General features: G+C 67.3%; 47 protein-coding genes (2 of these 47 only partly in view). 29 read left to right on the forward strand and 18 right to left on the reverse strand.

Features of this window, described 5'->3' with window-relative positions; translation table 11 throughout:
* The 3 genes from A5764_RS15740 to A5764_RS15750 all read left to right on the forward strand — a co-directional run.
* A protein-coding gene (locus A5764_RS15740) for a hypothetical protein (protein WP_082951720.1) crosses the window boundary here: on the forward strand, positions 1–98 show its 3' end. It extends 253 nt beyond the left edge of the window; only the last 98 of its 351 coding nucleotides appear in the window; the start codon falls outside the window, past its left edge; the stop codon is at positions 96–98.
* 270 nt (positions 99–368) lie between these two features.
* Entirely contained in the window at positions 369–12899 is a 12531-nt protein-coding gene (locus A5764_RS15745) for a type I polyketide synthase (protein ID WP_067114436.1), read from the forward strand.
* 25 nt (positions 12900–12924) lie between these two features.
* The gene (locus tag A5764_RS15750) at positions 12925–15507 is read left to right on the forward strand and encodes a sugar epimerase family protein (protein WP_067114437.1); all 2583 of its coding nucleotides are present in this window, start codon (positions 12925–12927) and stop codon (positions 15505–15507) included.
* A gap of 72 nt (positions 15508–15579) precedes the next feature.
* Here the strand turns inward: A5764_RS15750 and A5764_RS15755 are convergent, their stop codons facing one another.
* The 6 genes from A5764_RS15755 to A5764_RS15775 form a co-directional block, all read right to left on the reverse strand.
* Complete coding sequence (locus A5764_RS15755; RefSeq protein WP_067114438.1) at positions 15580–16023, reverse strand: hypothetical protein; 444 nt, start codon at positions 16021–16023, stop codon at positions 15580–15582.
* A gap of 13 nt (positions 16024–16036) precedes the next feature.
* The gene (locus A5764_RS15760) at positions 16037–16762 is read right to left on the reverse strand and encodes a hypothetical protein (protein WP_067114439.1); all 726 of its coding nucleotides are present in this window, start codon (positions 16760–16762) and stop codon (positions 16037–16039) included.
* Positions 16759–16887, reverse strand: coding sequence for a hypothetical protein (locus A5764_RS29700; protein ID WP_255361089.1), 129 nt, complete (start codon positions 16885–16887; stop codon positions 16759–16761). Before A5764_RS29700 ends, A5764_RS15760 begins: the two co-directional genes overlap by 4 nt.
* A gap of 15 nt (positions 16888–16902) precedes the next feature.
* Positions 16903–17715 carry a CbbQ/NirQ/NorQ/GpvN family protein gene (locus A5764_RS15765; protein WP_067114440.1) on the reverse strand — a complete coding sequence of 271 codons (813 nt, stop codon included), beginning with the start codon at positions 17713–17715 and terminating at the stop codon, positions 16903–16905.
* Between the two features lie 22 nt (positions 17716–17737).
* Complete coding sequence (locus tag A5764_RS15770) at positions 17738–19279, reverse strand: nitric oxide reductase activation protein NorD (RefSeq protein ID WP_067114441.1); 1542 nt, start codon at positions 19277–19279, stop codon at positions 17738–17740.
* 217 nt (positions 19280–19496) lie between these two features.
* Complete coding sequence (locus A5764_RS15775; RefSeq protein ID WP_369807329.1) at positions 19497–20240, reverse strand: hypothetical protein; 744 nt, start codon at positions 20238–20240, stop codon at positions 19497–19499.
* Between the two features lie 343 nt (positions 20241–20583).
* Here A5764_RS15775 and A5764_RS15780 point away from each other — a divergent pair, with 343 nt between their 5' ends.
* Entirely contained in the window at positions 20584–21684 is a 1101-nt protein-coding gene (locus A5764_RS15780) for a dihydrodipicolinate reductase (protein ID WP_067114442.1), read from the forward strand.
* Here A5764_RS15780 and A5764_RS15785 read toward each other — a convergent pair.
* Positions 21681–22280, reverse strand: coding sequence for a TetR/AcrR family transcriptional regulator (locus A5764_RS15785; RefSeq protein WP_067114443.1), 600 nt, complete (start codon positions 22278–22280; stop codon positions 21681–21683). The genes A5764_RS15780 and A5764_RS15785 overlap by 4 nt on opposite strands.
* Positions 22281–22492: 212 nt before the next feature.
* Between A5764_RS15785 and A5764_RS15790 the strand changes: the two genes are divergently transcribed.
* Genes A5764_RS15790 through A5764_RS15800 form a run of 3 tightly spaced genes read left to right on the forward strand, consistent with a single transcriptional unit; the run spans position 22493 to position 25251 of the window.
* The gene (locus A5764_RS15790; protein ID WP_067114444.1) at positions 22493–23281 is read left to right on the forward strand and encodes an SDR family NAD(P)-dependent oxidoreductase; all 789 of its coding nucleotides are present in this window, start codon (positions 22493–22495) and stop codon (positions 23279–23281) included.
* A gap of 53 nt (positions 23282–23334) precedes the next feature.
* Positions 23335–24417 carry a dihydrodipicolinate reductase gene (locus tag A5764_RS15795; RefSeq protein ID WP_067114445.1) on the forward strand — a complete coding sequence of 361 codons (1083 nt, stop codon included), beginning with the start codon at positions 23335–23337 and terminating at the stop codon, positions 24415–24417.
* Between the two features lie 15 nt (positions 24418–24432).
* On the forward strand, positions 24433–25251 hold the full coding sequence (locus A5764_RS15800; protein ID WP_067114446.1) for a mycofactocin-coupled SDR family oxidoreductase: 819 nt from the start codon (positions 24433–24435) through the stop codon (positions 25249–25251).
* A gap of 5 nt (positions 25252–25256) precedes the next feature.
* Here the strand turns inward: A5764_RS15800 and A5764_RS15805 are convergent, their stop codons facing one another.
* The gene (locus A5764_RS15805) at positions 25257–25886 is read right to left on the reverse strand and encodes a TetR/AcrR family transcriptional regulator (protein WP_067114447.1); all 630 of its coding nucleotides are present in this window, start codon (positions 25884–25886) and stop codon (positions 25257–25259) included.
* A 93-nt stretch (positions 25887–25979) separates the two neighbouring features.
* Between A5764_RS15805 and A5764_RS15810 the strand changes: the two genes are divergently transcribed.
* Positions 25980–27203, forward strand: coding sequence for a cytochrome P450 (locus tag A5764_RS15810; protein WP_067114448.1), 1224 nt, complete (start codon positions 25980–25982; stop codon positions 27201–27203).
* A gap of 19 nt (positions 27204–27222) precedes the next feature.
* On the opposite strand, the gene A5764_RS15815 is transcribed toward A5764_RS15810, so the two are convergent.
* Together A5764_RS15815 and A5764_RS15820 are read right to left on the reverse strand one after the other, a co-directional pair.
* Positions 27223–28035, reverse strand: coding sequence for a hypothetical protein (locus A5764_RS15815; RefSeq protein WP_067114449.1), 813 nt, complete (start codon positions 28033–28035; stop codon positions 27223–27225).
* 69 nt (positions 28036–28104) lie between these two features.
* Positions 28105–28812, reverse strand: a complete 708-nt coding sequence (locus tag A5764_RS15820) for a hypothetical protein (protein WP_067114450.1) — start codon at positions 28810–28812, stop codon at positions 28105–28107.
* A gap of 80 nt (positions 28813–28892) precedes the next feature.
* Here A5764_RS15820 and A5764_RS15825 point away from each other — a divergent pair, with 80 nt between their 5' ends.
* From A5764_RS15825 to A5764_RS15835, 3 genes are read left to right on the forward strand one after another with little or no spacing between them, the layout of a single operon-like run.
* A complete protein-coding gene (locus A5764_RS15825; protein ID WP_067114451.1) occupies positions 28893–30410 on the forward strand; it encodes a carboxylesterase/lipase family protein in 1518 nt (505 codons plus the stop codon).
* 18 nt (positions 30411–30428) lie between these two features.
* Positions 30429–32426, forward strand: coding sequence for a phosphotransferase (locus tag A5764_RS15830; protein ID WP_067114452.1), 1998 nt, complete (start codon positions 30429–30431; stop codon positions 32424–32426).
* A gap of 29 nt (positions 32427–32455) precedes the next feature.
* Entirely contained in the window at positions 32456–32944 is a 489-nt protein-coding gene (locus A5764_RS15835; protein ID WP_197501466.1) for a gluconokinase, read from the forward strand.
* Here A5764_RS15835 and A5764_RS15840 read toward each other — a convergent pair.
* Positions 32913–33920 carry a DoxX family protein gene (locus A5764_RS15840; protein ID WP_067114454.1) on the reverse strand — a complete coding sequence of 336 codons (1008 nt, stop codon included), beginning with the start codon at positions 33918–33920 and terminating at the stop codon, positions 32913–32915. The genes A5764_RS15835 and A5764_RS15840 overlap by 32 nt on opposite strands.
* Before the next feature lie 120 nt (positions 33921–34040).
* Between A5764_RS15840 and pncA the strand changes: the two genes are divergently transcribed.
* The 3 genes from pncA (at position 34041) to A5764_RS15855 (ending at position 36171) form a co-directional block, all read left to right on the forward strand.
* Positions 34041–34601 carry a pyrazinamidase PncA gene (pncA, locus tag A5764_RS15845; RefSeq protein WP_082951739.1) on the forward strand — a complete coding sequence of 187 codons (561 nt, stop codon included), beginning with the start codon at positions 34041–34043 and terminating at the stop codon, positions 34599–34601.
* Complete coding sequence (locus A5764_RS15850; RefSeq protein WP_067114456.1) at positions 34601–35425, forward strand: ketosteroid isomerase family protein; 825 nt, start codon at positions 34601–34603, stop codon at positions 35423–35425. The genes pncA and A5764_RS15850 overlap by 1 nt, the downstream gene beginning before the upstream one ends.
* 110 nt (positions 35426–35535) lie before the next feature.
* Positions 35536–36171, forward strand: coding sequence for a hypothetical protein (locus A5764_RS15855; protein WP_067114457.1), 636 nt, complete (start codon positions 35536–35538; stop codon positions 36169–36171).
* 6 nt (positions 36172–36177) lie between these two features.
* On the opposite strand, the gene A5764_RS15860 is transcribed toward A5764_RS15855, so the two are convergent.
* Complete coding sequence (locus tag A5764_RS15860) at positions 36178–36528, reverse strand: DoxX family protein (protein ID WP_067114458.1); 351 nt, start codon at positions 36526–36528, stop codon at positions 36178–36180.
* A gap of 169 nt (positions 36529–36697) precedes the next feature.
* Here A5764_RS15860 and A5764_RS15865 point away from each other — a divergent pair, with 169 nt between their 5' ends.
* Genes A5764_RS15865 through A5764_RS15890 form a run of 6 tightly spaced genes read left to right on the forward strand, consistent with a single transcriptional unit; the run spans position 36698 to position 42821 of the window.
* On the forward strand, positions 36698–37687 hold the full coding sequence (locus tag A5764_RS15865) for a sigma-70 family RNA polymerase sigma factor (RefSeq protein ID WP_067114459.1): 990 nt from the start codon (positions 36698–36700) through the stop codon (positions 37685–37687).
* Positions 37677–38999: a sugar ABC transporter substrate-binding protein gene (locus A5764_RS15870; protein ID WP_067114460.1), complete on the forward strand. Its 1323-nt coding sequence runs from the start codon at positions 37677–37679 to the stop codon at positions 38997–38999. Before A5764_RS15865 ends, A5764_RS15870 begins: the two co-directional genes overlap by 11 nt.
* Positions 38996–39946, forward strand: coding sequence for a carbohydrate ABC transporter permease (locus tag A5764_RS15875; RefSeq protein WP_067114461.1), 951 nt, complete (start codon positions 38996–38998; stop codon positions 39944–39946). Before A5764_RS15870 ends, A5764_RS15875 begins: the two co-directional genes overlap by 4 nt.
* Positions 39933–40775 carry a carbohydrate ABC transporter permease gene (locus tag A5764_RS15880; RefSeq protein ID WP_067114462.1) on the forward strand — a complete coding sequence of 281 codons (843 nt, stop codon included), beginning with the start codon at positions 39933–39935 and terminating at the stop codon, positions 40773–40775. Before A5764_RS15875 ends, A5764_RS15880 begins: the two co-directional genes overlap by 14 nt.
* Positions 40776–40777: 2 nt before the next feature.
* Entirely contained in the window at positions 40778–41848 is a 1071-nt protein-coding gene (locus A5764_RS15885; RefSeq protein ID WP_067114463.1) for an ABC transporter ATP-binding protein, read from the forward strand.
* A 13-nt stretch (positions 41849–41861) separates the two neighbouring features.
* A complete protein-coding gene (locus A5764_RS15890) occupies positions 41862–42821 on the forward strand; it encodes a patatin-like phospholipase family protein (RefSeq protein ID WP_067114464.1) in 960 nt (319 codons plus the stop codon).
* Between the two features lie 10 nt (positions 42822–42831).
* Here the strand turns inward: A5764_RS15890 and A5764_RS15895 are convergent, their stop codons facing one another.
* Positions 42832–43119 carry a DUF3349 domain-containing protein gene (locus A5764_RS15895; protein WP_067114465.1) on the reverse strand — a complete coding sequence of 96 codons (288 nt, stop codon included), beginning with the start codon at positions 43117–43119 and terminating at the stop codon, positions 42832–42834.
* 249 nt (positions 43120–43368) lie between these two features.
* Between A5764_RS15895 and glgX the strand changes: the two genes are divergently transcribed.
* The 8 genes from glgX to A5764_RS15935 all read left to right on the forward strand — a co-directional run bounded on the left by glgX (position 43369) and on the right by A5764_RS15935 (position 50909).
* Positions 43369–45471, forward strand: a complete 2103-nt coding sequence (gene glgX / locus A5764_RS15900; RefSeq protein ID WP_067114466.1) for a glycogen debranching protein GlgX — start codon at positions 43369–43371, stop codon at positions 45469–45471.
* 36 nt (positions 45472–45507) lie between these two features.
* Positions 45508–46344 carry a DUF3097 domain-containing protein gene (locus A5764_RS15905; protein WP_067114467.1) on the forward strand — a complete coding sequence of 279 codons (837 nt, stop codon included), beginning with the start codon at positions 45508–45510 and terminating at the stop codon, positions 46342–46344.
* Between the two features lie 335 nt (positions 46345–46679).
* Complete coding sequence (locus A5764_RS15910; RefSeq protein WP_067114554.1) at positions 46680–47210, forward strand: OsmC family protein; 531 nt, start codon at positions 46680–46682, stop codon at positions 47208–47210.
* A 12-nt stretch (positions 47211–47222) separates the two neighbouring features.
* The gene (locus tag A5764_RS15915) at positions 47223–48290 is read left to right on the forward strand and encodes an acyl-CoA dehydrogenase family protein (RefSeq protein ID WP_067114468.1); all 1068 of its coding nucleotides are present in this window, start codon (positions 47223–47225) and stop codon (positions 48288–48290) included.
* Positions 48291–48300: 10 nt separating this feature from the next.
* On the forward strand, positions 48301–48924 hold the full coding sequence (locus tag A5764_RS15920; RefSeq protein WP_067114469.1) for an RNA polymerase sigma factor: 624 nt from the start codon (positions 48301–48303) through the stop codon (positions 48922–48924).
* On the forward strand, positions 48921–49190 hold the full coding sequence (locus A5764_RS15925) for a hypothetical protein (RefSeq protein ID WP_067114470.1): 270 nt from the start codon (positions 48921–48923) through the stop codon (positions 49188–49190). The genes A5764_RS15920 and A5764_RS15925 overlap by 4 nt, the downstream gene beginning before the upstream one ends.
* Positions 49187–50101, forward strand: coding sequence for a formate/nitrite transporter family protein (locus A5764_RS15930; protein WP_067114471.1), 915 nt, complete (start codon positions 49187–49189; stop codon positions 50099–50101). The genes A5764_RS15925 and A5764_RS15930 overlap by 4 nt, the downstream gene beginning before the upstream one ends.
* Positions 50102–50342: 241 nt before the next feature.
* Positions 50343–50909: a dihydrofolate reductase family protein gene (locus A5764_RS15935; RefSeq protein ID WP_067114472.1), complete on the forward strand. Its 567-nt coding sequence runs from the start codon at positions 50343–50345 to the stop codon at positions 50907–50909.
* Between the two features lie 42 nt (positions 50910–50951).
* Here the strand turns inward: A5764_RS15935 and A5764_RS15940 are convergent, their stop codons facing one another.
* The 3 genes from A5764_RS15940 to A5764_RS15950 are packed head-to-tail and all read right to left on the reverse strand — an operon-like array spanning position 50952 to position 54561.
* Complete coding sequence (locus A5764_RS15940; RefSeq protein WP_067114473.1) at positions 50952–52478, reverse strand: bifunctional 3-(3-hydroxy-phenyl)propionate/3-hydroxycinnamic acid hydroxylase; 1527 nt, start codon at positions 52476–52478, stop codon at positions 50952–50954.
* Positions 52475–53422 carry a fumarylacetoacetate hydrolase family protein gene (locus tag A5764_RS15945; protein ID WP_067114474.1) on the reverse strand — a complete coding sequence of 316 codons (948 nt, stop codon included), beginning with the start codon at positions 53420–53422 and terminating at the stop codon, positions 52475–52477. Before A5764_RS15945 ends, A5764_RS15940 begins: the two co-directional genes overlap by 4 nt.
* On the reverse strand, positions 53419–54561 hold the full coding sequence (locus A5764_RS15950; protein ID WP_067114555.1) for a VOC family protein: 1143 nt from the start codon (positions 54559–54561) through the stop codon (positions 53419–53421). Before A5764_RS15950 ends, A5764_RS15945 begins: the two co-directional genes overlap by 4 nt.
* A 98-nt stretch (positions 54562–54659) precedes the next feature.
* Between A5764_RS15950 and A5764_RS15955 the strand changes: the two genes are divergently transcribed.
* Positions 54660–55301, forward strand: a complete 642-nt coding sequence (locus tag A5764_RS15955; protein ID WP_067114475.1) for a TetR/AcrR family transcriptional regulator — start codon at positions 54660–54662, stop codon at positions 55299–55301.
* A 337-nt stretch (positions 55302–55638) separates the two neighbouring features.
* Here A5764_RS15955 and A5764_RS15960 read toward each other — a convergent pair whose 3' ends face one another.
* Entirely contained in the window at positions 55639–56490 is an 852-nt protein-coding gene (locus A5764_RS15960; RefSeq protein WP_067114476.1) for a pyridoxamine 5'-phosphate oxidase family protein, read from the reverse strand.
* 60 nt (positions 56491–56550) lie between these two features.
* Positions 56551–57671 carry the 3' portion of an acyltransferase gene (locus tag A5764_RS15965; protein WP_067114477.1) on the reverse strand. 241 nt of this gene lie beyond the right edge of the window, so the window shows 1121 of its 1362 coding nt (coding positions 242–1362); its start codon lies off the right edge, out of view; its stop codon occupies positions 56551–56553.

The following is a 57671-nucleotide window of genomic DNA, read 5'->3' on the forward strand; positions in this document are numbered from 1 at the left end:
TCGACGAGGGCGCCGGGGCGACCGAGCTGCGGGAGCTGTGCGAAGTGCTGCTTCGGGCCGCCAGCGCGGCCGACGGGTGGCGCCGCGTGGGTGTCTAGCCGTCACCGACCGCCGGCTAAGGATTGCCGGGTAAAGTCGCCATGGAAGGCGGACCAGGTGTACTCGGGTGTGCAGGTCGAAGCCGGTCCTCCTCGAGAAGCCGGGAGTATCGGACGTTTTTGAAATCCTGTCGGAGTTAGCCATACTCACCAGCGACATTCTTGGGTCGGAGAGCAGCACGATGTGCAGCAACTTCCGTGGCTCTGCGGCAGCCGCATCCTGCGGTTAACAACGGCCACCCGTTGGCCGAGGGTTAGGCGAGGTAACTGATGGTTGATCAACTCCAGCATGCGACCGAGGCGCTGCGCAAAGCGCTGGTCCAGGTGGAACGCCTGAAGCGGACCAACCGTGCGCTGCTGGAGCGGTCGAGCGAGCCGATCGCCATCGTCGGCATGTCATGCCGCTTTCCCGGCGGGATCGACACCCCGGAAGGCCTCTGGCAGATGGTCGCCGACGGCCGGGACGTGATATCGGATTTCCCCACCGACCGCGGATGGGACCTGCCGGGCCTGTTCGATCCCGATCCCGACGCGCGCCACAAGTGCTACGTGCGCACCGGCGGTTTCGTCGACGGTGTCGGCGACTTCGACCCGGCTTTCTTCGCCATCGCGCCCAGCGAGGCGCTGGCGATGGATCCCCAGCACCGGATGTTGCTGGAGCTGTCGTGGGAGGCGTTGGAGCGGGCCGGAATTGACCCCACCGGGCTGCGCGGCAGCGCCACCGGGGTGTTCGCCGGACTCATCGTCCAGGGCTACGGCATGCTCGCCGAGGAGATCGAGGGCTATCGCCTGACCGGCATGACCTCAAGCGTGGCGTCGGGGCGGGTGTCCTATGTGCTTGGGCTCGAGGGCCCGGCCGTGTCGGTGGACACGGCGTGCTCGTCGTCGTTGGTGGCGTTGCACATGGCGGTGCAGTCGCTGCGCACCGGCGAGTGCGACCTGGCGCTGGCCGGCGGCGCTACCGTCAACGCCACCCCGACGGTCTTCGTGGAATTCAGCCGGCATCGCGGCCTGGCCCCCGATGGCCGGTGCAAGGCGTACGCCGGCGCGGCCGACGGGGTCGGCTGGTCCGAGGGCGGGGCCTTGCTGGTGGTGGAGCGGTTGTCGGATGCGCGGCGGCTGGGTCATCCGGTGTTGGCGGTGGTGCGCGGCAGCGCGGTGAACCAGGATGGGGCCTCCAACGGGTTGACCGCGCCCAATGGCCCCTCGCAGCAGCGGGTGGTGCGCGCGGCGCTGGCCAATGCCGGGCTGAGCGCGGCCGATGTGGACGTGGTGGAGGGCCACGGCACCGGCACCACGTTGGGCGATCCCATTGAGGCCCAGGCGTTGTTGGCGACGTATGGACAAGATAGGGCGGAGCCCGGAACACCCCTGTGGCTGGGGTCGATCAAGTCGAACATGGGTCACACGCAGGCCGCCGCCGGTGTCGCGGGCGTGATCAAGATGGTGCAGGCGATGCGCCACGAAACGCTGCCTGCCACACTGCATGTCGATGCGCCCAGCCCGCATGTGGACTGGTCGGCGGGGTCCGTGTCGTTGTTGACCGAGCCGCGTCCCTGGTCCGCCGATGGTCGGTTGCGGCGGGCCGGGGTGTCGTCGTTCGGCATCAGCGGCACCAACGCCCACGTGATCGTCGAGGCCGCCCCCGAGCCCCAGCCGCGCGACGCCGCCCCGGCGCTGCCGGTGGTGCCGTGGGTGATCTCGGCGAAGTCGGCGTCCGCGTTGGCATCTCAGGCCTCTCGGCTGGCGGATCATGTTCGCGCCCACGGCGATCTGGACATTGCCGACGTGGCATGGACCCTGGCGGGCCGGTCGAACTTCGAGCATCGGGCCGTCGTTGTCGGCGGCGACCGGGATCGGTTGCTGGCCGGGCTGGATGAACTGGCCGCCGACGATCTGGGCGGTTCGGTCATTCGGGGCACCGCCGCGCCCGCGGGCAAGAACGTTTTCGTGTTTCCCGGGCAAGGGTCCCAGTGGCTGGGCATGGGCATCGAATTGCTCGACACCGCACCGGTATTCGCTCAGCAGATCGAGGCGTGCGCGGAGGCCTTCGCGGAATTCGTGGACTGGTCGCTGACCGACGTCCTGCGCGGCGCTCCCGGCGCCCCGGGGCTGGATCGCGTCGACGTGGTGCAGCCGGTGCTCTTCGCGACGATGGTGTCGCTGGCCGAGCTGTGGAAGTCGGTCGGCGTCAGCCCGGATGCGGTGATCGGCCATTCGCAAGGTGAGATCGCGGCCGCCTATGTCGCCGGTGCCCTGTCGTTGCGGGACGCCGCGCGGGTGGTCACGCTGCGCAGCAAGTTGTTGCGTTCGCTGGCCCACCCCGGCGGCATGCTGTCCATCGCCTGCAGCACCGAGCGGGCGCGGGAATTGCTGGCGCCCTATGGCAATCGGGTCAGTATCGCCGCCGTCAACGGCCCATCGGCGGTGGTCGTCTCCGGTGAGGTGGCCGCGCTGGAGGAACTCGTCGGGTTCTGCGCAGACCTGGATCTTCGGACCCGCCGGATCGACGTGGACTATGCGTCGCATTCGGTCGAGGTCGAGGCCATTCGCGGTGAGCTTGCCGAGGCGCTGGCCGGCATCGAGCCGCGCTCCTCGCGTGTCGCGTTCTTCTCCACGGTGACCGGAAGCCGGTTGGACACAGCCGGTTTGGACGCCGCGTACTGGTATCGCAACATCCGGCAGACCGTGCAGTTCGACCAGGCGGTGCGCAGTGCCTGCGAGCACGGATACCGAACATTCATCGAAGCCAGCCCCCATCCCGCTTTGATCGCCGGGATCGAAGACACCTTCAACGATTGCGTCACGGGTGACGCCGAGCCGATCGTCGTTCCCACCCTGGGCCGTGACGAGGGCGGGCTCGAGCGGTTCCTGACGTCGGCCGCCGCGGCGTTCGTGGCGGGCGCCGGCGTGGATTGGCGTGGCGTTGTGGGCGGGGCGGGCTTCGTGGAGCTGCCGACGTATGCCTTTGAGCGGCGCCGGTTTTGGCTGTCCGGGGAAGGCGCCGGGGCCGATGCCGCCGGCCTTGGGCTGGGAATCAGCGAGCATGCGTTGCTCGGCGCGGTGGTGGAGCTGCCGGCCTCGGGCGGGGTGGTGCTGACGGGCCGGCTGTCGCCCGGCGCGCAGGGCTGGCTGGCCGATCACGCTGTGTCCGGGGTTCTGGTGTTCCCGGGTGCCGGATTTGTCGAGCTGGCGATCCGGGCCGGCGACGAAGTCGGATGCTCGGTGGTCGACGAGCTGACGTTGCAGGCGCCGTTGACGTTGCCGACGTCGGGATCGGTTGCGGTGCAGGTGGTGGTGGGCCCCGCCGAGGAGACGCGCCGGCGCGCGGTGTCGATCTACTCCCGCGCCGACGCCGACGCGGGTTCGGCGTGGGTGTGCCACGCCGAGGGCGCGTTGAGTTCCCAGCCGGTCGAGCCCGGAGTGGACCTGTCGGTGTGGCCGCCGGCGGGCGCGGTCGCGGTCGATCTGGCCGACGGCTACGAGCGGCTGGCCGCCCGCGGCTACGGCTACGGTCCGGCGTTTCAGGGATTGACCGCGGCGTGGGTCCGCGGCGACGAGGTGTTCGCCGAGGTCCGGCTGCCGGACGCGGCCGGCGGTGTCGGCGGGTTCGGGGTGCACCCGGCGCTGCTCGACGCGGCGATGCACGCGGTTGTGATGGCCGACTCGGCGGGCCAGGAAACCGAAGTGCTGCTGCCGTTCTCGTGGCAGGGCGTTTCGCTGCACGCCGCGGGTGCGGCGGCGGTGCGGGCGCGCATTGCGCCGACCGGTCGTCCGGCCGGGAGCCCAGCGGTCTCGATCGAGCTGGCCGACGGGTTGGGGTTGCCGGTGCTGTCGGTGGCCGCGATGGTGGCCCGCTCGGTGAGCGAGCGTCAGCTGAGGGCGGCGGTGTCGGGCTCGGGCCCGGACCGGCTTTTCGAGGTGGTCTGGTCGGCTGGCGCGAAAACGCCGACGAGTGGCGGAAGCGTTCCTTCCTTCGAGGTGTTCGAATCCGTTGCGGCCGAGGGAGATCCGGTTTCCGCGACCTATGAGCGCACGCACCGTGCGCTGACCGCCCTGCAGTCTTGGTTGACCGACCGGGATTCGGGCGTGCTGGTGGTGGCCACCCGCGGCGCGGCGGCGATGGTGGGGGAGGACGTCACCGACCTGGCGGGCGCCGCGGTGTGGGGGTTGGTGCGCTCCGCGCAGACCGAGCACCCCGGCCGGATCGTGCTGGTGGATTCCGATGTGCCGCTGGACGATGCGGCGGGGGCCGCCCTTGTGACCGCCATCGTGGCGGCCGGTGAGCCGCAGGTGCTGGTGCGCGGAGGCCAGGTTTACCTCCCCCGGGTGCACGGAAGCCGCGGCGTCGAGGGCATCTTGGCGCCGCCGGGCGACGGGCCGTGGCGGCTGGGCCTCAGCAGTGCGGGCACGTTCGAGAACCTGCGGCTGGAGCCGGTCCCCAACGCGGACGCGCCGCTGCAGCCGGGCCAGGTGCGGGTTGCGGTTCGCGCCATCGCGGCTAACTTCCGCGACGTCATGATCACCCTGGGCATGTTCACCCACGACGCCCTGCTGGGCGGCGAAGGCGCCGGCGTGGTGGTCGAAGTCGGGCCGGGCGTCACCGAGTTCGCGGTGGGCGATTCGGTGTACGGGTTCTTCCCCGACGGCAGCGGCACCCTCGTCCCCGGCGACGTCCGCCTGCTGCTCCCGATGCCGTCCGACTGGTCGTACGCCGAAGCCGCCGCCATCTCAGCGGTTTTCACTACCGCGTACATGGCGTTCGTGCACCTGGCCGATGTCAAGCCGGGACAGCGGGTGCTCGTGCATGCCGCCGCCGGTGGGGTGGGGATGGCCGCGGTGCAGTTGGCCCGGCACCTGGGCCTCGAGGTGTTCGGGACGGCCAGTCGCGGCAAGTGGGACACGTTGCGTGCCATGGGTTTAGACGACGACCACATCTCCGATTCGCGAAGCCTGGAATTCGAGGACAAGTTCCGCACCGCCACCGGCGGCCGCGGTTTTGATGTGGTTCTTGACTCGCTGGCCGGGGAATTTGTCGACGCGTCGCTGCGGCTGGTGGCCCCCGGCGGGGTGTTCTTGGAGATGGGCAAAACCGACATCCGCGACCCCGGCGTGGTCGCCCAGGAGTACCCGGGTGTGCGTTACCGCGCCTTCGACCTGTTCGAGCCCGGCCGTCCGCGCATGCATCAGTGGATGCTCGAGCTGGCCGAACTGTTCGACGCCGGTGTGCTGCAACCGTTGCCGGTGACGACGTTTGATGTGCGACGCGCCCCCGCGGCGTTGCGGTATTTGAGTCAGGCCCGCCACATCGGCAAGGTCGTGATGACGCTACCGGGCGGCGGGCTGGCGGCGGGCACGGTGCTGATCACCGGTGGCACCGGGATGGCCGGTTCGACGCTGGCTCGCCACCTGGTGGCGCAGCACGGTGTGCGGAATCTGGTGTTGCTGAGCCGGCGCGGCCGGGATGCCGTCGGGTCGGCCGAGCTGGTCGCCGAGCTGCAGGCCGCCGGAGCCCAGGTGCGGGTGGTCGCTTGCGACGCGGCCGACCGGGCGGCCCTGGCCGCGGTGCTTGACGACATTCCCGAGCAGCATCCGCTGTCCGGGGTTATCCACGCCGCGGGTGTGCTCGACGACGCGTTGGTCACCTCACTGTCACCCGAGCGGGTCGACGCGGTGTTGCGGGCCAAGGTCGATGCCGCGTGGAACCTGCACGAGCTCACCCGCGACCGTGACATGTCGGCGTTCGTGATGTTTTCGTCGATGGCCGGGCTGGTGGGCTCGTCCGGCCAGGGCAACTACGCCGCGGCCAACTCCTTCCTGGACGCGGTGGCCGCGCACCGGCGGGCCCACGGGTTGCCGGCGATCTCGCTGGCGTGGGGGCTGTGGGATCAGGCCAGCGCCATGACCGGCGGACTGGACGCCGCCGACCTGGCTCGGCTGGGTCGCGACGGAATCTTGGCGTTGTCGTCGGACGAGGCGATGGAATTGTTCGACACCGCGTTGATACTCGACGAGCCATTCCTGGCGCCCGCCCGCATCGACCTGGCCACCCTGCGCGCCAACGCGGCCGCGGTGCCGCCGATGTTCACCGATCTGGTCAACGCGCCGTTGCGGCGTCAGGTCGACGACTCGCTGGCGGCCGCCAAGTCGAAATCGGCTCTGGCGCACCGGCTACACGGTCTGCCCGAAGCCGAACAGCACGCCGTGCTGCTGGACCTGGTGCGCTCCCACATCGCCACTGTGCTGGGCAACACCGCCCCGGAGGCCATCGACCCGGACAAGGCGTTCCAGGACTTGGGCTTCGACTCGCTCACCGCGGTCGAAATGCGCAACCGACTCAAAGCCGCGACGGGGCTGGCGCTTTCGCCCACCCTGATCTTCGACTACCCGACGCCGAACGGACTGGCCGGCTACATCCGCGGTGAACTCGCCGGTGTCCCACAAGAAATCGCGGCCGCCCCGGTCGTTCAGGCCACCGGCGACGACCCGATCGTGATCGTCGGCATGGCGTGCCGCTATCCGGGCGGGGTGGCGTCGCCCGACGATCTGTGGGACATGCTGACCGAGGGCCGCGATGTGCTCTCCGAATTCCCGACCGATCGCGGCTGGAACCTGGCCGACCTCTACGACCCGGATCCCGACGTACCGGGCACGTGCTACACCCGCACCGGCGGTTTCGTCGACGGTGTGGCGGATTTCGACCCCGCGTTCTTCGGCATCGCGCCCACCGAGGCGCTGGCGATGGATCCCCAGCAGCGGATGTTCCTCGAACTGTCCTGGGAAGCCTTGGAGCGGGCCGGGATTGAACCCGGCGCGCTGCGGGGCAGCGCCACCGGGGTGTTCGCCGGGGTGTATACCCAGGGCTACGGCATAGGGGCCCCACCTGCCGCGGAAGGCTTCCGGCTGACCGGGCAGTCGTCGAGCATAGCCTCGGGCCGGATCTCGTATGTGCTGGGGCTGGAGGGCCCCGCGGTGTCGGTGGACACGGCGTGCTCGTCGTCGTTGGTGGCGTTGCACATGGCGGTGCAGTCGCTGCGTTCGGGCGAGTGTGATTTGGCGTTGGCCGGCGGTGTCACCGTCAACGCCACCCCTGACATCTTCGTGGAATTCAGCCGCATGCGCGGGCTTTCGGCCGATGGCCGGTGCAAGGCATTCGCCGGCGCCGCCGACGGTACCGGGTTCTCCGAGGGCGGCGGCATGCTGGTGGTGGAGCGGTTGTCGGATGCGCGGCGGCTGGGTCATCCGGTGTTGGCGGTGGTGCGCGGCAGCGCGGTGAACCAGGATGGGGCCTCCAACGGGTTGACCGCGCCCAATGGTCCGTCGCAGCAGCGGGTGGTGCGCGCGGCGCTGGCCAATGCCGGGCTGAGCGCGGCCGACGTGGACGTGGTGGAGGGCCACGGCACCGGCACCATGTTGGGCGATCCCATTGAGGCCCAAGCGTTATTGGCCACTTATGGCCAGGGCCGGGCCGAGCCGCTTTGGCTGGGGTCGATCAAGTCGAACATGGGTCACACGCAGGCCGCCGCCGGTGTCGCCGGTGTCATCAAGATGGTGCAGGCGATGCGCCACGAAACGCTGCCTGCCACTCTGCATGTCGATGAGCCGAGCCCGCATGTGGACTGGTCGGCGGGGTCCGTGTCGTTGTTGACCGAGGCACGCCCTTGGAAGCCCGAGCAGGCCAACGGCCATGTTCGCCGGGCCGGGGTGTCGTCGTTCGGCATCAGCGGCACCAACGCGCACGTGATCATCGAGGCAGTCCCGTCCGATCGTGTCGTGGACCGTCCCAAGCTGCCGGCGGTGCCCTGGGTGGTGTCGGCGAAGTCGGCGTCCGCGTTGGCATCTCAGGCCGCTCGGCTGGCGGATCATGTGCGCGGCCACGGCGATCTGGACATCGCCGACGTGGCATGGACCCTGGCGGGCCGGTCGAACTTCGAGCACCGGGCCGTCGTCGTCGGTGACGATCGCGATCGGTTGCTGGCCGGGCTCGACGGGCTGGCCGCCGCCGACCTGAGCGGTTCGGTCATTCAAGGCACCGCCACGGCCGGCGGCAAGACCGTCTTCGTCTTCCCGGGTCAAGGTTCCCAATCGCTTGGCATGGGAATGGGATTGCACGCCGGGTACCCCGTATTCGCGGAGGCGTTCAACACGGTCGTGGCCGAACTGGACCGGCACCTGCTTCGCCCCTTGCGGGAAGTGATGTGGGGCCACGACGAAAGCTTGCTGAACACCACGGAGTTCGCGCAACCGGCGCTGTTCGCGGTGGAAGTGGCGTTGTTCCGGCTGCTCGAATCCTGGGGCGTGCGACCCGACTTCGTGATGGGCCACTCGGTCGGTGAGTTGACGGCCGCCCATGTCGCCGGCGTCCTGTCGCTGGAGAACGCCGCGGTGCTGGTGGCCGCCCGCGGCCGCTTCATGCAGGCGCTCCCGCCGGGCGGGGCGATGGTCGCCGTGCAGGCCACCGAAGAGGAAGTGCGGCCCCTGCTCGACGGCGAAGTGGGCATCGCAGCCGTCAACGGGCCGGCGTCCGTGGTGATTTCGGGCGCCGAAGAGGCGGTCGCCGCGCTCGCCGATCGGCTTCGGGCGGAGGGCCGCCGGATCCACCGGCTGGCCGTCTCCCACGCCTTCCACTCGCCGCTGATGGAGCCGATGATTGACGAATTCGGAACCGTCGCCGCGGGACTCGCCATTGGTCGGCCCAGCATCCCGCTCGTGTCGAACCTGACCGGGCAGCTGGCTGGTGACGACTTCGCGTCGGTGGCGTACTGGCAGCGGCACATCCGCGAAGCGGTGCGGTTCGCCGACAGCGTACGTTTCGCGCACTCGGCCGGAGTTACGCGTTTCCTGGAAGTCGGTCCGAGCGGCGGCCTGACGGCGTCGATCGAAGAGTCGCTACCCGATACCCCCGTGGTCACCACTTCGGCGCTGCGCAAGGACCGGCCCGAGCCGGCGACGCTGCTCAACGTGGTCGCGCAAGGGTTCGTCACCGGCATGGATGTGAACTGGCGCGCCGCGCTGGGCCAGGCCAACCTGGTGGAACTGCCCACGTATGCATTTGAGCGGCGCAGGTTTTGGCTGGCCGCCGACGGCGCCCCCGCCGACGCCGCCGGCCTGGGACTGCAAGCCAGCGAGCACGCCCTGCTCGGCGCAGTGGTGGAGCTGCCGGCCACGGGTGGGGTGGTGCTGACGGGCCGGTTGTCGCCCGCCACGCAGGCCTGGCTGGCCGATCACGCCGTCGGGGGCGTCGTGCTGTTCCCGGGCGCGGGGTTCGTCGAGTTGGCCATCCGCGCCGGCGACGAGGTGGGCTGCGGGGTCGTCGACGAATTGAACTTGGCGGCGCCGCTGGTGCTGCCCACCGCGGGTTCGGTGGCGGTGCAGGTCGTCGTCGGCGGCCCGGACGACGCCGGCGCCCGTGCGGTGTCGGTGTTTTCGCGCGCCGAGACCGGATCCGGCTGGCTGTTGCACGCCGAGGGAGTGCTCAGCGCGGGTTCGGTCGAGCCGAGCGCGGAGCTGTCGGCATGGCCGCCGGTCGGCGCGGTCCCGGTGGACGTGGGCGACGGGTATGAGCGGCTGGCCGAACGCGGGTACCGGTACGGGCCAGCGTTCCGGGGCCTGACCTCGATGTGGCGCCGCGGTGACGAGGTGTTCGCCGAGGTGGCGTTGCCCGCCGACGCCGGGGTCTCGGTGGCCGGGTTCGGCGTCCACCCGGTGATGCTGGACGCCGCGTTGCACGCGGTGATCTTGGCATCCGATGACGGTGAGCTCGCCGAGGGTTCGGTGCTGGTGCCGTTCTCCTGGCAGGGCGTGTCGTTGCATGCGGCCGGTGCGTCGGCCGTGCGCGCCCGGATCGTGCGGACGGGTCCGGCGGGGAGTCCGGCGGTATCGATTGAGCTGGCCGACGGCTTGGGTCTGCCGGTGCTGTCGGTGTCGTCGATGGTGGCGCGGCCGGTGAGCGACCGGCAGCTGCTGGCCGCGGTGTCCAACGCGGGTCCGGACCGGCTCTTCGAGGTTATCTGGTCCGCACAGCCGTCGGCCGCCGTTCAGCCTGTGCTGGTGCAGCGTTGGGGCACAACGGAATCCGCAGACGTCGAGCCCGGCGCGATGCTCTTCGAGTCCGCGCCCGTGATGGGTGACGTCGTCTCGGGCGTGCGTGCGGCCACGCGTTCGGTGCTGGAGGTGCTGCAGTCCTGGCTGGCGCGCGACGGGTCGGCGACGCTGGTGGTGTCGACCCACGGTGCGGCGGCGCTGCCGGGGGAGGACGTCACCGATTTGGCCGGCGCGGCGGTCTGGGGGCTGGTGCGCTCGGCGCAGACCGAGCACCCCGGCCGGATCGTGCTCGCGGACACCGATGTCCCCCTCGACGATGACGCGATAGCGGCGGCGTTGGCGGTCGGGGAGCCACAGGTGGTGCTGCGCGACGGGACGGCGTACACCGCCCGGGTGCATGGCAGCCGCGCCGTGAGTGCCGTCCTGGTGCCGCCGGGCGAGGGACCGTGGCGGTTGGGCATGAGCAGCCACGGGACCTTCGAGAACCTGCGGTTGGAGCGCATCCCGAACGCCGACGCGCCGTTGGGTCCGGGCCAGGTCCGGGTCGCCTTGTCGGCGATCGCCGCCAACTTCCGTGACGTCATGATCGCCCTGGGTCTCTATCCCGACCCCGACGCGGTGATGGGCGTCGAAGCCTCCGGCGTCGTCATCGAATGTGCCACGGAGGACGGCCGTTTCGCGGTGGGCGACCGGGTCATGGGCCTGTTCCCGGAGGGCACCGGCACCGTCGCCTGCACGGACGAGCGGCTGCTGGTCAAGGTGCCGGTCGGGTGGTCGCACACCGCCGCGGCCACCACCTCGGTGGTGTTCGCCACCGCGTTCTACGCGCTGGTCGACTTGGCCCGCGTCAAGCCGGGGCAGCGGGTGTTGGTGCACGCCGCCGCCGGCGGGGTAGGCATGGCTGCGGTGCAGTTGGCCCGGCATTTCGGCTTGGAGGTTTTCGCCACGGCCAGCCATGGCAAGTGGAACACCCTGCGCGCCATGGGCTTTGACGAGGACCACATCGCCGATTCGCGCAGTTGCGAGTTCGAGGACAAGTTCCGCGCCGTCACCGGCGGCCACGGGTTTGACGTGGTGCTGGATTCGCTGGCCGGGGAATTCGTCGATGCGTCGCTGCGCCTCGTCGCCCCCGGCGGGGTGTTCCTGGAGATGGGCAAGACCGACATCCGCGATGCCGATGCGATCGCGGCGGAATATCCGGGTGTGCGCTACCGCGCCTTCGATCTCTTCGAAGCCGGGCCGGACCGCATTCAGCAGATGCTTGCCGAGTTGGCCGGGCTCTTCGGCGAGGAGGTGCTGCGGCCGTTGCCGGTCACCACCTTTGACGTGCGGCGCGCGCCCGCCGCGTTGCGGTACCTGAGCCAGGCCCGCCACGTCGGCAAGGTTGTGATGACCCTTCCTACGGCGCCGGGTGGCTGGCTGGGTGCGGGCACGGTGCTGATCACGGGCGGCACCGGGATGGCCGGTTCGGCGCTGGCGCGTCACGTGGTGGCCCGGCACGGGGTCCGGAACCTGTTGCTGCTCAGCCGCCGCGGCCCCGACGCGCCGGGGGCCGCGGAATTGACGGCCGAACTCACCGCGGCCGGCGCCGCGGTGCAGGTGGTGGCCTGTGACGCCGCCGACCGGGAGGCGTTGGCCAAGGTGGTCGCCGATATCCCGGTGCAGCGTCCGCTGTCGGCGGTGATTCAGGCCGCGGGTGCGCTGGACGACGCGGTGGTGATGTCGCTGACCCCCGAGCGCATGGATGCGGTGTTGCGGTCCAAGGTGAATGCAGCCTGGAACCTGCACGAGGTGACCCGCGATCTGGATGTGTCTGCGTTCGTGATGTTTTCGTCGATGGCCGGGCTGGTGGGCTCGTCGGGCCAGGGCAACTACGCCGCGGCCAACTCGTTCCTGGATGGGTTGGCCGTGCACCGGCGGGCCCATGGGTTGCCGGCAGTCTCTGTGGCGTGGGGTCTGTGGGATCAGGCCAGCTCCATGACCGGCGGACTGGCCACCGTCGACTTCGCCCGGTTCGCCCGCGACGGCATCGTGGCGATGTCCTCCGACGAAGCCCTTCAACTCCTCGACACCGCGATGATCGTCGACGAACCGTTCATGCTGCCCGCCCACATCGACTTCGCGGCACTGCGGGTCAAGTTCGACGGGGGCACCTTGCCGCCGATGTTCGTCGACTTGATCAACGCGCCCACCCGGCGCCAGGTCGACGATTCGCTGGCCGCCGCGAAGTCCAAATCGGCGCTGCTGCAACGCCTCGAAGGCCTGGCCGAGGACGAGCAACAGGCGATACTGCTGGACTTGGTGCGTTCCAACATCGCGACGGTCTTGGGCAGCGGCAGCCCGGAGGCCATCGACCCGGACAGGGCGTTCCAGGAGCTGGGCTTCGATTCGCTGACCGCGGTCGAGATGCGCAACCGGCTCAAATCCGCGACCGGCCTGCCGCTTTCACCGACGCTGATCTTCGACTACCCGAACTCCGCCGCCCTGGCCGGCTACATGCACCGCGAACTCGTCGGCGCGTCGGACCAGCTGGCCCCGGCCGCCGCGCCCGGGGAAGCCGAAATCCAGCGCGTCGTCGGGTCGATCCCGGTCAAGCGCCTTCGGCAGGCCGGGGTCTTGGAGCTCTTGCTTGCGTTGGCAAACGAGGGTGAGGGCGGCCGGCAGGCGGCGGTCCCCGCGGCGGGAAGCGAAAAAGACATTGCCGACATGGATCTCGACGACCTGGTCAACTCGGCATTGCTGGATGACGACGAGTGATGTCGAGCGCTAGCGAGGTCAATCAGTGAGGATCGCGGTCACCGGGGCCAGCGGTGTACTGGGCCGCGGCCTCGCCGCCCGGTTGCTCAGCCAGGGCCACGACGTCGTCGGCATCGCCCGTCAGCGGCCCGAAAGCTGGTCCAGCGCGGCGGAATTCGTCGCGGCCGATATCCGGGACGCCGCCGCGGTCCGGCGCTGCGTCGCAGGGGCCGACGCCGTTGCGCATTGCGCCTGGGCGCCGGACGGCCACGAGGTGAGCATCGGGGGCACGCTCAGTGTCCTCGAGGCGATGGTCGAAACCGGAGCCCGGCGCATCGTCTTTCCGTCGTCGGCACACGTCTACGGCGGGGGAGACCACCCGAAGGCCGAATCGGACGCGATAACTCCCGAGTCCGCCGAGGGCCGGCACCGGGCCCGCGCCGAGGAGATGCTGGCTGCCGCCGACGTGGAGTCGGCCGTGATCCGCTGCGCGCTCATCGTCGGCCGTGGCGTCGACAACTGGGTGCGCCGGGCGCTGGCGCTGCCCGTGTTTCCCAGGGACGGCGCCGATCGGCGCGTGCAGGTGATCCACGTCGACGACGCGCTTCGGTTGCTGGCGCGCGCGATCCTGGACTCCGACATCCCTGTCGGCCCGGTCAACCTCGCAGCGCAAGGCGCACCGACGTTTCGTCAGATCGCGGCCGCACTCGGGCGCCCCATCGTGCCGATGCCCGGGTCGACGCCGCTCGCCGAACTGCAACTGGTGCAGCGCGCGCCGTTGATGGACACCTCACGGCTGCGCGACGAGTGGGGATTCCAACCGGGCTGGACCGCGGCGGAATGCGTCGAAGACTTCGCGTTGGCGGTCCGCGGCCGGGTCACCCTCGGCCGGAGGGTGATTGCGCTGCCGTGGCGGCTGGCCGCCATTCAGGATCTCCCCGCCGTCGACGCTCCCGCCGATGACGGAGTGGTGCCGAGACTGGCAGGGCCGGAAGGGGTTAACGGCGAATTCGACACGCCCATCGACCCGCGCTTCCCGACCTACCTGGCCACCAATCTGTCCGAGGCGCTGCCCGGCCCGTTCTCGCCGTCGTCGGCGTCGGTGACGGTGCGCGGCCTGCGGGCCGGCGGCGTCGCCATCGCCGAACGGTTGCGACCGGGCGGGATCATCCAGCGGGAAATCGCGATGCGAACCGTCGCGGTGTTCGCGCACCGGTTGTACGGTGCGATTACGTCGGCGCATTTCATGGCCGAGACCGTGCCGTTCGCCAAGCCGGCGACGATCGTCAGCAGCAGCGGCTTCTTCGGGCCCAGCATGGCGTCCCTGCCGGTCTTCGGCGAGGAGCGTCCCCCGTCGGAATCCGGCCGCGCCCGAAGGCAATTGCGGACGCTGCGCAACATCGGGGTGTTCGGTGTCAACCTGGTCGGCTTGAGCGCCGGTTCGTCCCGCGACACCGAAGCCTTCGTCGCCGATGTCGATCGGCTGGAGCGGCTCGCAGACGGGGACCTCGGCCGGCTCGACGATCGCCGGCTGCTCAGCCTGATCCTGCTGGCCCGCGACCACGTGGTGCAAGGCTGGGTGCTGGCCTCCGGGTCGTTCATGCTGTGCGCGGCGTTCAACGTGTTGCTGCGAGGATTGTGCGGCAGACAAACCGCCCCGCCGGCCGGCCCCGAATTGGTCAGCGCCCGGTCGGTGGAGGCGATGCAGCGGCTGGTCGAGGCGGCGCGTCGCGATCCCTACGTGACCCGCGTGCTGACCGAACCCGGCAAGCGCCTGGACGTTTTGGCCGGCAAGGCGCCGGCATTCCATGCCGCACTGCTGGCCGAGCTGGCGCTGATCGGCCACCGTGGCCCGGCGGAGCTCGAGATGTTGTCGACGAGTTACGCCGACGATCCGGAGCTGCTGATCCGGATGGTGGCCAAGACCCTGACCGCGCCGCCCGCGCCGCAACCGGTGCACGCGGCGATTCCGTTGCACGCCAAGCCCGTCGCGGCCCTGGCCGTGCGACAGCTGCGCGACCGCGAAGTTCGCCGCGACAAAGTGGTGCGCGCCAACTGGGTGCTGCGTAGCCTGCTGCGGGAGTACGGGCGCAGGTTGGTCGACGCCTCAATCCTCGACACCGCCGACGACGTGTTCTATCTGTTGGTCGACGAGCTGCAGGAAATCGAGCGTCTCCCAGCGGAAGTCGCCAAGCTGGTGGCTCAGCGGCGGGCCGAACAGCGCCGGCTGGCCGGCGTCGTTCCGCCGACGGTGTTCAGCGGGGCCTGGCAGCCGACCGCCACCACGTCGCCCGCGCTCACCAGCGGCGACACCTTGCGCGGAGTCGGTGTGTGCGGGGGACGGGTCCGCGGTCGGGTCCGGATCGTGCGGCCCGAGACCATCGACGACCTGCAACCCGGCGAGATTCTCGTCGCCGAGGTCACCGACGTCGGCTATACCGCCGCGTTCTGCTACGCCGCGGCCGTGGTGACCGAGCTCGGCGGTCCGATGTCACACGCGGCGGTGGTGGCCCGCGAATTCGGCTTCCCGTGTGTGGTGGACGCCCAGGGGGCTACGCGCTCGCTGCCGCCGGGCGCGCTCGTCGAGGTTGACGGGACCACGGGCGAGATCCGGGTGATCGAAGCCTGATCTGGAGGCCCAACGTCGGGCTGTTGGGCCGAAACACGATAATTCGCGCAACAAGTCGACGCTGGGGCCAGTTTATGGGTGCGGCGCCGGGTGTTGCTGCGCGGCAGCCTTCCGGGCGAGCCGCTCGTTGTGAATCCGGACGAGTTCGCGGAACCCGAGGCGATGATATTTGGGTATCGGCTGGATTCCCCATACGTCCTGCGCGGTGGCCTTGCCTTCGGCGCCCTCTGGCGGTCCGAACGGCGGGTACGGGTACTTGCACTCCAACGTGTCGTTCGAGTATCGAATCTTCAGCAGCTCACTGCAGATTTCGGTGAGGCTGAGTGTGGGGTAACCGTAGTAAACCGCCATGAAAGGCAGGGTGAATGCGCCTTCGATGACCAGGGCGACGAGGCACACCAGAACGGCCCGTTTGATCCATTTGTGCATCCGCGCGTAGTACGGCGTTGTCCCCGGTTCGAGATCGGCGGTCGGGTCTTTGTCTTCGGTGGTTGACGGTGCAGAAGGACTAGTCATGGCCCTGCTCCTTCTAGTCGGAGAAGATTTCGCGATTGACGGTGTGCAGATACGGGATGGCGAGGAACGGGGTGATGTAGAAGATGTCGTAGAGCCACCAGCCGACGACTGGGAATACAACTCCGGCGTAGCGCACGTCGGCGAACATGGTCATGTTGAACACATATGCCGACCAGATCACCACGCCCATCCAGCAGGTGACGACCATCCATTGATGACCCCACCGCTTCATCTGCAAGAATCCGATTGCCGCGGCCACCCGCATCGAGAAAACCGTGAGGATCAAGCCCGCCACATAGGCTTTCTCGCCCGGCCCGGCCGCTCCACCGATCCAAAGCTCGTTGTAATGCCAGAAATAGCCGGCGTCGAACATGTTGCCCCACCCGACCATCAGCACGCGGTTGATCAACGTGTGGTTGGCGACGAGGTCCAGGGCCCAGCCCAGACTGTTGAGCATCCCGTCGATCAGGACGAGATATCCGATCAAAGTCACGATCATGGGCCGCACCGACAAGCCGGCGCGCAGTGCATTGCGCTGCAGCCACACCCCCCGCATGAAAATGGGGAACCCGATCAGCCCGGGAGCCCACATGCCCATCAGGGCGGCGCCGGCGATCATCCACTTATCGGCGCGGCGCTGAGCTTGGCGGGATTCGTCGTGGTGATCCTCGAGGCCGACCGACCCGTCGGTGCGGGCCGACGCTCCCGCCGAATGCCGTTTGAGCAGAGGAAGGTTCACAGATCCCACCACCCCCGGGCGAACGACATGTAGAGCTGGATGCCGAACATCACCAGTAGGTAGCCGTAGATGAATATTTGGAAGACGATGAGCGCCCTCTTACGCTTCTGCTCCTGTCGGTCCATGCCGGTTGCTCCTTTCTAGGGCGAACTGCTCGAGGCGTCCAATGCGTTCGGGGCGGCCAGGCTGGCCGCCGCGACTTCACGTAGACCGTCGGTGACGGCGCCGTCGGTACTCAGCGGCGCGAGTATGCACGCATCGGCCGCATCCAATTCGGTTGCGCCGGCGGCGATCAACTGAGCGGCCGTGACCAGCACCCGCGTCGACGGCGGCTCGAAATGAAAGGCTTCGTCGGCAGTGCGGATCGCGACCGCGCACCCGACCAGCCGCCGGGCGGTGGCCAGGGGAACTCCGGATTCGGCGACGATCACTTCGGCCTCGCGGTCGGGCGGCAGATACCGCATCGCGAGGGTGACAAACCGCTGGCGGAAAGAGGGTTTGAGCTCCTTGAGCGAACTGCGGTAGGCCGGGTTGTACGAACAAACCAGCATGAACGTCTCGGGTGCTTTCACCACCTCGCCGGCACGGTCGAGGTACAGCGACCGTCGGTGATCGGTGAGCGAATGCAGGATCGCCAACGAGTCGTGGCGCGCCTCGACGACTTCATCGAGGTAGCAGATCGCCCCGGCCTTGACGGCCCGGGTCAGCGGGCCATCGGTCCACACCACATCGCCGCCGGTCACCATGAAGCGGCCGACGAGATCCGCGCTGGTGAGATCGTCGTGGCAACTGACGGTGACCACGGGCCGTTGCAACAGTGAGCCCATGTGCTCGACGAATCGTGTCTTGCCGCACCCGGTGGGACCCGTGAGCATCACCGGGATACGGCGGTGAAAGGCCTGCTCGAACAGCTGAACCTCGTTGCCGATTGCGAAGTATGTGTCGGTGGTCATTTCTTCCTCAGATGGTCGGCATTCAGACGGCGACCAGTTCGCGATGGACGTGAGCCAATACCCGCGGCAGCTCCTCTAGGCGCCGGATTCGCTGGGACCGGCGAGGTCCGAAAACCTCGGGAAGGGGATCGACTCGGGTCGGTCCGACGCCCACGTAGTAGATCGAGACACCGGCCTCGTTGGCCTCCTCGACGGCGTGCGCGGCGTCGGCCCAGGCGTAACGGCCTTCGTATCCTTCATCGGAGATAAGCCCGTCACCGATGACGATCAGCAGGCGTCGCTCGGAGGGCTGCGCCAGCAGTCGGCCCGTCAAATGGCGAAGCGGCGCACCGAGTCTGGTGTATCCGCGGGTGGACAGGCCCAGCCCGCTCGGCGACACGAGCCGGCGATCCTCGAAGTCCTTCAGACACCGCACTTCGACCCGATGACGAGTGTTGCCGGTAAAAATGAAAACACCATGACGCTCGCGCGCCACCGTCATAGCACGCGATAACGCATCGGCACATGCCAGTTCCAGCTGGAAAATTCGACCGCCGTGTACCCCCAACGACGAACTTCCGTCGAGCAGCAACGCCGTGGTGACGTCGCGGTTGCTGGGCAGCAAGTCGCGAAATACCCTCGGCTCCTTGGCCTCGCCCGCCGTCAGGTCGATGTAGTGATTGACGTATTGGTCGACATCGAGATCGCAGCCGTCTTCTTGGCGGTTTGTCATCGCGCGATGGGTATGTTCTTCGAACCACTTGCGCACATCGACGGACACCGGCACCGGACGGCGGGTGCGCCAGCAGTCGGCATGCTCGACAACGGCGACGTGGTCCCGGATGAATCGCTGCGTCCACATGTTCCACTCGGGATAGGGAATCCCGGGCCGGTGTTCGGGTGCAACGTCGGAATCGCTGTCCTGGGGCCGGCTCGGCGGCGGCAGGTTGGGATTGCGGACGCCCCCATCGCCGCCGACGGGAACCGAGTACGGCCGTGGAAGTCGTTTCTGCGTTGTAGTCCACGGCATCCGGCCAAAGCTGCGTCGCAACTTGTCGGCGAGTCCCTGCGGTGTGGTGTACGCCAGCGGCAAGGTGCCCAGCAGCGGATGGACCGTCAGTGCGTGGCCGGTGGCCGCCAACGCGATTGCACGGTTAAGCAGCTCCGCGCCTGCCATGTCAGCGGCTTCGGCGTGGATGTCCGGGAGTAGCCGTCGAACTTCGGGCAACAGGCCCGGCCACCGCGATGCTATCCAGCCGATGGCGACACCGGCCTCGACGAGCATGAGCGCACGCAGTTCGCGAGCGGATAGCTCGTTCAATCGATATCCGGTTATGCGTTCTTTTGATGGCGAACATTGCAGGGCCACACCGCATGTCAGGGCTCTGCGCGTCCAGTCGAACGTGGATAGATCGGGGGCGGGGTAGGGGACATGGACGAACGTGAGCGCTGCGTTCACACCGAAGCCGCGCCGATCGCCGGTGACGAGCCGGGCGCCTTCGCGACGCTGCTCGCTGAGCGCAACCGCCGTCACGGAGCAACTCCGTTCAAGCGCCGTCGCATGAGCATCGGTACGGTCAGCCATTGGTTGAAAACCGCGTGGTCCTGCTGCTCATCCTGCTTTTCAGAACGTGCCGATGTTGGAGAAGAGCCAATACCAGAACCAGATGATCAGCCCGGTGCCGCCCCACGCGGCGACATAGCGAAGGATCTCCCACAGATAGCCCATGATTTGGCCTCCTCGGTGACGTAGTCATGTGATGCATGCTGAGTTCTCGAAAACTACCTTGTGACAACTGGGTTCAGTCGGAGAAGAGCTCGCGGTTGACAGTGTGTAGATAGGGGATGGCAAGGAACGGGGTGATGTAGAAGATGTCGTAGAGCCACCAACCGACGACCGGCAGCACGACGCCTGCGAAGCGCACGTCGGCGAACATTGTCATGTTGAAGACGTAGCCGATCCAGATCACCACGCCCATCCAACAGGTGACGACCATCCACTGATGGCCCCAGCGTTTCATCTGCAGGAACCCGATGGCCGCGGCAATGCGCATGGTGAAGACGGTCAGGATGAGGCCGACCTCCCAGGCTTTTTCGCCGGGGCCGGCCGCGCCGCCGACCCACAGCTCGTTGTAGTGCCAGAAGTAGCCGGCATCGAACATGTTGCCCCACCCGTTGAGCAGCACGCGAGCCAGCAGCGTGTGGTTCGCTACCAGGTCAAGCGCCCATCCGACGGTGTTGATGGCGGCGTCGATGATGACGAGATAACCGAGCAAGGTGACCAGTATCGGCCGAACGGACAGGCCATCACGCTGGGCCCGGCGCAGCAACCGAACTCCCCAAAGAAAAAGCGGCAACCCGAAGATGCCTAGGGCCGCGGTGCCGATCAGGAGACTGCCGGAGATAAGCCATTTGTCGGCGCTTCGCTGCGCGAGTTGCGACCGTTCCATGTGCTCGTCGATTGTCAGGCTCGGTGGGGCAGAGCCCGTTGGCAGGTCGGCTGCGCCAATGCCCGCATCGCGCTGGTGCAGCTTCGGCAGATTCACGAGCCCTCCCAGTCATCGGCGCTGATTGGATCGGCTCGTGCACTATAACAGCTGACCTTAGTCAGAAAAAGTGCCTGCGGAACGGGCTGGCAAAGTTGTGGCGCACCAGCTGCGGAGCGCCGCATCACGCTGATATTGCGTGGCACAACGCCAGGAATGGTGCATGACTCCCTCGCGCTTGGTGCGCACCACCGCGACCATCCTACTGACAAAAGTCAGTTATCCATCGTTGACACACCGTTCACGGGATGCCTACGCTCAGCGAGCGCTCATCCGTTCCGGCCCGGTGTGCCGTCGGCGAAGAATTGGTCATCGCGCAGTCGGTGCATGCAAAGGAGCCGCAATGACGCCGAAGCCGCCGGCCGAGAAGAAGTATCGAGTCATCCAGTGGGGCATCGGCAATGTCGGGACGGTAGCGCTCCGCCATTTCGCCCATAACCCTGCCTTCGAGGTGGTCGGTGTGCTCTGTAACCGCCCGGAGAAGGTGGGCAAAGATGCCGGCGAGCTCGTCGGTACGGCACCGATCGGTGTGCTCGCTACTACCGACAAGGCGGCCATCGAAGCCCTTGACGCCGATTGCGTGTTCTACGCGCCGCTGTGGTCCGACCCCGACGAGGTCTGCCGCCTGCTGCGTGGCAGGAAGAACGTGGTCGCCTCGGGCGGGGCGTGGTGGTACCGAACCGAACACAGCAACGCGGACATCGATAAGATCGACGCGGCCTGCCACGAGGGCGGAACGTCGTTCCACGCGGGTGGGGTCAACCCCGGATTCGCGGGAGACCTGCTTGTCCTGACGCTGGCCCGGATCGTCAGCCGAATCGACGCCATCCACATCTACGAGGTGGTGAATTTCGGCAAGGACACTCTGAAGTACCTGCACGAGATGGGGATGGGGAGCGACCCCGAAGAGTTCATGGCCGGCCCGAACCTGCTCGGCAACGCCTGGCCGCTGTTCGCCCAATCAATGGCCATGGTGGTCGACGGCTTCGGCAAGACGGTCGACAAATACACGACGGACGTCGAGCTGGGAAGGGCGACTCGCGACATCCCCTACGAAGGAGGGCCTTCCAGCGACATGCCGGGCTTCAAGGGCACGATCAAGAAAGGCACCGTCGCCTCGCAGCATCACAAGTGGACGACGTGGGTCGACGACAAGCCCCTCATCACCTTCCACGAGATGTACACCATGGATGAATACGATGCCATTGAGCCGCAACCGGATTGGGGCGGACACTATCACTACCGCATCGTGATCGAGGGCGATGAACCCACCGAGCTGATCCTGCAGGCGCCGGCGGATCCGCAGGGCAATTACCCCAAGCCCGGCTACACCTGGACTGCGATGGGGCCGGCGAACACCGTTCCGGCCGTGTGTGAGGCTGCGCCGGGGTTCCTGACACACAAGGAGCTCGGGTTGGTGCCGTTGCTCGGCGTGGTCCGTTAAGGCTGCAAGCTTCGCAATGTCCTTGCGACGTAGTCTTCGAGCAGGGTGTGGCCGGTCGGCCAATGATTGGTGGTGACCAATAGGGCGTAGAGACCCAGCAAGAAGAAAACCGCACTGTTCATCGGATTGACGTGCCGGTCCGCCTCGCCGCGTTCTTGAGCTTGCGCTATTTGCTGGGCGACCAAGACGATCAAAGGGTGATCCCCGCCGTCTTCGGTCTGCGGACGAGTTTGGGAGAAGTGCAGCGCCAGAAAGTCATTGAAGAGCTGGTCGCCCAGTCGGCGCTCCAATCCGACCACCAAGCGGACCGCCTCGTTCAACGCGGAAACGAGATCGTGCTTGGACTTCACGAATTGCGCGAACTGCTTGGCTATGCGGTTCTCTTCGCGGCGCTCCAATTCCAGCAGCACATGCTCCTTGGTGGGGAAGTGGAAAAAGAAGGTCCCGTGGGCGACTCCCGCCGCAGCCACGATGGCACCGATGTCGGCCTCGGCCATCCCACCGCGGGCGAACTCCGCGATGGCGGCGCCCATCAATCGCTCCCTCGTCTGCAGGCGCTTCGCTTCTCGCGCCGACAGCCGGTCCGCCACAGCCATTTCTTTCCTCACCGTTGACGTGACTCATGCAAAGAGCTTCGAGGCTAACTAGGCCAGTATGCCGTGTCCCGGCCAGAAAGGCTTGCATAGCTTGATCATTGTTGGACCATCCCCGAAGCTACGGATATCTGGCCAGCACGTTCATTGACTTTAGTCAGCAACGTTCATAGATTGAACGGCGCACACGCCGCGCACGATCGAAGGAGTCCGGCATGGCGTTGGAACAGTTCCGGCTGGATGGACAGGTCGCGATCGTCACGGGCGCCGGGCGTGGTGTCGGGGCGGGCATTGCTCGAGTGTTGGCGGAGGCGGGCGCCACGGTTGTCGGCACCGCACGCACCGAATCCGAGATCGTTAAGTCAATCGAGGACGTCGAGCGGCTGGGCGGTAAGGGTCTTGCGCTCGTCGCGGACGCCATGAGTCGTCCGGACGGCGAGCGCGTCGTGAACACGGCCATGGAGCGTTTCGGCCGAATCGACATTCTCGTCAACAATGTCGGCGGCTCCACGTACGCGCGGTTTCTGGACATCACCGACGAAGATTTCCGCCACACTTTCGACTGGTGTGTGACCTCCGCGTTCATCATGAGTCAACTCGTCGCCCCGCACATGCTCAGCGCCGGAAACGGTTCCATCATCAACATCTCGTCGGGCTCAGCCCGCTTCGGCATTCGAGCGCTGACCGCCTATTGCGTCGCCAAGGGTGGCCTCGAGGCGCTCACCCGCGCCATGGCGCAAGAACTCGCACCGAAGATCCGCGTCAACGCCATCGCGCTCGGTTCGTTCGCCACAGATGGTCTGCGGGGCAGTCTGGACTTGATGCCGGGATCTTTGGAGAAGATGAAAGAGGCCACGCCGCTGCATCGCCTCGGCGATGTCGAGGATCTCGGACGGCTCGCGGTGTATCTGTGCACGCGCGACTGTTACGCGACCAACGCGACTTTCCACGTCGACGGCGGCATCGACTCGAACAATTCGCCGCTGCCCATACCCGACTACTGACCTGGACCCGGCTTACTCTTGGCAAAACCGATCCGAGAAGGGCGAGGGCACCGATGCGCAGAGTGATCCAATTCTCCACCGGCAACGTAGGCCGGCATTCGTTGCGCGCCATCATCGGAAGGCCAGATCTTGAGCTGGTTGGGGTCCATGCCGCCAGCGCCGAAAAGATCGGTCGGGATGCGGCGCAGCTTTGCGGCCTTGACGAACCGACCGGCATCGTGGCCACCGACGACGTCGAGGCGCTGGTGGGACTCGGCGCCGACGCCGTCGTGTACACGTCTCAAGGGGAGACCCGGCCGATGGAGGCCATTGAGCAGATGGCCACATTTCTCGCGGTGGGCACCAACGTCGTCGGCACATCGATGGTCTGGCTCGTCACACCCCACCACGCCGAAGACTGGCTGCGGGTGCCTTTGGAGCGCGCCTGCGCGGCAGGCAACGCCTCGCTTTACGTCAACGGCATCGACCCGGGCTTCTCCGGCGACACATTGGTGCACTCGGCGGTCAGCCTGACTACCCGCGTTTCGTCGATCACCGTGCAGGAGATCTTCGACTACGGAAACTACGATGACGCCGAGTTTACCGGCGCTGCAATGGGATTCGGAACTACCGCCGACGATGACCCGGCGATGATGTTCCTGCCCGGGGTAATCGTGTCGATGTGGGGCGGTCAGGTGCGTAGTCTTGCGGACAACCTCGACATCAAACTCGACGAGGTTCGCCAGCGCACCGAACGCTGGTTCACGCCCGAGCGCATTGACTGCACGATGATGACGGTCCACCCCGGCCAGATGGCGGCGGTCCGGTTCGCCACCGAGGGCGTCCGCGACGGCAAACCGGTCATCACCCTCGAACACGTCACCAGGCTCACTCAGGCGGCAGCGCCCGACTGGGAATTCCCACCCGAGGGTCACACCGGTGTACACCGTGTTGTCGTGGAGGGTGAACCGCGGGTGGAAATCAACACACACGTCTCCCATCCCCTTTTTGATTCCACTGAGGCCGGCTGTATTTCGACTGCGGCCCGGGCGGTCAATGCGATCGACTGGGTGTGCCGTGCGCCCAGAGGGCTGATCTCCGTGGAGGACATTCCCCAATCCGCCACGATGCGCGGCCTGATATGGAACGAGCGTTAGGTGCACCCACAAGACATGACGACCTCGCCGTCGGGACGCGTTGCCGGTAAACGTGTACTGATCACCGGCGCGGCCCGCGGTATGGGACGCAGCCACGCGCTGCGGCTTGCCGAGGAAGGGGCTGACCTCATCCTGGTCGACATATGCCAGTCCCTGCCGCAGGTCGAATACCCCATGGCCACAAAGGAAGAGCTCGACGAAACGGTGAAAATGGTCAGCGATTTCGGCCGCCGCTGCCTGAGCTACGTCGTCGACGTCCGCGACGAGGAACAGCTGCGCGCGGCTGTCGACGAAGGGGCCGGCGAGCTGGGTGGTCTGGATGGTGCGGTGGCCAACGCCGGTGTGCTAACCGTGGCGCCATGGGACAGGACAACTGGCGATCAGTGGCGCACCGTGGTTGACGTGAACCTCATCGGAGTGTGGAACACCTGCGCGGCCGCGATTCCCCATCTGCTCGACCAGGGAGGCGGCAGCCTGGTGAACGTCAGCTCGGCCGGTGCCATTAAAGGCTTTCCGCTGCAGACGCCCTACACGGCGGCGAAGTATGGCGTCGTCGGCCTGACTTTGGCTTTGGCCAACGAACTGGCCGCACAGAACGTGCGCGTCAACACCGTGCTTCCCACCGGTGTGCCCACCGGCATGGTTCCGCCGTCGTTCGGACCCCTCCTGGGTGAGCAACGGTCCGACCTGATCCCGATCTTTGTCAACGCGATGCCCACGCCGGCCGTCGAGCCCGCCGACGTCAGCAACGCGGTGCTGTTCTTGCTATCGGACGAGGCGAGATATGTGACGGGGCTGCAGTTCAAGGTCGATGCAGGGGTGACCATCAACTAAACCGCTTACAGCGGCCAGCTATTCGGCTCCATGGTGTAACGCAAGGCAGCGGCCGGAGGCAACGGCTGTCGTTCAATGGTCGATATCGCATCCACGACGAGGGCGACGTAGCGTCGCCAGCCATCGCTGTGCGCGTCCATCGTTGACAGCACGCTATACAGCATCGCGACCAGTCGAGGCAGGTCATCGGCGACGAGGTCGCTACGGATCCGGCCGACCCGCTGACCTTCGCGGACCAGGTCGTCGAGCGCCTCGTTGAGTGAAACCGAGATGTCGGAGGTGAGCGACCCGGCCCGGTGCGCGGCGGACAGCAGGTTGTGTTCGCGGGCCCCCAGCGAGATCGCCGCTTCAATCAGTTCGGTGAGACCGCGTAGCGGGTCGTCGGTGCGGCGGGCACTGTCGATCACCGGCGTGAGATCCTCGGCGATGCTTTGATCCAGGGCGGCCCGGACCAGTTCGGCTTTTGTCGGGAACCTGCGGTAGAGGGTTCGCTCCCCGACGCCCGCACGGCGCGCGACCGCCTCTATCGGTGCATCGGGCCCGAACTCGCCGTAGACATCCCGCGCCGCGCGCAGTATCCGCTCGACGTTGCGCGCCGCGTCCGCCCGCAACGGCCGGTCTGCAACCACGCTCATCGTGACAGCCTAACTGACAGTTGACTGCCAACAAGCCGTACCTCTACGCTCTATAACTGACAGCCATCTGCCACTTAATAGGAAACGACGGTTATGTCAACATCTTTCGAGACTTCCGCATGCCGCCCTGACACAGAGCTTCCTGTGCTGCCCCTCCCGCGAGCCGCGCACTGCCCGCTTGCGCCCCCGGCCGAGTTCGCGAACTGGCGCGAAGAGCCCGGACTACGACGGGCGATGTTCCACGGACAACCGGCCTGGGTGGTGAGTCGCTACCGGGACATCAGAGCGGCGCTGGTGGATCCGCGCCTGTCCGCCAAGACCATTCCGGAGGCAATCATGCCGACCGACGCGGACCACAACGTCCCGGTGATGTTCGCGCGGACTGACGATCCCGAGCATCATCGGTTGCGGCGGATGCTGACCAGCAACTTCACCTTCAGGCGTTGCGAAGCGATGCGGCCGCAGATCCAGGAGCTGGTCGACCACTATCTCGACGAGATGATCAGCAACTGCCCACCGGCCGACCTGGTGCGTGACTTCGGCTTGCCGGTGCCGTCAATGGTGATCGCGCTGCTGCTGGGGGTGCCGCCCGAAGACCTCGGGCTCTTCCAGCGCCAGACCAGTGCTGGGCTGGACACCCGAACCTCCGACGAGGAGAAGGGGCGTGCGTTTGGTGAAATGTACGCCTACATCGAGGAGTTGGTGCAGCGCAAAGAGCGCGATCCTGGCGACGACCTGATCAGCCGGCTCGTCACCGAATACGTGGCGATCGGGCAGCTGGATCACGCGACCACGGCCATGACGAGTGTGATCATGATGCAGGCCGGACACGAGACCACCGCCAACATGATTTCGCTGGGAACGGTTGCGCTGCTGCAGCATCCCGACACCTATGCAAGGCTCGGCCAAACCGACGATCGCGCCGTCGTCGCGAACATCGTCGAGGAGCTGATGCGCTATCTCACCATCGTGCACAGCCAGGTCGATCGCGTGGCGACCGAAGACCTCACAATCGGCGGGCAACTGATCCGCGCCGGGGAATTCGTCATGATGAACCTGCCCGCCGGAAATTGGGACAGCGACTTCGTCGAGGACCCGGAGACTTTTGATATCGATCGAAACACCCGCGGGCACTTGGGCTTTGGCTACGGCGTTCACCAATGCATCGGGCAGAACCTCGCCCGGGTCGAAATGCAGGTCGCATTCGCCACCCTGGCGCGGCGGCTGCCCGGACTGAAGTTGGCGGTACCTCCCGATGAGCTGAAATTCAAAGACTCCGACATCTACGGGATGAAAGAACTCGCCGTCAGCTGGTGAATACAACCCAAGCCGACGGTCATTCGGGCTTGCGGAAGCTGCGCCAGATTACATAACCGATCGCCACGGCGACGCCTAAAACCCCGGCGACCAGCAACGTCTGGAAAGCGTCGATCGCGAACCAGCTGGCGTCGTACGAGCCGGTGGCGCCGACGCATTCGAAGTCCACGCTGGTGCCCGACTGGCCCGGTTTGTAGCTGTAGCTCGAGGTGTTATACGCCAGCTGGTACCCGCTATCGCAGACAAAGGGGCCCGTCCACAGCGCGCTGGCCGGCATCGTTGCGGTCAGCGACGCGGCGGCTCCGACGCAGATGCCAATAGCTCCAACGATCGCCCCGATGCGATCGGGCCACCCGCGCATGCCCCACGGCCGTCGGCGCCCGGACGCGACCTGTCGCTTCGAGCCGACCTGCTGCGAAAAGCCGGGTTGGGCCCCCATGCCGGCGGGCGCGCCGTAGTCCGTCGCGGCGCCTTGCCCCGAATACACGACCGAGTGCCCCACCCTGAAGGTCGCGTGGCCGTGTTTGAAGATGTTGTCGATCTGTTCCTGCGACAGACCCGCCTGGGCGGCGGCGCTCATGAAAGCCTCGCGGTGCGCAGCCATCTCGGCTTCGGCAGGCCCGGCCGAGCCCACCGGTCCACCAGAGCGCAAACCCTCCCACAACGACTCCGCGTACCGGCGTGCGCGCTCGTCGGCGCCCTGCCCCGCGTCCTGGCTCTGGCGCGCCGCCTTGGCCTCGGCCAGTTGACGTTCCAGCTCGGCGATGCGCTTCTGCTCGGCGAGCTGGCGTTCCAGCTCAGCGATGCGCTTTTCGGGATCGTCGGCGTCCATCGGCAAATAGTCGCACGCCGGAACCGCCGGTGTGGTGAATCGAGCGCCACTTGCCCGCGCCGCGACACATCAGCAGCTGAACGCGATTCCGACGCCATCCGGCGGCGGCACCGACCGCAGGCAGCCGAACGGCTGGACCCCGGCGCCGGCGAACCGAACCGCCGACTGGTGGGCGTAGTTCACGCAGAACAGGCCCGCTTGATCGGCGCGGCAACGGTAGTCGCCGAACGACAACGAATCCCCGTTCGCCAGGTCGGGTCCGTTGCCATAGACGAACGGGCCGGGATCCGCGCGCGACGACCCCACCTGCAGGTTGGTCCCGTCGTAGTCGACCCAGCCGCCCTGCCATCCGCCGTAGGCGGTGTCGGGGCGGGGCGGGGGGCTGGTCAGCTGCACCAGGCACGCTAGCGCGCCGGCCGTGTGTTTGGCATCGGTCATGCAGGAAACTTTGCCGGCACTGGCCGTCAACGCGAAGTCGCTGCCGAGCTGGGTGGTCCCGCCGTCGCGGGTCGCCGCGTGATAGAGGCCCGGATTCGCGGGATGACCTGCCTCGATCCACGTGATCACGTCGGAGATCGGCGCGCCGGCACCCGGCGCGGCCGAAGGTGCCGGTGGTTTGCCGGCCGACGTTCCCGTCGGCGGTGGGGAGGTGGTGGCTGAAGTTCCAGCGGGCTGCGAGGTCGGTGACTGCGCCGACTGGCCACCCCCCGCGTGCGAGCAGCCGCCCACGAGCCCGCCAGCGAGCAACGACACGGCGACGAGCGCGGCGATCCGCATCCCGCCAGGCTAACCGCCACGCCGGCCGCCACGTGCGCACTGGTGTCGTTCTGGCCCCGGTGTCGGCTACCGTCACAGTTATGCATCAGCGCACCGTCCGCGCCCGCACGACCGTCGGCACTGTCGAAGGTTTCACCCGCGACGGCGTCCACCGCTGGCGATCCATTCCCTATGCCCGGCCGCCGGTGGGGCGCCTGCGATTCCGGGCGCCGCAGCCGCCGTTGCCGTGGTCGGGTGTGCGGCACTGCCACAGCGTCGGCAACTGCGCGCCGCAGCAGCGCCGCTACACCATGCTCGGGGTCGGCCGCTACCAGCCCATGAGCGAGGACTGCCTCGCCCTCAACGTCGTCAGCCCCGAGGCCGCCCCCTTGGACAGCAAGGGCGAACCGTTGCCGGTCATGGTCTTCATGCATGGCGGCGGCTACATCCTGGGCAGCTCGGCTACGCCGCTGTACGACGGTGCGGCGCTGGCCCGCCGCGGTTGCGTGTACGTATCGGTCAACTACCGGCTGGGTGCGCTGGGATGTCTGGACCTGTCGTCGCTGTCGACGCCGGACATCCCCATCGATAGCAACCTGTACCTGCGCGACCTGGTGATGGCGTTGCGCTGGGTGAAAGACAACATCGCCGAATTCGGCGGCGACCCCGACAACGTCACCATCTTCGGGGAAAGCGCGGGCGCCTGCATCACGGCCACGTTGTTGGCCGTGCCCGCCGCCAACGGGCTGTTCGCCCAGGCGATCTCGGAAAGCCCCGCGTCGGGCCTCGTGCGGCCCAAGGAGATTGCCGACGAATTCGCGAACCGGTTCGCCCGGCTGCTCGGCGCGCGCAGCGAGGACGCCGCCGATGCGCTGATGCAGGCGTCGGCGGCGCAGCTGGTGGAGACCCAACACGCGCTGATCGACCAGGGCATGGAGAACAGGTTGGGCGCCTTCCCGATCGGCCCGGTCACCGGCGACGACGTCCTGCCCATCGACCCCGTCGAGGCCATGCGGTCCGGGCGGGCGCACCGGGTGCCGCTCATCGTGGGCACCAACGCCGAAGAGGGCCGGTTGTTCACCCGATTCCTCAAGATGCTGCCGACTAACCAATCGATGATCGAAGAGCTGTTGGCCGACACGGAACCGGCTGCCCGCGAACGCATCACCGCCGCCTACCCGGATTACCCCGCGCCGGCGGCATGCATCCAGCTCGGCGGCGACTTCGCGTTCAGCTCGGCGGCCTGGCAGATCGCCGAGGCCCACGGCAGCCATGCGCCCACCTACCTCTACCGGTACGACTTCGCCCCGCGGACCTTGCGCTGGTCGGGTCTGGGCGCGACGCACGCCACCGAGTTGCTGGCCGTCTTCGACGTCTATCGCACCAGGTTCGGCGCGCTGCTGACCGCCGCCGCCGATCGGGGCGCCGCGTTGCGGGTCAGCAACCAGGTGCAACGGCGGTGGCGGACCTTCAGTCGCACCGGGTCGCCGGGGGACGACTGGCCGGTCTACACCCCCACCGACCGCGCCGTGATGGTTTTCGACCGCAAGACCCGAGTCGAGTTCGATCCGCACCCGCACCGCCGGATGGCATGGGACGGCTTCTCATTGGCGCAGTGACCTGGCACGCTGACCCTCATGCACGCCGACACCGAGCAAGTCATCGAGCGCCCCACTGACCTCACGGCGCCCTGGTTGGCCGCGGCGATCGGCGCCGGACCCATCGCCGACTTCACCGTGGAGCGCATCGGCACCGGCCAGATGAGCGAGTGCTACCGCATCCGGCTCAACTACGCCGACGCCGGCACCAAAGGGCCGGAGTCGGTGGTGCTCAAGGTCGCCGCCACCGACCCGGTCAGCCGGCAGACGGGGCTGGCCCTGGGTCTGTATGAGCGTGAGGTCCGCTTCTACGGCGACATCGCGCCGGGCCTGGGCGGCCCGATCGCGCCGTGCTATCACGCCGCGATCGACACCTCGACCGGCGTGTTCGACCTGTTGCTCGGCGACGCCGGGCCCGCGGTCGTGGGCGACGAAATCGCTGGCGCTACAAGCGAACAGGCGAGCCTGGGCGTCGCCGAGCTAGGAAGGCTGCACGGTCCGCTGCTCGGCGACGCCGCGCTCGCCGAGGCGCCGTGGCTCAACCGCGAGACGCCGCTCAACCAAGCGATGATCTCCTCGCTTTACGCCGGCTTCATCGAACGGTACGGGGAGCAGATCGCGCCCGAGCACCGCGTCGTGTGCGAATGCCTGGTCGGCGCGTTCGACGGCTACACGGCCCAGGAGGCCGAGCCGGATAGCATCCAGGGCCTGGTACACGGCGACTACCGTTTGGACAACATGCTGTTCGGCACCGCCGGAGCCGACCGCCCGCTGACCGTGGTTGATTGGCAGACCGTTTCGTCGGGACCGGCGCTCACCGACCTGTCGTACTTCCTGGGCTGCGCGCTGCGGACGCAAGATCGGCGCGAGCGCTACGGCGAATTGCTGCGCGCCTACCACGAGGCGCTTGGACCCGAGGCGCCCATCAGCCTCGTCGAGGTCACCGAAGGAGTACGCCGGCAAAGCTCTTTCGGCGTGATGATGGCGATCGTCTCCTCGATGCTGGTGGAGCGCACCGATCGCGGCGACCGGATGTTCATGACGATGCTGCAGCGAAACTGCGACCACGTGCTGGACACCGACGCGTTGGCGACGCTACCGGCCGCCGCGGCACCCGAACCCCTGCGGCCGTCGGAGGACGACGAACTCGCGCACCCCCCGACGGCCGAGCCGCTGTGGAGCGAGAGCTGGTACGCCGACTTCGTCGATCCCGCACAGGGATTGGGTGGCTGGTTCCGCATCGGCCTGATCGCCAACCAGCAGAAGGCATGGGTCCACGCGCTGCTGTGCGGACCCGAGATGCCGACCGTGGCCGTCATCGATTCCGAGGTTTCGCTGCCGGCCGACCCGTGGGTTCTGCGCACCGAAGACTTCGAGGTGGGCCACTCCGCGACCGCCCCGCTACAGGCCTACCGGGTCGACCTGCGTGCCCGAGCGCAGGCTTACCAGGACCCCTCGGCTTTGTTACGCGGGGAGCCGGGCACCCCCGTCGAGATGACGATGAATCTGGTGTGGGCCACCGATGGCACGCCCTATAAGTACCGTCTGACGACGCGTTACGAAATCCCTTGCAGCGTCTCGGGAAACATCACCGTTGGCGACGCCAGCTACCAGGTCGACTCGGTTCCCGGCCAGCGTGACCACTCCTGGGGCGTGCGCGACTGGTGGAGCATGGACTGGATATGGAGCGCGCTGCACCTAGACGACGGCACCCACCTGCACGGCGTCAACATCCGCATCCCGGGGGCACCGACCTTCAGCATCGGTTACCTTCAGGACGCCGGCGGCAACGTGAGCGATCTGCAGACCGTTACCTCGCGGGAATCCTTCGGCGCCAACGGTTTACCGTTGAACGCGACCTTGCAGCTCGAGCCCGGCGGGCTCACCGCCGATGTCGAGGTGCGCGGGCAGGCCCCGGTACGCCTGACCGCCGCCGACGGGCGAGTGAGCCAGTTCCCGCGCGTGTGGGTCAGCATCAGCACGGCCGATGGGCGCAGCGGCGTTGGTTGGATCGAATGGAACCGCAACCTCGCCTAATAGGCGCCGCGCGGTCACCCATCGTGGTGATGGGTGTTTCCGGATCGGGCAAGTCGACGGTGGGGGCGGCGCTCGCACGACGGCTGCGGGTGCCCTTCGTCGACGCCGACACGATGCACCCGCCGGGCAACATCGCCAAGATGACCGCCGGCGAGCCGCTGCGCGACGACGACCGCTACCCGTGGCTGGAGAGGGTCGGTGAATGGTTGGCCGGGCACCCCGACGGTGGCGTAGCGACGTGTTCGGCGCTCAAACGCCGATACCGCGAGCAGCTGCGGGCGCACTGCCCGCGCGTCGGGTTCTTGCATCTCAGCGGGTCACCGGAACTCATCGCCGGCAGGCTGGCCGCCAGATCCGGCCATTTCATGCCGGCCGCGCTGCTGCGATCGCAATTCGACGCGCTGGAACCGCTCGGCGCCGACGAGGCCGGTGCCACCGTGGACGCCTCCGACGACGTCGAGGCGATCATCGGCAGGTTTCTGGCGATTACCAGGGGCGGCGGCGACGACGAGTCTTGACCCCGTCGCCCACCCGTTCGCGGGCGGCGTCGGCCAGCTCGCTGCCGCGCGCGACGGCCGTGTCGGCGAGGTGGCTGCCACGCAGCCGCGCGATCTCGGCGAGCTCCTCCGCGCGCTCGCGAGCCGTGTCCGCCAACTCCTCGCCACGCTTGCGCGCCTTCTTCGCCAGCGGTGCGCTGCGCTCGGCCGCCGTGCTGGCCAGTTCTTCGCCACGCTTGCGCGCCTTCTTGGCCAGCGGTGCGCTGCGTTCGGCCGCGGTGCCGGCCAGTTCGCGGCCGCGCTCCAGGGCGGCCTCGGCGTAAGGCGCGCCCCTTTCCGCGGCGGTGCTGGCGAGTTCGCGTCCGCGTTCGAGGGCGGCCTCGGCGTAGGGTGCGCTCTTTTCGGCGGCGGTGCTGGCCAGTTCGCGGCCGCGTTCGGCGCCGAGCTGCAGGCCGTGCACGATCTTTTCCCCGAGCTCGCCGAGGTCGGCGTCGAACGCCGCGGGGGACTCTGCGGAGCCGGGCAGCGCCGAGGACACCCGCTCGGACAGCCGCTCCGCCGCCCGTCGGCTCCGCCATCCCAGTGACGGCTTGCCAGCCGTATCGGCCGACGCGATCATCAGGCCACCCAGCAGGCTCAGGTCGGTCAGAAACTCCTTGCGTTTCTGGGCCTTGACCTGCGGGTCGCTCTCGCTCCAGAACATGTGCGCCCCCAGATTGGCCGGCAGCACCGTGAAGGCGAGCGCCGCCGAGGCGATGCGGGGCGCTTTGCCGGTGGCGAGCAGCAAGCCGCCACCGATCTGTACCGCCGCGTTGATCTGAGCGAACGTCTGGGGGTCGCTGGGGATGCTGCTGCCGACCGGATCCGGCAACGCCCGAAGGCCGTCGACCGTCGGCGCCGCGGCTTCCGCAGCGGGCTTGGGATTGAGCATCGAGTCGATTCCTTGGCCGATGAACACCGCCGACAACAGGGGCCTTGCGATTCTGCGGATCAACATGGCAGCTGGATTACCCGACCGACCGGCGAACAAACCGTCGGCCACCGGGAGTGTGAAAGGTCCAGCTGAAGGCGCAGCTCGCAGCCCTGGTGGTTGCTCGGCCGCGATAGGGTGGAGCGCGTGCGGGCGTTGATCATCGTCGACGTGCAAAACGACTTCTGTGAGGGTGGCTCGCTGCCGGTAAGGGGCGGCGCGCGGCTGGCTTCAGCCCTCAACGCCTACCTGGCGGGCAACGCCGGCTACGACCACGTCGTGGCAACCGAGGACTTCCACGTCGACCCGGGCGACCATTTCTCCGACCGTCCGGATTATTCGTCGACCTGGCCCCCGCACTGCGTGGCGGGAACTCCAGGCGTTGAGCTGCATCCCGACCTCGACACCAGCCGGGTCGACGCGGTCTTCCGCAAGGGCGACTACGCCGCGGCCTACAGCGGCTTCGAGGGCGTCGACGAGAACGGCACCCCGCTGCTCGAGTGGTTGCGCGGGCGCGGGGTCGACGAGGTCGACGTCGTCGGCATCGCCACCGACCATTGCGTCCGGCGGACCGCGCAGGACGCCGCGCGCGCCGGCTTGACGACAAGGGTGCTGGTGGGACTGACGGCGGCCGTGTCGCAGGAATCGGCCGGCGAGGCGCTGGCGGAGATGCGGACCGCCGGCATCGAGCTGGTCGGCGCCCCCTGATGGCGTTGCCGCTGGATCGCGGTCAGCTGCTGGCCGCGGTGGAGCGCTCGCCGCAGGCGGCCGCCGCCCATGACCGCGAAGGATGGGTCGGGCTGTTCACCGCCGACGGCAGCGTCGAAGACCCGGTGGGATCGCGTCCGCACGTGGGGCACACGCAGATCGGCCATTTCTACGACACCTTCATCGGTCCTCGTGACATCAAGTTCCACCGCGATCTCGACATCGTGTTCGGCCCCGTCGTCCTGCGCGACCTCGTACTCGAGGTGACGATGGGTTCGGCGGTCACGATGCACATCCCGGCGGTCCTACGCTATGGCCTTCGCGAAGACCTTCCAGGAGGCCTTCGAGAAGCCAACGGGCACTGGCGAATTGCCCAATTGCGGGCCTATTGGGAGTTGCCGGCGATGATGCTGCAGTTCCTGCGTACCGGATTGCGGGCTGCCTCACCCGCCCTTCAGCTGTCACGGGGGTTGTTGACCAATCAGGGATTGCCGGGGACGGCCGGCTTCATGACCGGCTTTCGGCGGGTCGGTGCGCGGCACAAGAGGGTGTTGCAGACGTTCCTCGAAGCCGCCGCCCGGGGCGACAAGCCGACCGCCCTTCAGCGGCTATCATCAAGCGGCCCAATAACTTTGGGCGACGACGACCCGCTCGACGCCACCGACCTCGTCGAGCAACTCAACGGGGCCGGCTGCACCAAGATGATCGGCGCGGGCCCCACTGTGGCGGTTTCGCTGAACTCGGCGCGCGGGCGCGCCATCATGTTCGTCGATGGGACGCGGCGGGGAAACGCCCTCAACCGAATCCGGTATTTTCCGGCCTGACGGTGGCGCCGCCGCACGGGTGTCGGCAAATTTGCCAGATCGCATCCTGCGATGTATTGCCTTGCGCGCGATAGTGCCGTAGAAATAGCTGTCCCTGAAGGGAGGCGACGATGAGCGTGGTGCGGATCTTCGGTGTGGGAATGGCGTTCACCGCCGCGCTCGGTGTTGTCACGGCCTGCGGCGGCAAGGAAAGCTCCTCTCCCTCGTCAAGCTCGTCGAAGGCCACCTCGTCCTCGACGACAACGTCGAGTTCGGCAGCATCGACGACGTCGAGCGCGCCACCGTCGGGTGTTGCACCACTGGGCGACTACACATACCTGCTGCTGCAAGCGAGCGACGTCGGCGCTGACGCCGGGACGACGGGGCCCCCGATGCAGAATCCCGGCGGCGTCGCCGGAGCCGGGGTGACGTTCACCAACCCCGAGCGCTCGCGGACCATCGACGATCTCGTCGTCGTCTTCACCGACCCGGCGACCGCCGCGCAGCAAGCCAAAGAGCACGCGTCGTCGTTCGGCAAATACGTCACCGGCGCCCCGGGGCCGTTCGAGGTCGGAACCAACGGGCTGATCGCGGTTGGGACTTCGCCCGACAACTCAAAATCGGTGACTTATGTGACCTTCGCCGAGGGGAGGGTGGGCGTCGACCTGGAGTTCGACAGCGCACCCAACGATCCCGCCCCGCGGGACGTCGTGCTGGACATGGCCCGCAAACAAGACCAGTTGGTCAAGGACCGGCTGCCCGGCTAGCACGGTTCAGCGCACGATCATCAACGCCAGCGTCGCCGCCGACAGGAACAAGTAGCCGCCGGGAAATGCGATGTTGTAGAAGACGTGTGCCCTCATGTGCGTAACGACGGCGCCGACGAAGTACAGGACCAGGCCGGCGGCGGCCGCAACCCCCAAGGCGCGCAGGCCCAGCAGCCCGAGAACCAGCCCGATGGCACCGGCCAGCTTCAGCGCCCCTAGCCCCGGTAACCACGACCGCGGCACCCCGACCGCGGCCGAGTTCGCCAGCACGAATCCGGCGGGAATGAAGTCGGGCACGGCAATTCCGGCGGTGACAACGGCGGTCGTCAGCGCGACGACGAAGTATGCGGTATTCATTTTCCGTCAATGCCTTGTCACGCAGCTGTTTCCGCAGCGGCGACCCGGATAGCCGCGGGAGATGGCGCGGCGCACAATCGATAGGGTCATGGTGCTGGTCTCCTTTGCAACAGAGAGTTCGACGGATGCGGTCATCGTCTTGACGACTCCCGTGCAGAAAAGGTGACTCATGACCGCACACCAGGATCTCGTGGATCTCGCCCAACGGTTCGACGCGGACCGACCGCACCTGAGGTCGGTTGCTTTCGGGCTGCTGGGCTCGGCGGCCGACGCCGACGACGCGGTGCAAGCGGCGTGGCTGAAGGCCAGCCGCGCCGACTTCGACGCCGTCGACAATTTGACCGGCTGGTTCACCACGATCACCGCACACGAGGCGTTCGACCAGCTCCGCGCCCGCGCACGGCGCGCCGAGCAACCGCTGGCCGGCGAGGAGCTGGACCGGCTTGCTCCCGCCTCGGCGCCGGCCGACGAGGATGCGCTGCTGGCTGACTCGGTCAGCAGGGCGCTGCTCGTCGTGCTCGATCGGCTCTCGCCCGCCCAGCGCGTCGCCTTCGTGCTGCACGACGTGTTTGCCATGCCGTTCGAGAACATCGCCGCCGTGTTGGACCGGTCGCCGGCGGCCGCGAAGAAGCTGGCAAGCCGGGCCCGCGAGCGACTGCACGACGGTGCGGCCGCCGAACCCCCTCGTGCGGCCGAGCACCTCAAGATCGTGGAAGCGTTTCTCGCGGCCTCGCGCGGCGGCGACATAGCGCGGTTGCTTGAGCTGCTGGCTCCCGACGTGATGCGCCGGGTCGATCCGGCGCTGGTCCCCGGCGACGTTCCGACCGAACTGAGCGGGGCGAGGGAGGTCGCCGAGGAGACCCGCCGCTTCGCCCAACGCGCGCGGGCCGGTGTCGTCATGCTGCTCGACGGCGTCCCGGGCATCGTCATCGCGCCGCTCGGACGCCCGCAGGCGATGCTGCGGATCAGCATCGGGGCCGATAACCGCATTCATGCGATCGACATCACGGGCGATGCCGACCAGCTACGACGGGCCGTTCTCGCGCTGCCGCGCGAGCCGTCTCAGCAACAACTCAGGCGGGGCGGGTACCAAGGACGCCGGACACAGCCGGCGGGGGGACCGGCAACTCGGCGACCCCGGGAGCACCATGCTGGATAGGCCGTTCGGACGGCGAAACCTGCTGCGCGGCGCCGGCGCCCTCGGCGCGGCGTCGCTGGCGCCCTGGGCGGCCGGCTGCGCTCCCGACGACGACGACGCGCTGACCTTTTTCTTCGCGGCCAATCCGGACGAACGCGATGCCAGGATCCGCATCGTCAACGAGTTCCAGCGCCGCCATCCCGACATCAAGGTTCGGGCGGTGCTGTCCGCGCCCGGCGTCATGCAGCAGCTGTCGACATTCTGCGCCGGCGGCAAGTGCCCCGACGTGCTGATGGCTTGGGAATTGACCTACGCCGAATTGGCCGACCGGGGGGTATTGCTCGACCTGAACACGCTGCTGGCTCGCGATCCGGCCTTCGCGGCGCAGCTGAAGTCGGACGGCATCGGCGCGCTGTACGACGCGTTCACGTACAACGAAGGCCAATACGCCATCCCGGAGCAGTGGTCCGGAAACTTCCTGTATTACAACAAACGTCTTGTCGCGGAGGCCGGTGTGTCGGCGCCCACGTCGTGGCAGCGGCCGTGGACCTTCGACCAGTTCCTGGACGCCGCGACCGCTCTCACCAAACGGGCGGCGTCGGGACGGGTCAGCCAGTGGGGCTTCGTCAACATGTGGTTTTCGTATTACTCGGCCGGACTGTTCGCTATGAACAACGGGGTGCCATGGGCCAGCCCGCTGAAGAACCCGACCCACTTCAATTTCGACAACGACGCCTTCATCGAGGCCGTGCAGTTCTACGCCGACCTTGCGAACAAGCACAAGCTGGCCCCCAACGCATCTGAGGTGCAGTCGATGTCCACCCCTGACCTGTTCGCGGCGGGCAGGGCGGCGATCGCGATGGGCGGCCATTGGCGATACCAGACTTTCATCCGAGCCGACGGCCTGGACTTCGACGTCACCTCGTTGCCCGTAGGGCCACGACGGCAGGGCCAGGCCGCCCGCTCCAATATCGGTTCCACCGGGCTGGCGATCTCGGCGAGCAGTCGACGCAAGGAGCAGGCATGGGAATTCGTGAAATTCGCGACCGGCCCCGCCGGCCAGGCTTTGATCGCTGAATCCAGCCTATTCGTGCCGGTGCTGCGGTCCGCGCTCAACTCGACCGGGTTCGCCAAGGCCCATCACGGCGTCGACAACCTTGCCATCCTCACCGAAGGACCGACGAATTCGGAAGGCCTGCCGGTCACCCCGGCGTGGGAAAAGGTCGTTGCGTTGATGGACCGCAACTTCGGACCCGTGCTGCGCGGATCCCGCCCGGCGACCTCGCTGGCCGGTCTGTCGCCCGCCGTCGACGAGGTGCTGCGCACGCCATGACGTCGGTCGACACACCCGCGGCCCCGGTCGCCGCCAAACGCCCCAAGCGCCAGATCTCGCGGCGACGCGCGTGGTCCGGTCGCCTGTTCGTCGCCCCGAACCTGGCCGCCGTGGCGGTGTTCATGCTGTTCCCGCTCGGCTTCTCGCTGTACATGAGCTTTCAGCAGTGGGACGTGTTCAGGCCGCCAAAGTTCGTGGGACTGAAGAATTTCGAAGAGCTCTTCACCTCTGACCCGCTGTTTCTGATCGCCATCCGCAACACGGTGATCTTTACCCTGGGGACCGTCGTGCCGACCATTGCCATCAGCCTGGTCGTTGCCGGCGTGCTGAACCGGAAGGTCAAGGGCATCGGTGTCTTTCGAACCATCGTCTTTCTGCCCCTGGCGATCTCGTCGGTCGTGATGGCGGTGGTGTGGCAGTTCGTCTTCAACACCGACAACGGGCTGCTCAACATCATGCTCGGCTGGGTCGGGATCGGACCCATCCCGTGGCTGGTCGACCCCAAGTGGGCGATGGTCTCGCTCTGCATGGTCAGCGTTTGGCGCAGCGTGCCGTTCGCCACCGTCATCTTGCTCGCGGCGATGCAGGGAGTCCCGGAGACGGTCTACGAGGCGGCCAAGATCGATGGCGCGGGCGAGATTCGGCAATTCGTGTTCATCACGGTGCCGCTGATCCGGGGGGCGATGTCGTTCGTCGTCGTGATTTCGATCATCCACGCGTTCCAGGCGTTCGACATGGTCTACGTCCTCAACGGCGCCAACGGCGGGCCGGAATCGGCGACCTATGTTCTGGGCATCATGCTGTTCCAGCACGCGTTTTCTTTCCTGGAATTCGGCTACGCGTCCGCGCTGGCGTGGGTGATGTTCGCCATCTTGTTGGTGCTCACCGTGTTGCAACTGCGGTTCACCCGGCAACGCTCCTGGGAGGTGTCCCGTGGCCTCCGCTGAGCACGTGTTCAAGCGCACCGTCCTGCGGGCCGTTCCGGTCTATGCCGCGCTGGTCGGCATCGCCTGGTGCTGGCTGTTCCCCATCGCCTGGGCGGTGTCTGGCTCTCTGAAGCGGGAGGGCGAGGTCACCGAGCCGAGGCTGCTGCCGGCTCACCCGCGGTGGTCCAATTACACCGAGGTATTTTCGGTGATGCCGTTCTGGCGCATGTTCTTCAACACCGTGCTGTACGCCGGCTGCGTCACGGCAGGGCAGGTGTTCTTCTGCTCGCTGGCCGGATACGCCTTTGCCCGGCTGCAGTTTCGCGGCCGCGACACCCTGTTCGTCTTGTACCTGGGCACGCTGATGGTGCCATTGACCGTAACCGTGATCCCGCAGTTCATCCTGATGCGAACCCTGGGCTGGGTCGACACGCCCTGGGCGATGATCGTTCCCGGTCTTTTCGGCAGCGCGTTCGGCACCTACCTCATGCGGCAGTTCTTCCGAACGCTCCCAACCGATCTCGAGGAAGCGGCGATCCTGGACGGGTGTTCGCCGTGGCAGATCTACTGGCGCATCCTGCTGCCGCACGCGCGGCCGGCGGTGATGGTGCTTGCCGTGCTCACCTGGGTCAACGTGTGGAACGACTTTCTGTGGCCGCTGCTGATGCTGCAGCGCAACAGCCTGGCGACCCTGACACTCGGTCTGGTCCGGCTACGCGGCGAGTACGTCGCGCGCTGGCCCATCATCATGGCGGCCTCGATGCTCATCATGGTGCCGCTGGTCATCATCTACGCGATCGCGCAGCGCTCCTTCGTCCGCGGCATCGCCGTCACCGGGATGGGTGGGTAGCCATGGCTTCGGTGAGCTTCGAGCAGGCGACGCGGCGCTACCCGGGAACGGAGCGACCGGCCCTGGACGGCCTCGACCTGGCCGTCGGCGACGGCGAATTCGTCGTTCTGGTCGGGCCGTCCGGGTGCGGCAAGACGACCTCGCTGCGCATGGTCGCCGGTCTGGAAACCCTGGACTCCGGGCGCATCCGGATCGGCGACCGCGACGTCACCCACGTCGATCCCAAGGATCGCGACGTCGCGATGGTCTTTCAGAATTACGCGCTCTACCCGCACATGACGGTGGCGCAGAACATGGGCTTCGCGCTGAAAATCGCCAAAACCTCGAAGGCCGAGATCCGCGAGCAGGTGCTGGCCGCGGCCAAACTGCTTGACCTGCAACCCTATCTGGATCGCAAACCCAAAGACCTCTCCGGTGGGCAACGCCAGCGGGTGGCGATGGGTCGCGCGATCGTGCGCCGCCCCCAGGTGTTCTTGATGGACGAGCCGCTGTCCAATCTGGACGCCAAGCTGCGGGTGCAGACCCGCAACCAGATCGCCGCCTTGCAACGGCGATTGGGGACCACCACCGTTTACGTCACCCACGACCAGGTCGAGGCGATGACGATGGGGGACCGGGTCGCGGTGCTGTGCGACGGCGTGCTGCAACAGTTTGCGGCGCCTCGCGAGCTTTATCGCAACCCCAACAACGTGTTCGTCGCCGGGTTCATCGGCTCTCCGGCGATGAACCTGTTCAGGTTGCCGATAGTCGACCACTCGGTGTCGCTGGGGGAGTGGCCGATCGAGTTGCCGCGTGAGATCGCCGGCGCGGAAAGCGAAGTCGTCGTCGGGGTCCGCCCCGAACACTTCGAGCTGGGCGGCCTGGGCGTCGAGATGGAAGTCGACGTGGTCGAGGAGCTCGGGGCCGACGCTTACCTCTACGGCCGAATCACCGGCTCCGGCAAGGTGATCGACCAGCCCGTCGTCGCGCGCGCCGACGGGCGGCACCCACCGGAAAAGGGCAGCCGGGTGCGGCTGCATCCGGAGCCCGGGCACCTGCACTTCTTCGGCACGGACGGTCATCGAATTGCCTGAGGATCACCCGAAGATGAGCACCGCACGTGCCGACCTGGTCTTCGAAGGCGGTGGCGTCCGCGGTATCGGGCTGGTCGGAGCGGTCGACGCCCTGACTCAGGCCGGGTACCGGTTTCCCCGCGTCGCCGGCAGCAGCGCCGGCGCGATCGTCGCATCGCTGGTGGCCGCGCTGCAGGTCGCCGGTGAACCGCTGACCCGGCTCGCCGACGTGATGCGCAATATCGACTACCGGAAGTTCCTGGACCGCAGCCTGATCGGACGGGTGCCGGTGCTCGGCGGCGGCCTGTCGTTGCTGGTGTCCGACGGTGTCTACCGCGGCGCGTACCTCGAACAACTGCTGACCGGCCTGCTCGGTGACCTGGGTGTGCGCACATTCGGCGACCTGCGCACCGGCGAAGAATCCGAACAGTTCGCCTGGTCGCTGGTCGTGACCGCCAGCGACCTGTCACGTCGCAGGCTGGTTCGCATCCCGTGGGACCTCGGCTCCTACGGGATCGACCCCGACGGCTTCTCGGTCGCCCGCGCGGTGCACGCCTCGTCGGCGATTCCGTATGTCTTCGAACCGGTTCGGGTGGCCGGCGCCACCTGGGTGGACGGGGCATTGCTGTCGGACTTTCCGGTGCAGCTGTTCGACCGGCCCGACCCACGCTGGCCGACGTTCGGGATCCGGTTGTCGGCGCGCCCCGGCATCCCTCCCACCCATCCGGTGCGTGGCCCGGTGTCGCTGGGAATCGCCGCGATAGAGACCCTGATGAGCAATCAGGACAATGCCTACATCGACGACCCGTGCACCGTTCGGCGCACCATCTTCGTACCCGCCAACGAAGTGAGCCCGATCGACTTCAGCATCACCGCCGAGCAACGCGAGGCCCTGTATGAAAGCGGGCTGCAAGCGGGCCAACAGTTCTTGCAGACATGGAACTACGCGGACTTCCTCGCGGCGTGCGGCGGTCCGGTGCAGCCTGGCGCTTGAGCGAACCGGCTTACCCGCGCGTGCAACCCATCGCATCGAGGCGGCGCTTGACGCGCGCGATGTCGTCCTGTGTGGGCATTTCCTCGGTGACGCGGGTGATCGCCACCCCGACATCGGTGGTGCTGATCGGCCGATGCCTTTGCGTCATGAGTTCGCTTGTGATGGCGCTGATCTCGTCGCTGGATGGGCGCCGCCGCGACAGCGCCGCCAGCGGCACGAAACCCGCAGTCGGCATGCCGGTGGGGTAGCCGGCCCGCAAAAAAGCGATAATGCTTGACACCCAATGGGACAGGTCCATAAGTCCACCTCGCTAACCGCCACACGCTGAGCACTAGCGGTAGTTAGCAATTTAGCAGCGGCAACGTCATCAGCTCGGTAACACCACGGTTACAGGCGCTCTTTTATTGGAATTTTTTTCGGCAAACGCATGGATCTTTGGTGCCTTATCGGCTATTAACCGCGGCGGGTTTTGGGGATGATTGTCTCGCCAGCCTTTCCCTAACCGGTCCCAGGCCGCCTGCGCCGTGGCGGCACGAAGGGAGGATCGATGACACCGAAGATCCTGCCCGGGCGGCCTGACCCGCTCGGTGCCACGCCGGACCCGCGGGGCACCAACTTCGCGGTGGCCTGCGGTGGTGACGAGGTGACGCTGTGCCTGTTCGACGCCGATGGGGCGGAGACACAGCTCGTTTTACCCGAGCGCGACGGTGACGTCTGGCACGGCTTCGTGCCGGGGGTCGGCGCGGGACAGGCCTACGGGTTTCGGGTCGGCGGCCCGTTCGATCCCGGACGCGGCCTGCGCTACAACCCCACAAAGCTGCTGCTGGACCCCTACGCACGCGCAATCGCAGGCGATGTGCGGTTTGGGCCCGAGGTGCTCGGTCATGCGGTGGAAAACCCTGCGGCGCCAAGCCCTCTGGATTCTGCTGGCCATGTCCCGCGCAGCCTGGTGGCCGCGGCCGCGGCGGGCGCGGCCGCGCCCAAACCGCAGCACGCGCTGGCCGACACCGTGCTGTATGAGGTTCACGTTCGCGGGTTCACCGCGACCCATCCCGGCGTGCCAAAAGAGCTGTGCGGCACCTATGCGGGCCTGGCCCACGAGGCAGCACTGCAACACCTGGTCGATCTGGGCGTCACGGCGGTGGAACTGCTGCCCGTGCACCGCAGCGTGCCCGAGCAATTCCTCGTCGAGCGGGGTTTGACTAACTACTGGGGATACAACACGATCGGATTTTTCGCGCCGCAGGCGAACTACTCCGCCGCGGCGCGGGCGGGCCAAGCGGGTGGGGAGGTCGCCGAATTCCGCGCCATGGTCGATGCCCTGCATGCCGCCGGCTTGGAAGTGATCCTCGACGTGGTGTTCAACCACACGGCCGAGGGCGGGGCCGGCGGGCCGACCTTGTGTTTCCGCGGGCTCTACAACCCGGCCTACTACCGGCTCGTTTCAACGGACCGCAGCAGCTACTACGACACGACCGGGACCGGCAATTCGTTGAACACCGACCATCCCACGACGCTGCGGTTGATCATGGACTCGCTGCGCTATTGGTTGTCGCAGATGGGTGTCGACGGCTTTCGTTTCGACCTGGCACCCACCCTCGGCCGCGAGGACGGCAGCTTTGATCCGATGTCGGCGTTCTTCGATCTGGTCGCCCAAGACCCGGTGGTGTCAGAAGCCAAACTGATCGCCGAACCGTGGGACGTCGGGCAGCTGGACAGCTACGAGATCGGCCGATTTCCCCCGTTGTGGAGCGAGTGGAACGGGCGCTTTCGTGACACCGTGCGTGACTGGTGGCGCAGCCAGGACGGGCGCCTCGGCGACTTCGCGTCGCGGCTGTGCGGATCCTCCGACATCTACGGCGATCGCGTCGAGGGGCGCCGCCCCAGCGCCTCGGTCAACTTCGTGACCGTGCACGACGGGTTCACGCTGAACGATCTGGTCTCCTACAACCAAAAGCACAACGAGGCCAACGGCGAAGGCAACCGCGACGGCACCGACGACAACCGGTCCTGGAACTGCGGAGTGGAGGGACCGACCGATGACCCCGGGGTGCTGGCGCTGCGAGCGCAACAAAAACGCGCGTTCCTGCTCACCCTGCTGCTGTCCGGCGGCGTGCCCATGCTGTTGGGCGGCGACGAGTTGGGCCGCACCCAGCGGGGGAACAACAACGCTTACTGTCAGGACAACGAGATCACGTGGTTTGACTGGGCCGCGGTCGACGATGCGCTGTTGGGGTTCACCACCAACCTCGTCGCCCTGCGCCGCCGCCACCCCGTGTTCCGCAGGCGCCGCTTCCTCACCGGGGCCGCCGCCGCGGACTTGCGCTGGTTCACGCCGTCCGGTGCCGAGATGACGCCCGAGGACTGGGCGGACCCCTCCGCGCGCAGCATTGCGGTGTTCATCGACGGCGCAACCGATCCCGACGTCGACACCGACGGCACGGCGCTGATCGACGATGACTTCCTGGTGTTCGTCAACGCCTGGTGGGAACCGTTGAGCTTCTCGGTTCCCGCCGATCTCGCACAGCATCCCTGGGATATCGTCTGCGACACATTCAACCCCACACGAACCGGACCCGCCGCGCAACAAGTTGACGTCGGGCCTCGGTCGGGGGTGGTGATGCGATCGGGCCGTCCGGGCGCGCCTTAACGGCGTTTGGCCGCAAGGCTTTTCTAGGATTGCCCGGTGGCGGATCGCTATGGAACCGATGTCCTGGCCGCGGGCCGGCGCAAGCCTCGCTCGACCGAGCACCCGGCAGAGCTCGGCTTGGTGGTGGAGGACGTGGAGACCGGCTACGTCGGCGCGGTGGTGCGCGTCGAATACGGCCGCGTCGAGCTAGAGGACCGGCATGGCCGTACCCGCGGATTTCCGCTGGGCCCTGGATATCTGCTGGACGGCCGGCCCGTCGTTCTTACCGCGCCGCGCCGCCCGGCCCCCTCCGCTTCGGGCAGGACGGCGTCCGGCTCGGTCGCGGTGCCCGGTGCCCGCGCCCGGGTGGCGCTCGCCAGCCGCATCTACGTCGAGGGCCGCCACGACGCCGAACTCGTCGCACAGGTGTGGGGCGACGACCTGCGAATCGAGGGCGTCGTCGTCGAACACCTCGGTGGCATAGACGACCTGGTGGGCATCGTGGCGGACTTCGCGCCGGGCCCGGGGCGCCGGCTGGGCGTGCTCGTCGACCACCTCGTCGCCGGCTCGAAGGAGTCGCGGATCGCCGAGGCGGTGCGACGCGGGCCGGGCGGGCCGGACACCCTGGTCGTCGGCCACCCGTACGTCGACATCTGGCAGGCGGTGAAGCCGCAACGGCTGGGCCTGACGGCCTGGCCGAAAGTGCCGCGGCACGTGGAGTGGAAGCACGGCGCCTGCGAGGCCCTGGGCTTGCCCCACGCCGAGCAGGCCGACATCGCCAGGGCATGGCGGCACATCCGCTCGAGGGTCCGCGACTGGAACGATCTGGAACCGGAGCTCATCGGCCGCGTCGAGGAGCTCATCGACTTTGTGACGCAGCCGGCCCGCGCCTGAACGCTCGCTTCCCTGGCCCAAAAAGATCCGCGGGATTTTATCCGCCCGCGGCAGTGCCTCCGCGCCCGCGACCTGCCCGCTGAACGTCGTCGCCGCAGTCGATCAGCTACCGTCACGGTGCCGCCCGAGCCCGACGAAGGCCACTACATCGGGCAGAGTCCGTTGCGGCGAGCAACATCTGACGCGCCCGCCTAGTCGCGGGCGGCCGTCGTGCGCCCGGCAAGCCAGGCCACCGGTCGGAACGGCAAAGCGACTCCGGCCGCCGTCACGCATCGGTCGCAAGGAGCACTAACTCCATGCAGACCCAAGAAGCAGCGGGAAAACGGAGGAAGTTCATGAGCGATGCGCTCGCCATCGACGCCGAGGGGCTCGACCGACTGTCGTGTAATGCCAAGGCCAACCCCGACACCGGCAAGAAGACGCTGAAAGCCACGACCATTTGTGAGGCGGGGTTCCGCAACATGACCTACGTGCGCGACCTGGCGCCGATGCTGGTGGGTGAGCCGCCCGCGCTCCTCGGCGATGACTCGGCGCCCAACCCCTCGGAAACCGCCCTGGCCGCGCTGGGCTCGTGCATGTCGGTCGGCCTGCTGGCGAATGCCACGCACCGCGGCGTGACGCTGACAAAGATCGAGGTCGAGATGGAGGGTGACATCGACATCTCCGCGGTCTGGGGGGTGGGCGACACCCTGGAGGGGAAACACCTTGGCTTCAGCGCGGTTCGGTGCAAGGTAACCCTCGCCGGTGACGCCGACGACGCGACGCTGAAGGAGATCCACGACACCGCGATCGCCTGGTCGCCGGTGGTGAACACGTTCCGGCGCCCGGTGAAAGTCGATTCCACCCTCGTTGCCGGCCAGACATGAGGAACCACTGAGATGACGGCGACAATGAACCCCGCGGCCGACCGGTTGGATCTCCAACTGCTGGAGGACATTCGGACCCATGCCGGGGCGTTGGACCGCGGCGAGCACCAGTCCCGCCGTAGCTTCCCGGCGCTGGGTGCCGCCGGTCTGCTCGGGATCGGTGCACCGCGGAACGCCGACGCTCGGCTCCCCGAAATGACCGAGGTGATCCGGCTTATCTCCGGTGAGTGCCTGAGCACCGGCTTCTCGTTGTGGGCGCACCGGATGGCGGTGGAGTACTTGCTCACCGCCGCAACCCCTTTCAGCACGGCTGCGGCGCGACCGCTGCTCGGCGGAGCGGCGCTGGGAGTCACCGGCATGGCGGCGGCATTCAAGGAAGCCGCGGGCTGCGGCAGCGTGGAATTGACGGCCACACCCGTGGCGGGCGGCTACGAAGTGTCGGGGTCGATCCCGTGGGCCAGCAACCTTTACGCCGACTCGACGATGGTGACGGCGGCGCGCACTGAGGATGGCGAGAGATTGATACTGGCCCTGCCGCTGGACACGCCCGGCGTGTTCGTCGGCGAGCACTTCGACCTGTTGGCCCTGGGCAGCACGGCCTCGTCGAACCTCGACCTACGCGATGCGTATGTTCCCGCCGAGCAGGTGCTGTCGCGCGACTTCGATGGATTCCTGCAGACGGTGCGTCCGACTTTCCTTGTCCTGCAGTCGGCCATGTGTCTCGGGCTGACGAAAACTGCCGTCGAGCAGAGCAGGCTCGGGCTGACGGGGGTCAACTCCGTCTTCGCCGCCGATCTCGACGCGATCCGGGAAAGCCTGTCCTCGACCGAGGCTACCTTGGCCCGGTTGGCGGCGGCGGTGGGCGGTCCGACGTTCCCGGCGAAGAAAGAGCTGCTGTCGTTGCGGCTCGCCGCTGCCCAACTTGCCAGCGCGAGCGCCGATTTGGAGATCCGGACCGCCGGGGGGAAGGGTTACGCGAGCCGAACCTCGGCGAGCCGGCGCTACCGCGAGGCCGCGTTCATCCCCGTCCAGTCTCCGTCGGAGGCGCAACTGCGCTGGGAGTTGTCCAGGTGCGCCTGAGCGTGGATCGATGGTGACTCCCGTGGCGGTGCCACCCGAGGGTGTATCTGAACACCTTGTGGGTGGCATTCCGCTGGCCACCTTGGTGCGCGACTTCCACCGGCCGATGGTGAATTTCGCTCGCACCCTGGTGAATTCGGCGGCGCTGGCCGAGGAGGCGGTGCAGGAGGCCTGGGTTCAGGTCCTGCAGTCAGCGGATTCGTTCGAGGGACGTTCGTCGGTGAGCACCTGGTTGTTCGGGATCGTCAAGAACACCGCATCGCGGCACCGGCGCCGCGAATCCCGGATCCGCGACCACGAGGTGCTCGCCATCCCCGACGACGCCGCCGATCCGCTGTCGGCGCATATGCATCCTGCCGGTCACCCCGACGCCGGGCACTGGAGCGAACCGCCGTCGCGACGCTTTCTGGCCGAGGGGCAGACCATGGCGAGCGAGCTAGTCGGGATGGTGCGGGCGGCGCTGGACGCGCTGCCGGAGCGGCAACGGCAGCTGGTCATACTGCGCGACCTGGTCGGCACCTCCGCCGAAGAGGCGGCCGAGGTCCTTGAGGTGTCCGCGGAGGCGCAGCGCGCCCTCCTCTACCGCGCCCGGGGAAACCTTCGAAATCAATTGGAAAGGCGGTATCGACGATGACCGTCTATGACAACACCGTCCCAGCCATCGACTGCGTCGACTTCGTCCGGCTGGTCGACGACCTCGTCGATGCCGACCCGCAGCAGTGGGGACCGATCGTGGCCAAACACCTCGAGGACTGCCCGCCGTGCCTGGTCTATCTGCAACAAATGCTCGACCTCAAGATCCTGCTCAACCACGTTTTCCAGGGGGAAAGGCTCAGTGACGAGCACGTTGCGGGGGTCATCAACGCGATCGACGACTTCAAGAAAGGCCGACACGGATGACGATTAACGCGCACGCACCGCGACTGCAAAGGCAACTGCCGGCGGAAGAAACGCTGGTCGCGCTACCTGCCGAGGCCACCGCTGACCGGTCGGCCGAGGACCCCTTCGAGCCGCTCAGCGTGGGCGCAATGGTGGACCGGGTGGCCGCCATGGCGGTGGAAAAGGCCACGCACCCCTGGGCATTTTTGGTCCGCTCGCTGGTCGGCGGTGTGATGGTGGCCTTCGGTGCGCTGCTCGCTTTGGTCGTGAGCACCGGCGTGAAGACGCCGGGCATCGCAAGCCTGTTGATGGGAGTGGCGTTCGGCATGTCCTTCGTGCTGATCCTGGTCTCCGGCATGTCGTTGATCACCGCCGACATGGCCGCCGGGTTTCTCGCGGTGCTGAAACGCGGTATGGGCCTTGGCACCTACGCGTCTTTGGTTGGCATCGGCCTGATCGGCAACATCGTCGGCGCGCTGGTGTTCGTCACGACCTGCGGCGCCGCCGGAGGTCCGTACCTGGGCGCGTTCGCCGAGCGGGCGGCAACCGTCGGCGCCCTCAAGGCCGGCCAGTCGCCCTGGACTGCGCTGCTGCTGGCCGTGCTGTGCACCTGGTTCCTGCAGACCGCCATGTGCATGTTCTTCAAGGCCCGCAGCGACGTGGCGCGAATGGCGTTCGCGTTCTACGGCCCCTTCGCCTTCGTGATCGGTGGCACCCAACACGTGATCGCCAACGTCGGATTTCTCGGGCTTCCGTTGTTGCTCAACCTGTTTCACTCAGCGGCACCGCGCGGCGGGATCGGCTGGGGCTTCGGCGCGCACGGGTTGCTTACCAACATCGCCATCACCACGGTGGGCAACCTGATCGGCGGCACCCTGTTCGTGGCGCTTCCGTTCTGGATCATCGCCCAGCTGCAGCGGCGCCAGATCTAGCCGCCCACTTTTCCCACCCCGAACAGACGCGGAAGTCCCCGACACGCCCCAGGATTTGGCGCTTTTGCGTCTGCTCGGCGGATCAGCGGCCGGGTGGGCGTACCTCCCCGGACGATCCGATTCGCAGGTTTAATCAAGCCTGGCGCACCAACGCCGGGTGGGAAGGTCACGAAGGAGGCGGCCTGACAATTTCTCGTGTGGCGTCGCGATGAGTCTTGCCCTCCGGTGCAGTCTGATCTGCATGGGCAAACTCATCTATGGCTTCAACGTGTCGGTGGACGGATACATCGCCGACGCACAAGGCAACATCGACTGGTCCGATCCGAGCGAAGAACTGCACCAGTACTGGAACGACTTCGAGCGGGAGACCGCCCTGTCGTTCTACGGGCGGCGGCTCTACGAACTGATGTCCGCGTATTGGCCGACCGCCGACAAGGCCCCGGACGCCACCCCTCTGATCGTCGACTTCGCCCGCATCTGGCGCGAGATGCCCAAGGTCGTGTTCTCGCGCACCCTGGAGTCGGTCGACTGGAACTCTCGCCTGGAACGCGGCGAGCCGGTCGAGGTGGTGACGAAGCTGAAGGCCGAAACCGACGGCAGGCTGGAGGTGGCCGGCGCGACGCTGGCCGCACCGATCGTGCGGGCCGGACTGGTGGACGAGTACCGGATCGTGGTCGCGCCCACCGCCGTGGGCGGCGGCATCCCGTTCTTCCCGACCCTGCCGTCATGGATCTCGCTGCGACTGTTGGAAAATCGCACCTTCCCGGGCGGCACGGTCCTGCTGCGCTACGAGGCGAAACACGACTGATCGGGGGTCTTGACAGTATCTCCTTTGCGTCTGTTCGGCGGATCAGCGCTCGGCGAGGACGGTGGCCGTCCACGCGCACAGCGCGGCAACGTCGCGTCCGGCGCGCATGACCGTCCGGTCCGGGCGCACCAACGCGGCTGTGGCGCGTCCGCGGCGCAGCCACGCGTGGAGCGCGCTGCCGGGCGGGGTGACGAGCACGGCGATCCCGCGCCGTTCGAGGAGCGCTTGGTCGGCGGCACTCGGGCGGCTGGTGGTGATCATCGCGAAGCCGGTCCCGACGGCGTCGTCGAGCCGCTGGCCGCTGGGCAACAACGGGTTTGGGCACAGCGTGCCGGTAAGCCGGTCCCGCCGACGGGACTTGCACACGAGGGCCGACGCATGCAGCGCCGGGGTGGTGGAGTCGACGACCTTGTCGCGCAGACCCGGCATCAGGCGCAGGCGGGGCAGCACCGCGCGGCGCGCCAAATTGCCGACGTGCCCACCGCCGGTCATCACCGAGCCGACACCGAGGGCAAGCAGGATCATGTGCTGGGCGTGCGGCTTGCGTTCCCGCTCGTAGCTATCGAGAACGCCTGCGGCAAGGGTGCCGTCGTGGACGCCGGCGATCTTCCAGGCGAGGTTGGCGGCATCCCGGAGCCCCGCACCCATGCCCTGGCCGACGAACGGGGGAGTGAGGTGCGCCGCGTCGCCCAGGAGGAAGGCGTTCCCCCGGCGCCACCGATCGGCGATCTGCGCGCGGAAGGTGTACTCGGTGACACGCAGCAGCGTCAGTTCGCTGATTGCCACGCCGGCGGTCCACGGCGCGATCAGTGGCCGTAGCGCGTCCAAAGTGCCGAAGTCCTCGGCGCTTTCGCCGGCCAGCAACTGGAACTCCCACCGGTAGCGCGCCCGCCCGATGCGCATATAGGTCGCGGCCCGAACGGGGTCGCACACCTGGTGCACGCCGTCCCACTGGTGCAGGTCGGCGTGGCTGGCGACATCGACGACCAGCCAGCGCTGCCGAAACTTCAAATCCCGCATGGCCGAGCCGATCTGGGTGCGCACCGTGCTGTTGGCGCCGTCGCAGCCCAGCAGGTAGTCGGCGTCGATGTGGTGAACGCGACCGTCAGAACGATCGGTGAACGTCACGCGGATCGTTTTACCGCGCTCGCTGACCGCGGTGACCTCGGCCTCCCCGCGTAGCTTGGCGCTCGGGTATCGCTTGAGGTTGGTGCGCAGCAGCGCCTCGAGCTCGGGTTGATCGAACATGTTGGCCTGCGGGAAGCCGTTCGGGCTGCGAGCGGGGTCGCGGTGGAACTCGGCGAGCACCCGGGATCGCTTGTCCAGCAACCGCAAGCCCAGCGTGGGGCGCGAAATCGCGGCGAACTCGCCGGCGGCGCCGAGGCGGGCGATGATGCGGCAGATTTCGTCGTCGAGGTGCACCGCACGGGGCTGGGGATACACGTCGGGCCAGCGATCCAGGACCACACACGCTATGCCGTGCTGCGCCAACAGGGTGGCCGCGGTGACGCCGGTCGGCCCGGCGCCGGCGATGACGACCGGGACGTGCGGAATGGCGTTGTCGCTCACGCGTATCGGACGGCCGCTCGCTGGGTTCCCAGGTCGATGGCCCCATCGTCGGTGGCCACCGAGGCCTCCACCACATCGCCGTCGTGGAGGTATTTGCGGTTGCGGGCCTGACTGGTGAAAAACATCTTCCACTTCATCGCCGGTGGCAACAGGTTTCCGATGATCTGCGCCGGCTTCGGCGGGGCACTCAGCGCCGTGCCCACGGGAGTGCCGGTGAGCACCAGGTCGCCGGCGGCGAGCTCCTGGAACTGGGTGAGTGACTGCAGGGCCTCCAGCGGCCGGTACAACATGTCGCCTTCGACGAGCGCGTTCTGCCGCTCCTGCCCGTTGACGCGCAGCTGCAGCCGCAGATCGCCGAATCGCTTGAGTTCCTCGGCGCTCAGCAGAACCAGCTCCGGCCCGACCGGGGTGAACGTCGGGTAGGACTTGGCCTCGTAGAACTGGGTCTGCGGCAGCTGGATGTCACGCGCGGAAACGTCGTTGGTGACCACCAGTCCGGCAATGAATTCCGCCAGGTTGACGTCGGAAATGGCCGTACCCACCGGTATTTCGCGGGCGATGACGAGCCCGATCTCGACCTCGTAGTCGAGCAGCCGCACGTGTGGCGGCTTGACGATGTCGTCGAAGGGGCCGTTGATCGACGCCGACGCCTTGCGGAAGAAGGTCAGCGGAATCGATGCGGGGTCCATGCCGGCGTCCCTGACGTGTGATTCGAAGTTGGTCATCTGAGCTATGACTCGGCACGGCCGGGTCACCGGTGAGACCAACTTTAGGCTGTCCACGGCGACGGGCCGGCCGCCGGTGGCGGCCTCGATCGCGGAGCGGTCGGCCAGCAGCGCGCCGGTGGTGGTGGCGGTGGTGTCGATCTTTGTGGCGCCGTCGGCGGTCTTGAGCCACCAGGCGGGTCCGGTTTCAGAGGCGGTGCGCAGCACGGAAATGGTCATGAGTTGGGTACTTTCAGTAGGCCGACGAGGCGGTTGACATCGAACTCGTTGCTTGCGCGTAGCGCGCTGATCATCGAAATCAGTTCGTGGCGCGCCGATTTCAGGTCGGTGCCGAGGAAGTCGCTGGTCGCCGGCGGCCCCCATTGGGCAAGACCGGACGCGGTGAACGGCGCCCAGCCGGGTTCGACGGTGTTATCGAACATGTCGCCGTCGGCGAAGTGCTCGACCAGGAAGCCGTCGGGATCGCGCCAGTAGTCGAAGATCTGACTGCCCTGGATGTGCCTGCCGATGCCCCAGGACCTCGAATACCCACGCTCCGTGAGGTATTCGCCGCCGGCGGCCAGGGCGTCGAGATCGCTGACCTGGTACGCCGAGTGGACGTAGCGGTTGGCCGGGCCCAGCGCCATGGCCAGTGTGTGGTGATCGGACGGTGTCGCTCCCCGATCGCAGCGGATGAAGCTCATGGTCGGCCCGCGTTCGCGCTGGCCTGGGAAGAACATGAAGTCGCTGACGATCATGCCCAGGTTGTCCAGGTACCAATTCAGCGCCTCGAGGTACTTCGTCGACTGCACGACCAGGTGGCCCAGCCGCTGTACCCGAGCAGGCACCCGCGGGGGACGCTGGGTCGCATTGGTGCGCCGAAGGTCGTGTCCGAAGTTGAAGGTGTGGGGCTGCTGGCCGGGTAACTCGGGCAGATCGTGCATGCCGGCGACGACACGCACCGGCATGCCGCTGGGGTCGACCAGGTCGACCGACAGGCCGCCGATGTTTTCCGACAGCGGCCGCGTGGGAGCACCGAAACTATCGGCCAGGCGCAGGACGTCAACCTCGTCACAGGCCCGGAACGCCACGCCGGCGAACCGCGTCCGAAGCCCGCTGCGCAGGATCACGCACGGACCGCCCGCCTGCGTGCCGCGTAGGTGCAGCTCGCGACCGCCGTGCAGGGCCGTCTGGAAGCCGAATGCCCGGGCGAACGCCTCGGCCCGCGTGAGGTCTGGCTTGTCGAACTCCAGCCACGCGATGTCGGCGACCTTGATCACCGGATTGCGCGACCGGCCGGGGTGCTCGCCGCGCAGGGCGCCGTCGTCGCTGTGCAGGTCCCTGTGCAGGTCCCGGTGGGTGCCATTCGTCAGATACATGACCATCTCTCCTATATAACTGACGAAATCGTCACATACGAGACAACGTTCAGTCAAGCTGTCTGACGAAATCTTCAAAACTGATGCATACTCCTAGGATGAACGCGATGCGTGACCGGCCCAATCGCTTGGAGCGGCGCAAACAGCGCACCCGTGCGGCGCTGATCAGGGCCGCCCAGCGGTTGATCGCCGAAGGAAGGGTCAACGTGCCGATCCTGGAGATCACCCAGGCCGCCGACGTGGGGATGGGTTCCTTCTACAACCACTTCGACAGCAAGGAGCAGTTGTTCGAGGCCGCGGTCAGCGACGTATTAGATGCACACGGGGCGATGCTGGACCGGCTGACCGAATCGATCGACGACCCCGCGGCAACCTTCGCCATCAGTTTCCGGTTGACGGGCCGGCTCTTTCGTCGGCGCCCCCAGGAGAGCGAGATCCTGTTGGCCCACGGGCCGGCGCTGCTGTCATCGGATCGCGGGCTGGCGCCGCGGGCGCTGCGCGACATCCAAGCCGGCGCCGACGCCGGGAGATTCAAGGTCGATGACCCCGAACTCGCCCTCGCGATGGCCGGTGGCGCGTTGCTAGGACTGGGGAAATTGTTGCGTGACGACCCGGATCGCGACGACGCCAAGGCCGCCGATGCCGTCACCGAAAGCGTGCTGCGCCTGTTCGGTCTCAGCGCCGAGGAGGCACACGAAGTCTGCCAACGTCCCCTGCCCGCCGCGTTCGCCGATGCTTAAGGCCGCCCAGTTCGTTTAGGGATTCCGGGTGTCCGTCGACCACAGGTTCGAGCAGCCGGGGCATTGCAGGCTGACCCGCGTGCCTCGATTGCTCAATAGGTACTGCCAATGCGAACCGCAGTTTCGGCGGCTTCGGCACTCCGAACACCTATTGCGGCCCCAGCCGCAGTTCGGGCATGGAATCCAAGCGCGCCGGGACGCATCGGCGTGCGGAACAATCGGCCACCCAACCGCCACGTTAAGCCTTCCTAGTCGAAGTTAGGTGAGCCTACCCAACACAGCGGGGGCATGTAACTGTGCCTTTGGCCACATGCGCACCGAATGCCGCCGACAGCGTCTACAGCGCGACGACCGCGCCAACCGAGAATTCGACGCTGCGTCCCACGCCGCCGTCGTCGCCGGACGCACCCGATTCTGTCCATCGCACCCGCGCGGTCCCAGCCAGGTGCAAAGTGGCACCGGTAACGAAATCGATGAACAGCAAAGCGGCCTCATCGTCGACCGCCAGGTTGCCAAAGCTGTTGAACATGTTGTTTCCCGGATAATCCGGCCACCACAGCCGGCTGGGAGAGTCGACCCGGACAAACCCGGCCGGACCTCCCCGGTGGGAAGCGTCGCTGCCGCGGGTGGGGTGGGTTGTGCCCAGAAAGAAGGTGTCAGACGCTCTGATCATCGCCTGATCGGTCCGGTCCAGCATTGTCGCGCGTTTCGCGCGCGTCGACTTAGGCGCCTCGAACGCACGGACGTTGATGCCGCGGGGGTGAATGTATTTCGGGCAATTTCCGTATGACTGGTCGACGCGCACGGTCATTCCCGCGTCGTCGCTCCCGACGAGCGTGCCGTTGATCCGTAGTCTGCGGCGCGCGGCGAAGTCGACGGAGATTAGTCCGACCTGTTGGCCGATGGGCATCCCGTGCAGCGGATCTCCGTCGCGGGGCACGGCCGACACCCGCAAGACGTCGTCTTGCGCACGCAGGAGCCCCGGTGGGCCCGTCAACGGCGATACCCACAGGGCGCCGTCGCCGTCGCGTCCGGTCAGGGCGGCGAACCGCTGTGACGCGAGAAATCTTGTGGTGCCCGCGGAAAACCTGGTCGAGGCGAGCATTGTCTCGAGCCGCTTGGCGTCGGCTTCGACGCCGGCTCGGCGCTGTGTAGCGATCTCGCCCTCGTGAAATCCCGTTGCCGTCATTTCAGAGCCCGCTATCTGACTGCACAGACAGTTGCAACAATGCCGCCGCAGCAAACCTTCCTAGCTGATCGGACGTCCACCCAAACCGACGCGCGCGGCTTCATTCGAGCGCTGGCCGACCTTGGTGGGACGAAGCGCCACCAGTGCCGACCCGGCGGCGAAATCTGCCGCCGTCGCCCAGGGGAAGTGCCCGTCGGGCGCGAAGCCGGCATAGGCGAAAAAGTGCAGGGTCGCCGACGCCATCGCGGCACCGGTCAGCATGACCACTTCGCCCCAGCGATCCGTGAGGGGTAGCCCGACCATCGGCAACGGTGCTGCGAAGACGCGCCGTTGCCACCACAACAGCACCAGCTCGGCCGCTGTCACCAGGCTGAGGACCACAACCCATTCAAGCCGGGCCAGCCACCAGACGCCCGTTCCCTCCGGCGGTTGCGGCAGCAGGCCCGCCGGGTAGGCGACGATGGCGACGATCACGACGGGAATCATGTGCCACAGGTAAAGGGCCATCACGTTGTTGTTGGCCACGGACAACGCCCGCTTGATGACGCCGGCGCGCAGCATGCGGTTGAGCGCGGGCGCCAGCGCTATTACCAATCCGGCTTGCGCGCACGCGAAGGCCAGCATCGCCACGGTAGGTGGCGTGGTGTTCTGCACCGCTTGACCGGGAACGCCGATCATGCTGACCGGATACCGTCCCAGCCAGATCAACAGCGCCAGCGCGGTCCCCGAGCCGGCCGCCAGCAGCGCGGCCCTGAACCCGGCCAATAGCCCAGCCTGCCAAGCGATTCCAAGCTGGTAGAGCGCGCCCCAGCACAGGAAGTAATTCAGCCAACCGACGTAGGGCACGTGGCCGACGATCGTGGCGGCGTCCAATACCGCGACCGCTACCGCCAGTAGGCATGGTACCAAAAGACCCCAACGGCGTTGTGCCGCAACAGCAATCGGCGTCAACGACACGACCACCAGGTAAACGGCGAGGAACCACAGGTGCATCGCGACCGCCCAACCCGCGTATTCCAAGATCGAGCCGGGCACGCCGCAGGCGATGAGAACCACAACGGTTGCCGATACCAGCGCGATGTACACCGCGGTCGGCCCGAGCACCCGGGCCAGTCGATGCCGAAGCCAGACTTCGCGGGAGAAGCCTCCGACGTCGCGTCGATGCGCCCACGACACCGCGC

This window comes from Mycobacterium sp. 852002-51057_SCH5723018 (genome assembly GCF_001667035.1).
In the GTDB taxonomy this organism is placed as follows: domain Bacteria; phylum Actinomycetota; class Actinomycetes; order Mycobacteriales; family Mycobacteriaceae; genus Mycobacterium.

What these genes read in the sequence shown, in the direction of transcription:
- A5764_RS15895 (WP_067114465.1), bottom strand. Translation starts at nt 43,119, where the DNA reads ATGGACCTGTCCCATTGGGTGTCAAGCATTATCGCTTTTTTGCGGGCC.
- A5764_RS15850 (WP_067114456.1), top strand. Translation starts at nt 34,601, where the DNA reads ATGGCGTTGCCGCTGGATCGCGGTCAGCTGCTGGCCGCGGTGGAGCGC.
- A5764_RS15930 (WP_067114471.1), top strand. Translation starts at nt 49,187, where the DNA reads ATGACGATTAACGCGCACGCACCGCGACTGCAAAGGCAACTGCCGGCG.
- A5764_RS15960 (WP_067114476.1), bottom strand. Translation starts at nt 56,490, where the DNA reads ATGACGGCAACGGGATTTCACGAGGGCGAGATCGCTACACAGCGCCGA.
- A5764_RS15800 (WP_067114446.1), top strand. Translation starts at nt 24,433, where the DNA reads ATGACGACCTCGCCGTCGGGACGCGTTGCCGGTAAACGTGTACTGATC.
- A5764_RS15915 (WP_067114468.1), top strand. Translation starts at nt 47,223, where the DNA reads ATGACGGCGACAATGAACCCCGCGGCCGACCGGTTGGATCTCCAACTG.
- A5764_RS15790 (WP_067114444.1), top strand. Translation starts at nt 22,493, where the DNA reads ATGGCGTTGGAACAGTTCCGGCTGGATGGACAGGTCGCGATCGTCACG.
- A5764_RS15770 (WP_067114441.1), bottom strand. Translation starts at nt 19,279, where the DNA reads ATGGCTGACCGTACCGATGCTCATGCGACGGCGCTTGAACGGAGTTGC.
- A5764_RS15910 (WP_067114554.1), top strand. Translation starts at nt 46,680, where the DNA reads ATGAGCGATGCGCTCGCCATCGACGCCGAGGGGCTCGACCGACTGTCG.
- A5764_RS15825 (WP_067114451.1), top strand. Translation starts at nt 28,893, where the DNA reads ATGCATCAGCGCACCGTCCGCGCCCGCACGACCGTCGGCACTGTCGAA.
- A5764_RS15885 (WP_067114463.1), top strand. Translation starts at nt 40,778, where the DNA reads ATGGCTTCGGTGAGCTTCGAGCAGGCGACGCGGCGCTACCCGGGAACG.
- A5764_RS15805 (WP_067114447.1), bottom strand. Translation starts at nt 25,886, where the DNA reads ATGAGCGTGGTTGCAGACCGGCCGTTGCGGGCGGACGCGGCGCGCAAC.
- A5764_RS15935 (WP_067114472.1), top strand. Translation starts at nt 50,343, where the DNA reads ATGGGCAAACTCATCTATGGCTTCAACGTGTCGGTGGACGGATACATC.
- A5764_RS15795 (WP_067114445.1), top strand. Translation starts at nt 23,335, where the DNA reads ATGCGCAGAGTGATCCAATTCTCCACCGGCAACGTAGGCCGGCATTCG.
- A5764_RS15920 (WP_067114469.1), top strand. Translation starts at nt 48,301, where the DNA reads ATGGTGACTCCCGTGGCGGTGCCACCCGAGGGTGTATCTGAACACCTT.
- glgX (WP_067114466.1), top strand. Translation starts at nt 43,369, where the DNA reads ATGACACCGAAGATCCTGCCCGGGCGGCCTGACCCGCTCGGTGCCACG.
- A5764_RS15875 (WP_067114461.1), top strand. Translation starts at nt 38,996, where the DNA reads ATGACGTCGGTCGACACACCCGCGGCCCCGGTCGCCGCCAAACGCCCC.
- A5764_RS15815 (WP_067114449.1), bottom strand. Translation starts at nt 28,035, where the DNA reads ATGGACGCCGACGATCCCGAAAAGCGCATCGCTGAGCTGGAACGCCAG.
- A5764_RS15870 (WP_067114460.1), top strand. Translation starts at nt 37,677, where the DNA reads ATGCTGGATAGGCCGTTCGGACGGCGAAACCTGCTGCGCGGCGCCGGC.
- A5764_RS15955 (WP_067114475.1), top strand. Translation starts at nt 54,660, where the DNA reads ATGAACGCGATGCGTGACCGGCCCAATCGCTTGGAGCGGCGCAAACAG.
- A5764_RS29700 (WP_255361089.1), bottom strand. Translation starts at nt 16,887, where the DNA reads ATGGACCGACAGGAGCAGAAGCGTAAGAGGGCGCTCATCGTCTTCCAA.
- A5764_RS15755 (WP_067114438.1), bottom strand. Translation starts at nt 16,023, where the DNA reads ATGACTAGTCCTTCTGCACCGTCAACCACCGAAGACAAAGACCCGACC.
- A5764_RS15865 (WP_067114459.1), top strand. Translation starts at nt 36,698, where the DNA reads ATGACCGCACACCAGGATCTCGTGGATCTCGCCCAACGGTTCGACGCG.
- A5764_RS15765 (WP_067114440.1), bottom strand. Translation starts at nt 17,715, where the DNA reads ATGACCACCGACACATACTTCGCAATCGGCAACGAGGTTCAGCTGTTC.
- A5764_RS15925 (WP_067114470.1), top strand. Translation starts at nt 48,921, where the DNA reads ATGACCGTCTATGACAACACCGTCCCAGCCATCGACTGCGTCGACTTC.
- A5764_RS15860 (WP_067114458.1), bottom strand. Translation starts at nt 36,528, where the DNA reads ATGAATACCGCATACTTCGTCGTCGCGCTGACGACCGCCGTTGTCACC.
- A5764_RS15785 (WP_067114443.1), bottom strand. Translation starts at nt 22,280, where the DNA reads ATGGCTGTGGCGGACCGGCTGTCGGCGCGAGAAGCGAAGCGCCTGCAG.
- A5764_RS15945 (WP_067114474.1), bottom strand. Translation starts at nt 53,422, where the DNA reads ATGACCATTTCCGTGCTGCGCACCGCCTCTGAAACCGGACCCGCCTGG.
- A5764_RS15745 (WP_067114436.1), top strand. Translation starts at nt 369, where the DNA reads ATGGTTGATCAACTCCAGCATGCGACCGAGGCGCTGCGCAAAGCGCTG.
- A5764_RS15855 (WP_067114457.1), top strand. Translation starts at nt 35,536, where the DNA reads ATGAGCGTGGTGCGGATCTTCGGTGTGGGAATGGCGTTCACCGCCGCG.
- A5764_RS15780 (WP_067114442.1), top strand. Translation starts at nt 20,584, where the DNA reads ATGACGCCGAAGCCGCCGGCCGAGAAGAAGTATCGAGTCATCCAGTGG.
- A5764_RS15835 (WP_197501466.1), top strand. Translation starts at nt 32,456, where the DNA reads ATGGGTGTTTCCGGATCGGGCAAGTCGACGGTGGGGGCGGCGCTCGCA.
- A5764_RS15830 (WP_067114452.1), top strand. Translation starts at nt 30,429, where the DNA reads ATGCACGCCGACACCGAGCAAGTCATCGAGCGCCCCACTGACCTCACG.
- A5764_RS15840 (WP_067114454.1), bottom strand. Translation starts at nt 33,920, where the DNA reads ATGTTGATCCGCAGAATCGCAAGGCCCCTGTTGTCGGCGGTGTTCATC.
- A5764_RS15950 (WP_067114555.1), bottom strand. Translation starts at nt 54,561, where the DNA reads ATGTATCTGACGAATGGCACCCACCGGGACCTGCACAGGGACCTGCAC.
- A5764_RS15890 (WP_067114464.1), top strand. Translation starts at nt 41,862, where the DNA reads ATGAGCACCGCACGTGCCGACCTGGTCTTCGAAGGCGGTGGCGTCCGC.
- A5764_RS15820 (WP_067114450.1), bottom strand. Translation starts at nt 28,812, where the DNA reads ATGCGGATCGCCGCGCTCGTCGCCGTGTCGTTGCTCGCTGGCGGGCTC.
- A5764_RS15810 (WP_067114448.1), top strand. Translation starts at nt 25,980, where the DNA reads ATGTCAACATCTTTCGAGACTTCCGCATGCCGCCCTGACACAGAGCTT.